This window comes from Herbaspirillum sp. UBA812 (genome assembly GCF_002296545.1).
GTDB classification, from domain to species: domain Bacteria; phylum Pseudomonadota; class Gammaproteobacteria; order Burkholderiales; family Burkholderiaceae_D; genus Herbaspirillum; species Herbaspirillum huttiense.
Map to the genome: position 1 here is coordinate 1 of NZ_DBIC01000211.1, position 47,074 is coordinate 47,074.

Genomic DNA, 47,074 nt, shown 5'->3' on the forward strand with positions numbered 1-47,074 from the left:
CCCGGTCATCGATTCGCTGCCGGCGCTGGCCAGCGACCTCGGCAAGTCGGCCCCGATAGTGCAGATCGACGACAACGGCTATGTGGTCCACAGTTTTGCTTCGCCGCTGCTGCAGAACGTATTCATGCACCTGATCCGCAATGCGGTGGATCACGGTCTGGAATCGGGCGAAGAGCGCCTGGCCAAGGGCAAGCCCGAAGCCGGCACCATCAAGCTGGAAATGGGCGTGATGGAAGACATGTTCCAGATGGCCCTGTCCGACGATGGCCGTGGCCTGGCGCTGCACAAGGTGCGCCAGATCGCTATCGAGAAGCAGCTCATCAGCGTGGACCAGGTACTCACCGATGCCGAGATCGCGCGCCTGATCCTGCAGCCGGGCTTCTCCACCCGCAGCGAAGTGACCGAGGTATCGGGACGCGGCGTGGGCATGGATGCGGTGCTGGACTTCGTCACCCGTGAACACGGCAAGATCGAGATCCGTTTCATGGATAGCGAAGAGGGCGCTGCCTTCCGTGCCTTCCAGATCATCGTGATGCTGCCGGAAAACGTGGCGGTGGAAGTCGATGGCATCGACGTGCCGTATCCGGTGGCGGGACAGGAAATCGCTGCACCGGCGGTGCTGCCGCCGGGCGGCGATGCACAGGTCGCCTGATTCACCTGACGCGATCACGCAATCTCATCAAGACAGCAGGAATAGCACGCCATGTTTCAATCACTTCTTCTGGTGGCGCTGGGCGCTGCCCTGGCCGGCCTGCCGATGGCCGCGCTGTGGCTGCGCCAGAAGCGCCGCGCGCGCCAGCTGATCGATGCCGGTCAGCTGGAACGCGTACGTGACCAGGCCCAGACCGCACTCGCCGAGCAACAGCAGCAATGGAGCGCGCACCAGCAACAGCTGGAACAGGATCGGCTGGCCGCGCAGCAGCATATGGCCGAGATGCGCCGCGAGAGCGAGGCCATGCTGGCGCGCCTGTCCAGCGAGCAGTCCGATCACGTGTCCCGCGTGCGCCAGAGTTGCGACGAGTCGCAGGACACCATCAGCAAGCTGCTGGGTCTGGTACGCACCTTCGAGCGCTGGCATGACGACATGAACGAGCTGATCGCGCACAACCGCGAGATGCATCGCAAGAACGACGAGTTCGCGCTGATCGTGAACCAGGTCATCATCGTGGCCCTGAATGCGTCCATCGAAGCTGCGCGTGCCGGTGTACATGGCCGTGGCTTTGCCGTGGTGGCGCAGGAAGTACGCGATCTGGCGCAGCGGGCCGAAAAGCTTTCCAAGAGCTATCGCGCCAACCTGTACCAGAACGACCTGATCACCACCACCACCTTCCAGGACCTGCAGGCCGGCGGCAAGATGATCATGGGAGCCGTCATCGGCCTCGACCTGATCAACAAGAAGACCCGGCAAGCGCTGGCTGAAGCGGCATGAGCGCCAACGACATGGACGAGCTGCAGGCGGTAGCCGAGATCGTGGCCGACGAGCGCATCAGCGCCAGCGCGTGCGACGGCTTCGATACGCTCCTGCAGCAGGCGCTGCGCAGCAGCCTGGTGCCGTCGGACGCCAGTGCGGAGATCTCGGTGGTGGAAGACATCGCCGCCCTTACCGAGAAGAAGATGGTGGTGCTGACCATCTCGTCTTATCTGTTCCGCCTGATGGTGATGTTCCACTTCACGCCGGACGCCGCCACTCGCGGCCACTTTGCGCGCCTGACGCGGGTGTCTGCCGGGGAGATGGGCGAACAGGCCTTGATGGATGCAATTGCCGAATGCGGCAATCTCTGCTGCGGCATCTTCAATCGCGAGCTGGGACGCTTCTTCCCGCACCTGGGCATGTCCACGCCCAACGTGATCGATACGCAGTGCGTGGCCTACCTGCAAAAACTCAACTGCGCGCACGTGCGGCATTTCGCCATCGACATGGCAGACACGCCGCGCCTGCATGTCTCGCTGGCCCTTTCCACTTACGACCGGCTGGACTTTGCCGTGGCACCGGGCGAAGAGGCCGATACCACGGGCGAGCTGGAACTGTTCTGACCATTCAACGATTCGGGGGAATCTCATCACCATGGAAGCCACTGCCAGCCTCGACAACGCCATCACCAGCAAGGTGTTGGTCCTGGACCGCGACGCCGACTGCTACGACACCATCAAATCCTTTTGCGAGCGCCACAACCTGGTCGGGCTGAAGGCCCATGAAGAACATGTGATGGCAGTCTTGCGCAGCAATGTAGACCTGGGCGGCATCATGCTCTCGGAAAGCCTGGCCGGACTGGGCGAGGGCGGGCCGGGCCTGGCGCGCCGCATCCGCGAGGTGCGGCCGGAGTTGCCGATCTTCCTGCGCCGTCGCCGGGAAGCTGCTGATGTCGAATTGTCCGAACGCGATAGCGAACTCTTCAGCGCCGTCTATCGCATCGAGCACATCGATGCGCTGGCACCGGCGGTGGCCTCGTCGATTTTCAGCCAGCAATACCCCAATGCACTGGTGCGCGGCATTGCCGAGATCAGCCGCATGGTGCTGGAGAGCCAGTTCCCCGGCATGCAGGTAGAGATCGAGCAGCCTTACCTGGTCCGCGACCGCATCATCTTCGGGGAAGTGTTCACGCTCATCCCGCTGGAGAGCAGCTGGTGCCGTGGCTACATGATGCTGCAGGCGGAACAGAAGACTCTGCAGGCGCTGGCACCGGAGGAATCGGGCGATTTCCGCAATCTCAACAATGCGCTGGGCGAACTGACCAACCTGATCTGGGGCTGGTTCAAGAACCGCTTCATCAACCAGAGCCAGCCCATTCATCAACTGAGCCAGGTGCCGATCATCATCAATCACCAGCATCGCTACATTTCCTTCGGTTCGGAGGATGCGCAGCTGTGCTTCAAGTACCTGCTGCGTCGTGACGACGGCGCACCGCTGGTGCTGCTGCAGCGCTTCATCTTCAACCTGTCGTGGTCGCCGGAGGATTTCACCGAGAACCAGACCTCGGTGGAAGAGCTGTTCGAATCCGGCGAGCTGGAACTGTTCTGAGGCCGGGGCAGCACTCCGGCATTGATTTACCTTCCCCTCAAGCAATTACGCAAATCAAGCAAAGAGAGAATTCAAGATGGCACAAATCCTGGTAGTGGACGATTCGAGCACCGTGCGCGCCGAAGTCGGTGACTTCCTCAAGAAAAATGGCCTGGACGTGGCCCTGGCCGTGGATGGCCGCGATGGCCTGGCCAAGCTCAAGAGCGACCCGGCCATCAAGCTGGTGGTCTCCGACGTGAACATGCCCAACATGGACGGCCTGACCATGGCCGAGAAGATCCGCAGCGAACTGGGCAATGCCACTGTGAACATCATCATGCTCACTACCGAGAATTCGCCCATCATGAAGGAACGTGGCAAGGCTGCCGGGATCAAGGGTTGGATCGTCAAGCCCTTCAAGGGGGAGGCGGTGTTGCCGACGTTCAAGAAGCTGGTGGGTGTTTGAGTCGATAAGATAGCTAAAGAGAACTCATTATCCTGCAGTATGATTCTTGATCGGCTCGCTTCTTTGCGAGCCGTTTTCATTTCCGGCGTTACTACTGTCCTGGGTGATTTGACGTGGCTACAATGATCGTCCGTTCATGATCCAATCCGTTTCAAACCGAGTGATATGCCGAAACTCAAGCAAGGAACGATTCTGTCCGGCCGCCGCGAAAACGCCGCCCTCACAAAGGCTGCTCTGGCCGACCCGGACACGCAGCTTCTCACGGCGGAGCAGTTCGCAGCAATGCGTCCGGCGCGCGGACGTGGCAGATCTGCGGGAGTGGCTGGCGCAGCACAAGCTGGCTCGAATCACTTCTCTTCCAGCACCAGTTCGAAACAGATCAGCACGGGATTACTGCCGCGTTTGAGCACTCCTTCACAGACCTGACCTTGGGGATTGATGAGGCCGATATCCAGGCGCCCGATTCCATCGCGCACTTCGCCCGAGCGGACCAGGATTTCAGTGGCGCGGTCTTCCAGCACGCGTCCGTCTTCAAAATCTGCCCCGATGATGCTGCCCACGCTGCCACGCACGACTGCATCGCGCATACCGTTCTCCGCGCAGGCCTGTTCGACGGCAATGGTCAGATCTTGATCGGGGCGGATGCGTGCCAGTACCAAGCGTTTTCCACTCGCTGAGAGGGGCTGGTCGCTCAGCCGGGTAGGGTAGAACAGGGTGAAATTGGTCTCGGGATCGTAGCGAGTCGCCATGGTGGCGTCGTGCAGACCCCAGGCTTGCGCGGGCGTACTGGCACCGGCCACGGTTTTTTCCATCATCAGGTGACCACCCTGGCGCTGGCCATCGCGGCCGCGCCAGATGGCGTGACAGTGCACGAAAGGCTCGCCTTCCTTGCGTCCGGCGGTGGCGCAGGCGTATTCGATCACCGTTCCTTCTTCTATCGCCTGTGGCGCGCTGTAGAAAGCGGCGTGCTGGTCATCCACCGCCAGTGCAGGCATGAGGAAGTGAAGGGGGGAGACAGGGAGGTTGGCGAAGCGCACGGTACCGCCATCCAGGCCCGCGCGTGCCAGCGGAATGCTGATGGCGTCACGCAGGTTCATGCCGGTTTCGAGGGTGAAATCGAGATGCATCGCCGGACCGGACAGGGTAACGATGCGCTGCGGGTCGGGCGGGCCGGGGTGGCGGACGGTGCGGGCGAAGGCGGGTGCGGCTGTCATGCGGTCTCCTTGGCAGCTGGGCTGCGGGCGGTGCGGCTTTGAGGGGCCGTCGGGGCTGGTTGAGTTCGGGGATTATCGCGCGTTCGGTGGCGGGATGCCGGTGAATGTTTTTAATCCGTCAGCATGCAGATGAGGTTTGCTATTGCATATGTTCACTCACCATGAGTGCAGACACTTGTGCGGACACCTCTGGTTCGGTCAGCAGTACAGATCGAACTCATGACCATTACAGTCCCGATACAGCTCACTGTACAGTTATGCTGTCCGCCTCCCGCTGCACGAGACAGGGTACCGGCCCGGCCTCACATCACTTCTCGCCGATACTCTCCTGTTCCCGCTCCGCCTGGCGTCGCGCCCTGTAGGCGCCAATCTCGCCGATCTTCAAGCCTTCCGGCAGCGACAGATACTTCCCCTGTCCCACGCGTTGCGCATGATAGATGCCGGTGTGTCCGGAGAACAGATAGGCCACCACGCAAGCCAGCGCCGCAAACGGACCGATCTCCGGCCCGAACAATTCGACGGCCATGATGGTGGAGGCAATCGGCGTATTGGCCGCGCCCGCAAAGACCGCCACGAAGCCGATCCCGGCCAGCATCGAAAACGGCAGATGCAGCAGGGGGGCCAGCGCATTGCCCACTGTCGCGCCGATATAGAAGAGCGGTGTGACTTCGCCGCCCTTGAAACCGGTGCCCAGCGAGGTCACCGTAAAGACCATCTTGCCCAGGAAATCCCAAGGGGCCAGCGGTTGCTGGAAGGCTTCCACGATCACCGGGATGCCGAGGCCGATGTAGCGTTGCGTACCCAGCGCCCACACCGCCACCGCAACGATGGCGCCGCCGATGAACGGCCGCAGCGGCGCATAGCTGACGTGACGCTTCATGAAGGCCGACAGCCGGTGCGTGCTGTTGGCAAACACCATGCCGACCAGCCCGAAGACCACACCGGCCGCGATCACTGCCGCCACGCTCCACAGCGCGACCGGTGCCACGCTGCCCATGTGGTAGTGGGTGTGATGCACGCCCCAGGCCAGCCCGACCTGATCGGCCGCGATGGCCGCCACGAAGCAGGGCAGGATGGCGTCATAGCGCATGCGGCCGATGGCCAGCACTTCCAGTCCGAACAATGCACCGGCCATCGGCGTGCCGAAGACCGACGCAAACCCGGCGCTGATGCCGGCCATCAGGAGAATGCGCCGGTCTTCCGTGCGCAGCCGCAGCACCGTGGTCAGCTGATCGGCCAGCGCGCCGCCCATCTGCACGGCCGTGCCTTCACGGCCCACGGAAGCACCGAACAGGTGCGACATCACGGTGCCGAACAACACCAGCGGCGCCATCCGCAGCGGGATCACCTTTTTCGGATCGTGGATTTCATCGATCAGCAGGTTGTTGCCGGCTTCCACCGGCTTGCCGGTCTTCAGGTACAGCCAGCCGACCGCAAAACCGCCCAGCGGCAGCAGCCAGATGATCCACGGATGGGTTTCACGCCAGTGCGTGGCGTAGTCAAGCGCGAAGAGGAAGAAGGCCGAGGCCGATCCGGCAAGGGCGGCGATCAGGCAGGCGATCAGACACCATTTGATGATGTAAGGCAGCAGGTGCAGCTGTTCGGGGAGTTTTTGATTTTTCATGTGACCAGAGTGCTGAATGAACATCCTGGCACACCGGGTAAGGAGCGCGCGAAGCAGAAAGGCGAACGCCTACAGCCCCGGATTGCCAGGTCACTGTAGGCATCATCAGCCCCAACAGGACGTTGGTGGCGGTTGAAGGAGGAATGCCATCTCCTTGACCCCGATAGTAGCAAGATTGAAGCTCATCGACAACGGCGCGTTGTCTGTTGCAGACAGTGCATAGGTCAATCATCCACGCAGGGCCGCTTCCAGGTCACGTACATGCAGCCACAGCCGGCCGCTGCTGCCCGCCGTGAGGGCGTGGGCGATGCGGCCGAACCACTGCGGCTGCAGCCGCAGCGCCGTGCGGAAGGCCTGCAGGGCATCGTCCATGCGATGTATCTCTTGCAGGGCCACACCCAGGTTGAGCGCGGCATCGGCATAGCCGGGACGCAGTTGCAGCGCGCGGGCAAAGGCGTCGACGGCGGCGGCACCTTCCTTCATATCCTGCAGGGTCAGGCCGAGGTTGAACCAGGTCTCGGCTACATCGGGACGCAGCCGGCACGCTTGTTCAAAGGCCTCACGGGCGGCGGGGAGCTCGCCCAGTTCGCGCAGGGCGCTTCCCAGGTTGAGGACGGCTTCCATGGCTTGCGGCGCCAGCGCGACGGCCTGGCGCAAAGCCGCTACTGCCTCCGCATGCCGCCCCACTGCCGACAAACTGGTGCCGAGGTGGAAATGCGCCTGGCTCACTCCAGGCTGATGTCGTGCCGCCGCGTCGAAATACTGGACGGCCGTGGCGGGATCGCCTTCGGCCAGCGCTATTCGACCGGCCATGAGCAACGAGGGCACATGCTGCGGCCGCGGCGCCAGGCTCAGCAGGATATGTTGCCGCGCCTGCGCCAGCGCCTGCCGGTCCAGCGCCAGCATGGCCAGCAGCTGATGGGCGGCCGGATGCTGCAGCACCAGCGCCAGCAAGGCGTGGCAGGCTTGTTCGGCTTCTGCGGCCCGTCCGGCATTGTAGTGCTGCAGGGCGGCGCCCATGATCTGGTCGGGAGCGGCTGGCGAGGCGGACATGGCGCGGGCAGGTGGTTGTTCAGCCAGCGGCGCGTTCGACGATGACGTAATGCTTGCGCACCGGCTCCAGCACTTCAAAGACGCCCTTGAATCCCGCCGGAATCACCATCGCATCGCCCGGACCCGCTTCGGCCGCATGGCCCTGTTCGTCGATGACGCGGCAGCGGCCTTCGAGGACGCAGAAATATTCATCTTTGTTGGCGGCGAAGGCGATGCGCCAGCTGCCTTTTTCGCAGGCCCAGATGCCGGCGTTCATTTCTCCGCTGGCATTGGTGAAGTGATTCCACGTGGTGCGCAGCGGATTGCCCTCCAGGCGGCGGTCTTCGCGTGGGTGGTCGTATTCAGGCGCAGGGGAATTCAGGCGGAACTGGATGATGGCAGGGGTGGCGGACATGATGAAGAAGTGGGCAGGCAGCGGTCAACGGCGAGGCCAGCAGTGTAACAGCAGCTGGCCCGCTACAGTCGCGCTGGCTGGCACCAAGCTGGATGCCTTGGGTCACATCGGGACAGGAGAATCTGAACGAGGAGAGCATCATGGGCAAGATCTGGATCGGCATTTCCGGCTGGCGCTATGCGCCGTGGCGCGGCAGTTTCTATCCTGAGGGGCTGCGTCAGGACGACGAACTGCACTACGCCTCGCGGGTACTGCCGAGCATCGAACTCAACGGTTCCTTCTACGCCCTGCAGCGCCCGGAAAGCTACCAGCGCTGGTATGAAGCAACGCCGCCCGGCTTCCTCTTCAGCCACAAGGGCAATCGCTTCATCACGCACACGCGCCGGCTGCAGGATATTGATGGCGCTCTGGCCAATGTCTTGGCCTCCGGCGTACTGAACCTGAAAGAAAAGCTCGGCCCCTTCCTGTGGCAATTCCCGCCCAGCTTCCGCTATGACCCGGAGCCGCTGGAATACTTCCTGAGCTTGTTGCCGCACGATACCGAGGCGGCGCAGCGGCTGGCGCGTGGCCATGAGCCACGCATGGAGGGCAGGGTGGCGCTGGACATCGACCGCAAGCGCAAGCTGCGCCATGCCATGGAAATTCGCCATGACAGCTTCGTGGATGAATCCTTCATCAAGCTGCTGCGCAAATACAAGGTAGCGCTGGTCGTCGCGGATGCGCCCAAGGAATGGCCCTATCAGGAGGACGTGACGGCTGATTTCATGTACCTGCGCCTGCATGGCGACAAGCGCCTGTACCAGAGCGGCTACAGCGATGAAGCCATCGACGCCTGGGCCGAGCGTATCCGGGCCTGGGCCAGCGGCGGTCAGCCGGAAGACGGGCCAAGGATCGCCGGGAGCGCGCCGCGCAAGCGGGCCAGCCGCGATATTTACTGTTATTTTGATAACGATATGAAGGTCAAGGCCCCCTTTGACGCGCGCCGCCTGATCGACCGCCTGGGCCTGAAGCTGGACTTGCCGCCGCCCGGCCACATGCTCGATGAGGATCGATGAGGTGAACCGGCCCCTAGGAGCGGCTATAATACTGCCCCTGATGCGGACAAAATGGGCTGCAATATCAGTGACTTAGTGAAGTTTGCTGAATTGCTGAAGCCCGCCGCGTGAATTCATCCCGGTGCGGCCTTGCGCCTGCCTTTCGCCTTCATATCGTGACTTACAGCATCAAAGAAATCTTCTATACCTTGCAAGGCGAGGGCGCGCACGCCGGCCGTCCGGCGGTGTTCTGCCGCTTTTCCGGCTGCAACCTGTGGACCGGCCGCGAGGAAGACCGCGCCCGCGCCATCTGCCAGTTCTGCGACACCGATTTCGTCGGCACCGATGGCGAGAACGGCGGCAAGTTCAAGTCGGCGGCTGAGCTGGCCGACAAGATCAACGGCTTCTGGCCGGCCCGCCATGCGGCCAGCAAATACGTTGTCTTCACCGGCGGCGAGCCCCTGCTGCAACTGGATACGGCCCTGATCGAGGCCATGCATGCGGTCGGCTTTGAAATCGCCATCGAGACCAATGGCACCATCGAAGTACCCGAGGGCGTGGACTGGATCTGCGTGAGCCCCAAGATGGGTTCGGAATTGAAGGTCAAACGCGGCAGCGAACTCAAAGTCGTGGTGCCGCAACCCGGACAGCCGCTGGACGAATATGAAAAGCTGGATTTCCAGCACTTCCTGCTGCAGCCCATGGATGGCCTGCAGGCGGCCGCCAATACCCGCCTGGCCATCGAGATGGTCAAGAACAACCCCAAGTGGAAGCTGAGCATCCAGACCCACAAGCTGCTCAATATCCCCTGACTGATTTTTTGCTTTTTTCTTCATGCGGCGCTGCGCCGCGTGATTACAATGGCTTCACCCGGCCTGCTGCACGGCTTGTGCGGCGGCCATCCTCGAAGAAACATTCATGCTCACCATTACCCGCAAACTCGAATTCGACGCCGGCCACCGCATTCCGGACCACAAGAGCCAGTGCCGCAACCTGCACGGCCACCGCTATACGCTGGAAATCACCCTGACCGGCGCGGTCATCGACATCGAGGGCAATTCCGACAACGGCATGATCATGGACTTTTCCGACATCAAGGCCCTGGCCAAGGAGCACCTGGTCGACGTCTGGGACCATGCCTTCCTGGTCTATGAAAAGGACGCACCGGTCCGCGACTTCCTGGCCAGCCTGCCGGGCCACAAGACGGTCATCATCGGCAGCATCCCGACGGTCGAAAACCTGGCGCGCGAAGCCTTCGCCATCCTCAAGGCGGCCTACAAGGACCGCTACGGCACTGGCCTGCACCTGCAGAAGCTGGTGCTGCACGAAACGCCCAACTGCTGGGCTGAAGTCACGGCCGACTGATGGACGGCGCTGTCCTCCCGCAAGCCATCACCGAGGCCGACCTGCGCCACATGCGCGCCGCGCTCGACCAGGCCAACAATGCCTGGGCGCTGGGCGAGGTGCCGGTGGGTGCGGTGGTGGTCAAGGATGGCGTGGTCATCGCCACCGGCTTCAACCAGCCCATCGGCAAGCACGATCCGACCGCCCATGCGGAGATCATGGCGCTGCGCCGGGCGGCCGAGAAGCTGGGCAACTATCGCCTGCCCGGATGTGAGCTCTACGTCACGCTGGAACCCTGCGTGATGTGTTCCGGTGCCATGATGCACGCCCGCCTGGCACGCGTGGTCTATGGCGCGGCCGATCCCAAGACCGGTGCGTGCGGCTCGGTGGTGAACCTGTTTGAGCAAGACAAGCTGAACCATCACACCGAACTGCTGGGCGGCGTGATGGCCGAGGAGTGTGGCCAGTTACTGAAAGAATTCTTCGCCATGCGACGCGAACAAGTGAAGCAGCAACGCCTGCTCGACGCCGCCGCGCAAGGCGATGCACAAGCATCAGGTGAACCAACATGACGATCGCAACTGCTGGCCGTGAATTGCTGGAAGGACTGGTCCTGCCGGGAACGGGGGTGGCCATTGTGGCACCGTGTGGCCATGCCGGGCTGGATCCCGCCGGCGTGCAGCGCGGCGTGGCCTTGCTGGAATCGCTGGGCTGCCGGGTGCGCAATTTCTACGACCATGCCCGGCGCTACCAACGCTTCGGCGCCACCGATGAGCAGCGCGCGGCGCAACTGATGGAAGCGGCGGCCGACCCGGAAATCGACGTCATCATGGGGTTGCGTGGCTCCTATGGGATGAGCCGTATCCTGCCGGCGCTGGACATTCCCGCGCTGGCCGCCAGTGGCAAGCTGCTGGTGGGCTACAGCGATTTCACGGCCCTGCAGTGCTGCCTGCTGGCGCAATCGGGTTACGCCGGTTTCCAGGGGCCGATGCTCTCCGGTGATTTTGGCGCCGAATCGCCCAACTGGGCAGCGCTGGCGAATTTATGGCGCACGCTGACTTCAGCGCAGGTGGTGGTCCACAACTATGACGGCCCGGCAGGTGCAGATCGCGTCCCCAACGGCGACCGCCGTACCGATCCGCTGAGCCCGGTGCTGCAGTGCGCGGGCAAGCTGTGGGGCGGCAATCTGGCGATGATGGCGCATATGGTTGGCCATCCGCAGTTTCCCGCCATCGACGGCGGGATTCTGTTCCTGGAGGATGTGAATGAACATCCGTTCCGGGTGGAACGCATGATCCTGCAGCTGGAGCAGGCTGGCGTGCTGGCCAGGCAGAAGGCCATCCTGCTGGGCGACTTCTCGGCCTACCGCCTGGCCGAGATCGACAACGGCTACGATTTCACCGAGATGCTGGCTTTCCTGCGCCAGCGCATCGCCACCCCCATCGTGACCGGTCTGCCCTTCGGCCATGTGCGCGATCTGGTGACGCTACCGCTGGGCGCGCACGCGGCGCTCGATGCCCGCGGTGCAGAAGGCTTCACCTTGACCCTCTCGGATTATCCGACCCTGGCCCGCCGGTGAGACTGCAGGCGGCCCGGCGGGCTGCTTGCATGCTCAGTGAAGGAATCGTCACTTTTCCTTGATTTCCACCTTGACCGCGTCCTGTTCGACCGTGATCTTGCCGGGCTCGAAGGTCTTGCCGTTCATCTGCAGCTGTTCGGGCTTGAAGGTATAGAGCGCGTAGTCGCGCAGGAACTGGTCGGCGGCGGCATTGCCCAGGGTGGTCAGCTGCTGCGCGTATTGCGGCGGCAGGTCGGTGCTGTCGACCTTGTCCACCTTGGGCGCATCCAATCGCAGCGAGCGCGTGGCCGGATCGTACTTGAATGCGCTGCTCAGGGTCAGCACCGCGTTGACCGGGCGCTGCAGGAGCAGGGGATTGGCAATCTGGGCGTCGACCACGGTATTCATGCGGTTTTCGGACGGCAGCATGCCCAGGCGCGGGTTGCTGAAGGTCACGTCGAAGATGTCCATGTAGCGCATCTTGCGCGGGAATTGCGGGGCGATGGCCGTCTGCAGTTGCTGTCTGGAGACGGTGTATTCATTGGTCCAGACGTTGTAACCGGTGTCGGCGGCCTGCGCCGGCATCAGCGGCAAGGCCAGAGCGGACAGGGTGAGGACGGCGGCGGGAAGAAAGACTCGCTTCATGCTTGCAGTTTCCAGAGTGGCAAATTGGGTCAGAGCGCCCGCGACGGGCGAAAATTCCGGGCAATTGTAAGCGTGCGGGGTCTCCTGAGGCGCACAAAGATTGGTTGTTGGCAATTTTTCACCGGCTCTCCCGCCCGCAAGGCAAGCCGCAGCAGGCTCGCGGTGGTAAAATGCCGGGTTTCGCGTGCCGCAGTTTCGTTGTTGATCGGCGTACGCAAGTTACATTTTTGAAAAGGTTTTCGCAGTGCTATCCACCGCAAACATCACCATGCAGTTCGGCGCCAAGCCGTTGTTCGAGAACATTTCCGTCAAGTTCGGCGATGGCAATCGCTACGGCCTGATCGGCGCCAATGGCTGCGGCAAATCCACCTTCATGAAGATTCTGGGCGGCGACCTGGAGCCGTCGGGCGGCAACGTCAGCCTGGACGTGAACGAGCGCCTGGGCAAGCTGCGCCAGGATCAGTTCGCGTATGAAGAAATGCGCGTGCTGGATGTGGTCATGATGGGCCACGTGGAAATGTGGGCGGCCATGTCCGAGCGCGATGCGATCTACGCCAATCCGGATGCCACTGACGACGACTACATGAAGGCCGCCGACCTGGAAGCCAAGTTCGCCGAATACGACGGCTACACCGCCGAAGCGCGTGCCGGCGAGCTGCTGCTGGGCGTGGGTGTGCCCATCGAACAGCACACCGGCCCGATGAGCAATGTCGCACCCGGCTGGAAGCTGCGCGTGCTGCTGGCTCAGGCCCTGTTCTCCAACCCGGACATCCTGCTGCTGGACGAGCCGACCAACAACCTGGACATCGACACCATCCGCTGGCTGGAAGAAGTGCTCAACGAGCGCAATTCCACCATGATCATCATTTCCCACGATCGCCACTTCCTGAACCAGGTCTGTACCCACATGGCCGACATGGATTACGGCACGCTGAAGATCTATCCCGGCAACTATGACGACTACATGCTGGCGTCATCGCAAGCGCGAGCGCAACAGTTGGCCGTCAACGCCAAGGCCAAGGAAAAAGTGGCCGAACTGCAGGACTTCGTGCGCCGCTTCTCGGCCAACAAGTCCAAGGCCCGCCAGGCGACTTCGCGCGCCAAGCAGATCGACAAGATCAAGGTCGAGGACATCAAGCCGTCTTCCCGCGTGAACCCGTTCGTGCGCTTCGAAGGCGAAAAGAAGCTGCACCGCCTGGCCGTGGAAACCCAGAGCATCACCAAGACCTACGACCGCGACATCTTCAAGAACTTCAGCATCATGGTCGAAGCCGGCGAGAAGATCGCCATCATCGGTGCCAACGGCGCGGGTAAAACCACTCTGCTGCGCAGCATCGGCGGCGATGTGACCGGCCTGCATCCGGATTCGGGCGAGGTGAAGTGGGCAGAGAATGCCAACGTCGGCTATATGCCCCAGGATCCGACCGAGGAATTCGCCGGTGGCGAGACCCTGACCGACTGGATGGGCAAGTGGACCCAGGAAGGCGACGATGACCAGGCCGTGCGCGGCATTCTGGGCCGTCTGCTGTTCTCGGGCGACGATGTGAAGAAATCGGTGAAGGTGCTCTCCGGTGGCGAAAAGGGCCGCATGATGTACGGCAAGCTGATGCTGGGCCGCCACAACGTGCTGCTGATGGATGAGCCGACCAACCACATGGATATGGAATCCATCGAATCGCTCAACATCGCGCTGGAAAAGTACGCCGGTACGCTGATCTTCGTGTCGCACGACCGTGAATTCGTGTCCTCGCTGGCCACCCGCATCCTCGAAGTGAAGGACGGCCAGGTGATCGACTTCCAGGGCGGCTACGAAGACTACCTGGCCAGCCAGGGCATCGAATAATTCCCCCAACCGCATCAGCACAGCATTGTTGACCGCCATGCAAGCAACAGCAACCAAGGTCGTCGAATTCGAGCGACCGCAAATGGAGACCGGCGGCAGTTGTACCGCCAATGCGTGGGCCAAGGTACCGGCCACGCCCAGCCCCGAGGAACGCGCGCAATTGAAGGCGCGCATCCGCCAGCTGCTCAAGGAAAAGCAGGCGGTGCTGGTGGCGCACTACTACGTCGATGGCGACCTGCAGGACCTGGCCGAGGAAACCGGCGGCTGCGTCTCGGATTCACTGGAGATGGCGCGTTTCGGCCGTGATCATGCCGCACAGACCCTGGTTGTGGCCGGCGTGCGCTTCATGGGCGAGACCGCCAAGATCCTCAGCCCCGAAAAGCGCATCCTGATGCCCGACCTGGACGCGACCTGCTCGTTGGACCTGGGTTGTCCGGCCGATGAGTTCGCGGCCTTCTGCGACCAGCATCCGGACCGCACCGTGGTGGTCTATGCCAATACCAGCGCGGCCGTGAAGGCCCGTGCCGACTGGATGGTGACTTCCGGCATTGGTCTTGAGATCGTCCAGCACCTGCACGCCCAGGGCAAGAAGATCCTGTGGGCACCGGACAAGCACCTGGGCAGCTACATCCAGAAGCAGACCGGCGCCGACATGCTGCTGTGGCAGGGTTCCTGTCTCGTGCATGACGAATTCAAGGGCATCGAGCTGGAACTGATGCGCGCCGAAAATCCCGACGCACTGGTGCTGGTGCACCCGGAGTCGCCCGAAGCGGTGGTGGCGCAGGCCGATGTGATCGGGTCGACCTCGCAGCTGATCGCGGCGGTGCAATCGTCCGATGCGCCGGCTTTCATCGTCGCTACTGACAATGGCATCCTGCACAAGATGCGCGCAGCGGCTCCTGGCAAGCGTTTCATCGATGCCCCCACCGCCGGCAACAGCGCCACCTGCAAGAGCTGTGCGCACTGTCCGTGGATGGCCATGAATGGCTTGCAGAATCTGCTGCACGTGCTGGAAACCGGCGCCAATGAAATCCACGTCGATCCGGCGATCGGCAAGCAGGCCGTGGTCTGCATCGACCGCATGCTGGACTTCGCCGCCCAGCGCAAGGCCAAGGTCCGCCCCTCGGCGCGCCTTGAAGACGAACAGCAACTGTTTGCAGGAATCGGCCCCGCATGACGCTCCACGCCCTCAAGACTGCCTCGACCATCGCGGCCAGCAATCTGCGCAATCCTTTCGGTCCTTTCGATGCCGCGCTGCATGCGGCTTTCGATGCCAACGTCAACCAGGCCATCGCCGAGGATGTGGGCGACTGCGACTACACGGGCCTCCTGGTGCCGGAAAACGAATTCGTGAAGGCCCGCGTCATCGTGCGCGAAGCTGCCGTGCTGTGCGGTGCGCCCTGGTTCGAGGCCGTCATGACCCGGCTCGACCCGCGCCTGCAGGTCAGCTGGAGCTATGCCGAAGGCGACCTGATGGCCGCCGACAGCGAGGTCTGCACCATCGAAGGCCCGGCCCGTGCCCTGCTGACCGCCGAGCGCGGCGCACTCAATTTCCTGCAGCTGCTTTCGGGCGTGGCCAGCGCCACCCGGCGTTACGTGGACGTGGTGCAGGGCACGCGCGCGGCCATTCTCGATACCCGCAAGACCTTGCCCGGCCTGCGCCTGGCGCAGAAATACGCGGTGCGCGTGGGCGGTGGCGCCAACCAGCGGCTGGCGCTGTATGACGGCATCCTCATCAAGGAAAACCACATCGCGGCCGCCGGCGGCATCACTGCGGCTGTGGCTGCCGCCTTGAAGCTCAACGCAGGTGTGACCATCCAGGTCGAGGTGGAAAGCATTGCCGAGCTCAATGAAGCCCTGCAGGCTGGTGCTGAGTCGATCCTGCTGGACAATTTCTCTCTGGACATGATGCGCGAGGCTGTGGCGGTCAATGCGGGGCGCGCCTTGCTTGAAGCCTCCGGCGGCATCAACATGCAGACCGTGCGCGCCATTGCCGAAACCGGCGTGGATCGCATCTCCATCGGCAGCCTCACCAAGGATATCCAGGCGACTGATTTTTCCTTGCGCGTGATTGCCTGACCTGCTGAACGGCCGGCCTCACCCTTGCATCGGCCTGGCGCAGTAACTTGCACCAGGCTTCACTTTTTTGCGTGCCTGCATGCAGGAACGTATCTCGGTTTTCCCCTTCAAACGCCAGATGCCGACGACAATGCTTCGTCGGCAATGACGATAAACAACGGGGGAGCCCATGAAAACCTTTCACTGCGACAATTGCAGCGCGCAAGTCTTTTTCGAAAACACCGTATGTGGCAATTGTGGCTGGATGCTGGGTTATCAGCCTCAATTGCAGGCCATTGCCAGCTTTTCGCCGCTGGAGCCGGCAGTCGCACCGGCGCCGGATGCCGAAGCCGCCGTTCCTGAAGCCGGGCCGGGGCGCTGGCGCAGCGTCAGGCCGCAGAACGAGGGTGTTGTGTTCAAGCAGTGCGTCAACTACTGGCGCGAAAACATCTGCAACTGGATGCTCGATGAGCGCGAGCCGCACGAGTTGTGTGCCTCCTGCCGCCTCACGCGCGTCATTCCCAATCTCGACGAAGGCAACAACCGGGTGCTGTGGAGCCGCCTGGAGACGGCCAAGCGGCGCCTGCTGCATTCTCTCTGGACCTTGCAATTGCAGCCGGTACCGAAGATGGAAGATGAAGAAGCCGGCCTTGCCTTCGAATTCCTGCAAGACCTTCCGCATGGCGAGCGGGTGCTGACCGGGCATGCCGATGGCGTCATCACCATCAACATTGCCGAAGCCGATCCCGCCTACCGCGAACAGGCGCGCGAGCAGATGGCCGAGCCGTATCGCACGCTGCTGGGGCATTTCCGGCATGAGAGCGGCCATTACTATTTCGACCGGCTGGTGGCGCCAACCAACTGGATCACACCGTTCCGGGAGATGTTCGGTGACGAGCGCCAAGACTATGGCGAAGCGCTCAAGGCCCATTACGAGAATGGCCCGCGCCCGGACTGGGAAGAAAACTTCGTCAGTGCCTACGCCAGCAGCCACCCCTGGGAAGACTGGGCGGAGACCTGGGCCCATTATCTTCATATGTTCGATACGCTGGAGACGGCCTATGCCTGCGGCGTGCAGCTGCGGCCGCGCCATGAGGGCGAGCAGAAGCTGGTCATCAAGGCGCCGCCGGTGGCGGCCGGTTCCTTTGACGAATTGGCCCGCGAGTGGTTTGCGCTGACCTATGTGCTCAACAGCCTCAATCGCAGCATTGGCATGCCGGATTCCTATCCCTTCACCTTGTCCACGCCGGTACTGCAGAAACTGCGCTTCGTGCATGAAGTGGTCAATGGCGGCGCGCCGTCTTGAGGCTCGCAGGATTTCGATTGTTGCTAGTTGATTGAAGGGGGCAGGGAGTCATTCTCCCTGCAGCGACTCGAAGCGGCTCATCAATTCCAGCGGTAGAGCTGGCAAGGAGAGTTGCATGGGGCGTCCCTTCATCGTCGTCGGTGACAAGACCAGCCATGGTGGCACGGTCATTTCCGGCGATCAGACCTTTCTCGTTCATGGCAAGGCCGTCGCGCGGGTCGGCGACCTGACCAGCTGTCCCCAATGCAAAGGGACATTTCCCATCACATCCGGTGCGGGCGACATGAAGTCCATGGGCCAGGCACCGGCGCGTGACGGCGACCGCACGGCGTGTGGCGCCACGCTCATCGCCAGCCAAGGGGTGGCCACGCACTCGGAAGAAAAAACGGCAGCTCAGGCGGCCCCTTCCGGCACCGCTGCCAGCGCGGACAGAGAGCCTGTTCCGCCCGCGGCCTCGTCGCCTTCCTCGATTTGACTGCCTTGTCTGGCTGCTGCCGCGCAGTCTGGCCAGTCCTTGTTGGTGCGCGCATGAGAACCCCGTTGCCACATGGCCGGATCAAGCCCCTGCCGCAGCCGCTGGCGGGAGAGCAACTGCATGTACTGGTCGATGGAGTCCATTTTGCCGAGATGAACTTCTCGGTGCCCCTTGCTGAGCAGCCCGGTGCAACCAGTCTGTTCGCGGGCACGGAAGAAGAATCCTTGATGGAGGGTGGTCCCTGGTTGCTGGCGGTGCAGCGGCAGTCCTATGCGCTTTGCCGCCAGTTGATCGCGCTGGAGCGGAGCCGGGCAGCGGTTTCCTGGATTTATGCAGCGTTCGACACGGCCGCGCTTGCCGCGCATTTGCAGGCGCGCCTGAACCTGCGCCTGCCGGATGGCCGCTCGGCCCTGCTGCGATTCTGGGATCCGCGCGTACTGGCGACGCTGGCGCGGCGGCTGGATGAAGCGCAACGTATCGCGTTCTTTCATTCAATCCGGCAATGGCATTTCGTGGTGGACGGCCGTCCGGTTCACATAGGACGCGACCATGCTTGAACTCACGTCCGAACAATACCGGCAGTTCCTGCACATCGATACCCAGCACTTCATAGCCGCTGCTGCCGACCAGTATCTTGCGCAGCACCAGGACATGCGCAGCGATCCCGGCCGGAATGCGGTGATCGAACGCATGCGCATCACCTATGAACGAGGCCGCTCGATGGGGTTCACCTCGACGCCCCATCTGCTTTACATGATGACCCTGGAGGCCGGGGCACCGGGTCTTTTTGGGGATGAGCTGATTCGCCACTACCTCAGCATGCCGGGGGCGACACCGGAACAGCGGCTCGATGACTTCGACGCCATCCTGGCCAACGAATTGCAACGGATGAAGGAGGAAGAATAATGGCAGCCATTGCCGTTCAAGTCGGCCGCGCGGCGGCGCAACGCGCGGTGCCCGTGATCAAGCGTTGGTTGCCTCGTGTTGCCGGCGGCACAGGGGGTGTGGTGGTGGGGGAGCAAATCGAGGATCGCAGAAGCGAAGCGGACAAGGCCAAAGATGCGCCGCTGGCCAAGGCCGAGGTGGACGCGGCTGCGCGCGAGAAGTGCCGGGATTGTCCGCCGCTGGCGGGGCATGAGATCACCAAGAATTTCAAGGAACACAAATCATGGATGGATTATCAGGCACGCGTTACTGGCATGCGTGCCGGGCCGCTGTTTTTGACGGAGTGGAAGTACGAGGGCCGGGAGTTTGATGGATTCAAGGCGACCGAATGTTTGTTGATGGATGCAAAGGCTGGATATGACCAGTTTTTTGTCGCCCCGAATCAGTTCAAGTACCACTTCCAACGCGAAATCATGAGCGACATGGTTGAGAAGGCTCGAAAGCAGCACGGAGTTGCGCTGCCTCGCCCGCCGGTGCAATTGAGATGGTACTTCCAAGAGCCCTTGTCCTACCAATACATGGCGCCCTTGATCGCCCAGATTTCTCCGACCATTCAAATCATTCACCTTCCCTGAATCCAGATCAAGCATCATGAAACCTTTTGACATGCAAATATTCTTGCCTGCTCCTGTCGTTGCACAGGACCTGACGCAACGAATGGGAACAATCCATGAATTTGTCCGGAGCTTGGCTGAACAAGATGGGAATTTGCGACCACAGAACTGGTTATTGGCAACAGGCGATATGGAGGGGTCCTTCCGTTATCCTGCGTTCGATGGGGAAAAAGCTTCCTCGGCCCTGATTGCGGTTTATCGCGAGCGATACCGAGGGGAGTCTGCTTCATCCTGCCGCCATGTGACGCTCTGGAATGGAGAAATGGAAGCAGGGCGTGGTGCCAGTATTGCATATCAGTTTAATCACGCTGATGGGGCAGCGGAAATCATCTCTCTGTCCGTCCAGGATATGTCCGTCTGGGCTGTGGCTACAGTGGCTGAAACTATTGAAAAGGTAGTTCAGCTTTTTGCTCCGAAAGTACTGTTTGTCCAGCCTGCCCGGTATCGCCCGGTATTTCGGGACAAGCCCGGAGTCGGCTGGATGCTTTACCTGCCCCGTCAACTCTCGGCCAGGCAAGTTCCCGAAGCTGCCCGACTGGAGCCCGTGCACGACCCTGCCGGCCAACTGATGGGCGCGATCATCATCAGCGTCGCCGATACGATCTTCGACATCGATAACCCCGCTCACGTACGCACTGCCCATGACATCGAGGTCAGGCTGACGGATCAGAACTTGCTGCCGCGCTATCCGGATCTGCTGATCTGACAGAAGGCTGGCGAATCGCACAATAAAAAACCCGGAAGTTTCCTTCCGGGTTTTTTATCATGAGGCGCTCAGCAGGATTCAGTCATCACGCCCTTCCAGCGCACGGTTCAGGCTCAGCGCAGCCAGCGAACCCACAGCGCCGGACAGCAGGTAGAAGCTCACGTAAGCCATCCCGAAGTGCGCCGACAAGCCCAGCGCCACCAGCGGTGCGAAACCGGCTCCGACCAGCCAGGCCAGGTCTGAAGTCAGGGCCGCGCCAGTGTAGCGATAGCGGGCCTTGAAGTTGGCCGTCACGGCACCGGCAGCCTGGCCGTAAGACAAGCCCAGGAGTGCAAAGCCGATCAGGATGAAGGTGTTCTGGCCGGACTCACCACCATTCATCAAGCTCGGGACGAAGGCCGACAGGATCGCGATCAGCAGTGCCATCGAACCCAGGGTATTGCGGCGGCCGAAACGGTCCGCAACCAGACCCGAGACGACGATGCCGACTGCCATGATCAGGCCGCCCCAGATCTGGATCACCAGGAAATCCGACGCTTCACGCAGCGAATACAGCTTGATCCACGACAGCGGGAACACCGTCACCAGGTGGAACAGCGCATAGCTGGCCAGGGCGGCGAGGGCGCCGATGATGATGTTGCGGCCTTGGGTGGTGGCCAGCTCAACCACGCCGGCCGGCTCCAGCTCGCGCTCATCGAGCAGCTTGGCGTATTCCGGTGCCGACACCAGGCGCAGGCGCGAGAACAGCGCCACCACGTTGATGGCAAAGGCCACATAGAAGGGGAAACGCCAGCCCCAGTCAAGGAAGTCGGTCGTGGTCAGCGTGGCCAGCATGTAGGCAAACAGGCTGGCAGCGATCACGAAGCCCAGCGGCGCACCCAGTTGGCCCAGTGCGGCATACCAGCCGCGCTTGTTCGGCGGGGCGTTCATCGCCAGCAGCGAAGGCAGGCCGTCCCACGCACCGCCCAGCGCCACCCCTTGACCGACACGCAAGAGCGAGAGCAAGATGATGGCCCACACACCAATGTGTTCGTAAGTTGGCAATAACGCAATGCCCGCAGTCGAAAAGCCGAGCATGAACAACGCCAGCGTCAGTTTTACCTCTCGGCCGTAGTGCTTTTGAATCGCCATGAAGATCGTGGTCCCGATGGGGCGGGCCAGGAAGGCGAAGGCAAAGATCACGAAGGCGTAGAGCGTGCCTTCCAGTTTCGGTTCGTTGGGAAAGAAGACCGCCGGGAACACCAGCACCGAAGCCAGTGCATAAACGAAGAAGTCGAAGTATTCGGACGCGCGTCCGATCAAGACGCCCACCGCGATCTCACCGGGTTCGATCGTGCCGTGTTCGTGGTGAGTGGAAGGATTGCTGGATTGAGGCCGGAGTTGACCGGAACCTTCACCATTGTGGATGCTGGTGCTTGCCATGGCTTTGTCTCCCACTGTTAGAGGTTTAGTCGCAGTACGTGCTACAAATCCCAACCTGGCAGGTGGCAAGTGACAGGGTGGGACAAAACGTCCAATCGCCAACACACTTTATTGGCGTTACATTACCACGCTCTGATACATACGACTGGAATTTTCCTTCATGGTTTCTCAAATCCTCCGTCGCGGATTGCTCCTGCTTCCTGCGCTTCTGTTGGCTGGGTGCAACACCGTCGTGATGAATCCTTCCGGCGACATCGCTAACCAGCAAGCACGCCTGATCGTCATCTCGACCGCGTTGATGCTGCTCATCATCGTCCCGGTGATCATCCTGACGCTGCTGTTCGCATGGCGTTATCGCAAGAGCAACACTTCCGCTCCCTACGAGCCGGACTGGGATCACTCGACCCGCCTGGAACTGGTCATCTGGGGCGCACCCCTGCTGATCATCATCGCCCTGGGCCTGTTGACCTGGATCACCACCCACACCCTGGACCCGTACCGTCCGCTCTCGCGCATCGACGCCGAGCGTCCGCTGTCGCCCCAGGTCAAACCGCTGGTGGTGGAAGTCGTGGCGCTGGACTGGAAGTGGCTGTTCATCTATCCGGAACAAGGCATCGCTACTGTCAATGAGTTGGCTGCACCCGTGGATGTTCCCATCCAGTTCAAGATTACTGCCTCCAACGTGATGAACTCGTTCTACATCCCGGCACTGGCAGGCCAGATCTACGCGATGCCGAGCATGGAAACCAAGCTGCACGCCGTCATCAACAAGGCCGGCGAATATGAAGGTTTCTCGGCCAACTACAGTGGTGCGGGCTTCTCGCACATGCGCTTCAAGTTCCATGGCCTGGACCAGGCCGGCTTTGACGCTTGGGTGCAGAAGGCCAAGGCGGGCGCTGGCAAGCTGGACCGTGCCGAATACCTGAAACTGGAACAGCCGAGCGAACGCGAACCTGCCCGCCTGATTGGCAGCGTCGAGCCCGAACTGTTCCACGCCATCGTGAATCGTTGCGTCGCACCCAACACGGTTTGCATGGACAAGATGATGGCCACCGACCTGAACGTGAAACCGGGCCAGCAAAAGGCCGAATGATTTCCTTGCCTGGTAGCCGTATCAGCGCAGCAGAACACCGCTGCGCCCCCATTTCCTTTTTCCCCGGGAAGTAAAGATGTCTGACAATTTTGACCTGATAAAGCTGATCTTCGGTCGTCTCAGTCTGGAAGCGATTCCATACCATGAGCCGATCCTGATCGGTACCTTCGCCATGGTGGCGCTGGGCGGCATAGTAGTACTCGGCCTGCTCACCAAATATCGCCTGTGGGGCATGCTGTGGCGCGACTGGTTCACCAGTATCGACCACAAGCGCATCGGCATCATGTATATCGTGCTGGCCATTGTCATGCTGCTGCGCGGCTTTGCCGACGCACTGATGATGCGTGCGCAGCAAGCCATCGCCTTTGGCGACAATGCCGGCTTCCTGCCGCCGCACCACTATGACCAGGTGTTCACCGCCCACGGCGTGATCATGATCTTCTTCGTGGCCATGCCCCTGGTGACCGGTCTGATGAACTACGTCGTGCCCCTGCAGATCGGTGCACGTGACGTGGCCTTCCCCTTCCTGAACAACTTCAGCTTCTGGATGACCACCTTCGGCGCACTGCTGGTGATGGCCTCGCTGTTCGTGGGCGAATTCGCCCGCACCGGCTGGCTGGCTTACCCGCCGCTGTCGGGCATCCTGTACAGCCCTGACGTGGGGGTGGATTACTACATCTGGGCCTTGCAGGTGGCCGGGGTAGGGACACTGCTTTCCGGCATCAACCTGGTGGTGACCATCGTCAAGATGCGCGCCCCGGGCATGAACATGATGAAGATGCCGGTCTTCACCTGGACCTCGCTCTGCACCAACGTCCTGATCGTGGCTGCCTTCCCGGTGCTGACCGCTGTCCTGGGCATGCTGTCTCTGGACCGCATCTTCGGTACCAACTTCTTCACCAACGACATGGGCGGCAACGCCATGATGTACGTGAACCTGATCTGGATCTGGGGCCACCCCGAGGTGTACATCCTGATCCTGCCGGCTTTCGGCGTGTTCTCGGAAATCGTGTCGACCTTCAGCGGCAAGCGCCTGTTCGGTTACACCTCCATGGTGTATGCGACCGTCGTGATTACGATCCTGTCCTACCTGGTGTGGCTGCACCACTTCTTCACCATGGGTTCGGGTGCCAGCGTGAACTCGTTCTTCGGCATCACCACGATGATCATTTCGATCCCGACCGGTGCCAAGATCTTCAACTGGCTCTTCACGATGTACCGCGGCCGTATCCGCTTCGAAGTGCCGATGCTGTGGACCATCGGTTTCATGGTCACCTTCGTCATCGGTGGCATGACCGGCGTGCTGCTGGCCGTTCCCCCGGCTGACTTCGTGCTGCACAACTCGCTGTTCCTGATCGCCCACTTCCACAACGTCATCATCGGCGGCGTGGTGTTCGGCATGTTCGCCGGCATCAACTTCTGGTTCCCGAAGGCCTTCGGCTTCAAGCTGAACGAATTCTGGGGCAAGTGCTCGTTCTGGTTCTGGCTGGTCGGCTTCTACCTGGCCTTCATGCCGCTGTATGTACTGGGCCTGATGGGCGTGACCCGCCGCATGAGCCACTTCGATGATCCGTCGCTGCAGATCTGGTTCGTGGTCGCTGCACTGGGTGCTGGTCTGATCGCCCTGGGCATCGGTTCCTTCATCATCCAGATCGCTGTCTCGATCCGCGACCGCAAGAAGCTGGCCGATGTGACCGGTGACCCGTGGAACGGCCGTACCCTGGAATGGTCGACTTCGTCGCCGCCGCCGGCTTACAACTTCGCCTTCACCCCGGTCGTGCATGACAACGACGCCTGGGCTGACATGAAGAAGAACAACTATCAGCGTCCGCTGGGTGATTTCGTGGAAATCCACATGCCCAAGAACACCGGTGCCGGCTTCATCATCGCCGCGCTGTCCGCTGCCGTTGGCTTCGCCATGATCTGGCACATGTGGTTGCCCGCCGTGGCTGGTTTCGTCGCCCTGTGCGTGGCCACCATCGTGCACACCTTTAATTACAACCGCGACTACTACATCCCGGCCGACGAAGTCGTCCGTGTCGAAGCAGAGCGCACACGTCTGTTGAATAGCCATGTCTGAAGCAATCAACCACACGGCCGACGCGACGCCTAGCTCGCGCTATTTCGTCCGCCATCACCATCCGGAGAACGGCACTTTGCTGGGCTTCTGGATCTACCTGATGAGCGATTGCCTGATCTTCGCCTGCCTGTTTGCGTGCTACGCCGTCCTGGGCCGCAACTATGCAGGCGGTCCGACCGGCGCCGAGCTGTTCGACCTGCCGCTGGTGGCGCTGAACACCGCGCTGCTGCTGCTGTCGTCGATCACCTACGGTTTCGCCATGCTGGCCATGCAGGCCAAGAAGCAGCAGAACACCATCATCTGGCTGATCATCACGGGTCTGCTGGGTGCCGGCTTCATCTACTTCGAACTGTACGAGTTCCTGCACCTGATCCACGAAGGCGCAGGCCCGGCACGCAGTGGCTTCCTGACCTCGTTCTTCGCGCTGGTCGGTACCCACGGTCTGCACGTTTCCTTCGGCATCATCTGGCTGGTCGTGCTGCTGTTCCAGATCAACAAGCACGGCCTGACCGAAGCCAACGGCCGTCGCCTGATGTGCCTGTCGATGTTCTGGCACTTCCTGGACGTGGTCTGGATCGGCGTCTTCACCTTTGTCTATCTGATGGGAGTCCTGCCATGAGCCGCGGCCACCAAGAACACCCGGCCCGACCGATGGGCCATCAAGACGACCATGGCCACGGTCATGGTCATGGCGACCACGCCGCACACGGCACGATGAAGGATTACGTCACCGGCTTCGTGCTGGCCGTGATCCTCACCGCGATCCCGTTCTGGATGGTCATGAACAAGACCATCGCGAACCCGGCAACTCTGGGCATCGTATTGCTGGTCTTCGCGGCAGTGCAGATCGTGGTGCACATCAAGTATTTCCTGCACATGAACAGCAAGTCCGAAGGTGGATGGAACATGCTGGCGATGATCTTCACCGTCGTCATCGTGGTGATCGCACTGTCCGGTTCGCTGTGGGTCATGTATCACTTGAACCACAACATGATGCCGACCATGTCGCCTGAAAACATGCCGACCGAAACCGTGCCGCAGTCGATGCAGGGTATGCAAGGCATGCAACACGGCGCAGCCCCATCGAAATGAGCCCGACGCCAACTGATGGCGTGACGCAAGGCAAAGAAAGCGGGGCGGCGCAAGCCGCCCCGGTATCCCGCACAAAGGCCAGCTTGTTGCTGCTGACGCTTTTGGCGGGATTTTTCTTTCTGGTCTTCGCTGCGCTGGGAACCTGGCAGGTCTATCGCCTGCAATGGAAGCTGGACCTGATCGCCAAGGTCGACGCCCGGGTGCACGCCGCGCCGGTGGCGCCACCCGCTGCGCAGGACTGGCCGAACGTGACTGCCGAGCGCGATGAATACAAGCGCGTGGCCTTGAGCGGCCGCTACCTGTACAGCAAGACGGTGGCCGTACAGGCCAGTACCGACCTGGGCAGCGGTGCCTGGCTGCTGACGCCCTTGCAGACCGCCGACGGCAGCGTAGTGCTGATCAATCGCGGCTTCGTCTCGGTATCGCCGCTCAAGCTGGCTGACTCCCAGCTGGCGGATGCGCCTGCAGGCCAGCTGAACGAAGTGACTGGATTGCTGCGCATGAGCGAGCAGGGGGGCGGCTTCCTGCGCAGCAATGACGCCGCGCAGAATCGCTGGTATTCGCGCGATGTGAAGGCAATTGCACAAGCCCGAAATCTGCCAGCGGGGCAGGTGGCACCGTATTTCGTCGATGCCGACAAGGCGTCGTCGGAAGCCAATGCCGCCAGCGCTCCTGATGCGCAGAAACCCGTCGGTGGCCTGACCGTGATCGCCTTCCACAACAGCCACTTGGTCTATGCCCTGACCTGGTACGCTCTGGCGCTCATGTCGCTGGGTGCGGGCTATTGGGTGATCCGCGACGAACGCCGCTGGCGCCAGCGCATCCAGGATGCGCAATCCAGGGGCTGAGCGATGACTGCCTCCGACACCGTCGCCAAGCGCAAGACCCTGCGCGAGCGCTGGCAGCGCCTGCGCCAGGGCGAGCAGAACCCGGCCGGCCACCAGAACATGCTGCTGCTGATCCAGCTGCGCTGGCTGGCGGTGCTGGGGCAGGTCTCCACGATTGCCTTCGTGGTGCTGGTGTTCGACCTGCACCTGCCGCTGCCGCACATGCTGGAGGTGCTGTCCTGCCTGATCGCCTTCAACATCGCCAGCCACCTGCGCTGGCATGAACGGCGCATCGCCACCAATGCCGAACTGTTCCTGGCCTTGCTGGTGGATGTGGCGGTGCTGACCTTCCAGCTTTACCTGAGCGGCGGCATCACCAATCCCTTCGCCTTCCTGTACCTGATGCAGATCATCCTCTCGGCCGTGCTCCTGAAGCCCTGGTCGAGCTGGGCCATCGTCGCCGTGACCATGGCCTGCCTGGCGGGACTGGCACTGTTTTCCGAGCCGCTGGCACTGCCGCCGGACCACAACGCGGGCTTGCTGAGCCTGTATGTGGAGGGCACGCTGATCTGCTTCCTGCTCAATGCCGGGCTGATGGTGTTCTTCATCACCCGCATCAGCAGCAACCTGCGCGCCGGTGATGCCTTGCTGGCCGACCTGCGCCAGCGTGCCGCCGAGGAAGACCACATCGTGCGCATGGGTCTGCTGGCTTCGGGAGCAGCCCATGAACTGGGGACGCCGCTGGCGACAGTGTCAGTGATCCTGGGTGACTGGAAGCGCATGCCCGAAATCAGCCAGCGCGCCGACATGCTGGAAGACATCGCCGAGATGGAAGCCCAGCTGCAGCGCTGCAAATCCATCGTCAGCGGCGTGTTGCTGTCGGCCGGCGAGGCGCGCGGCGAATCATCCATCAAGACCACGATCAACACCTTCCTCGACAGCGTCGCCGAAGACTGGCGCAAGACGCGGCCGGTGGAGATCTTCGAATACCGCAACCTGATCGGGCAGGATGTGCCGGTCGCCTTCGACTCGGCCATCAAGCAGATGCTGGGCAACGTGCTGGACAACGCCTTCGAGGTCTCGCCGCAATGGCTGGCGCTGGAGGTGCGGCGGGAAGGGGATCTGCTGCTCATGGAAGTGAGCGATCACGGCCCCGGCTTCCCCGACTGGATGATCAACCAGATCGGCAAGCCCTATCAGTCCACCAAAGGCAAGCCGGGACGCGGGCTGGGCCTGTTCTTCGTGGTCAACGTGGCGCGCAAGCTGGGCGGACGGGTCTGGGCCAGCAATCGCGCCGCGGGTGGCGCGCGCGTGACGCTTGAGCTGCCGCTGTCGGCCATCAGCCTGGCCCCGCTGACCGAAACGGCGCCGGGCAGCGAACCACCGGACTATCCGACCGGCGCTTGATGTGCCGCAAGCCGTGCCTGACGCGGCTTTGACTGTAATCATTTCCTTTTTCTTCAGGTGCCGGCGATGCCCGGCGCCGTCTCGCCTTACAATACCGGCTTTGGCAAAGTAGAAAAATAGGAAATGTACATGCCGGCTGATCGCCTGCTTCTGATCATCGAGGACGACGCCGCCTTCGCACGCACCTTGGGACGCTCCTTCGAGCGTCGCGGCTACACCGTCCTGCTGGCCGCCAGCCAGGAGGAAGCGGCGGCCCACCTGAAAGAACACAGTCCCGGCTATGCCGTGGTCGACCTGAAGCTGGGCGGCAACGCCTCCGGCCTGGCTTGCGTGCAGATGCTGCATGCCCACGATGAAGCCATGCTCATCGTCGTGCTGACCGGCTTCGCCAGCATCACCACGGCGGTGGAAGCCATCAAGCTGGGCGCCTGCCAGTACCTCGCCAAACCCTCCAATACCGACGACATCGAAGCCGCCTTCGGCCACGTGGCCGGTGCGTCCGACGTCGAACTGCCCGCGCGCGCCACCTCCATCAAGACCCTGGAATGGGAACGCATCCACGAGGTGCTGGTGGAAACCGATTTCAACATCTCCGAAACCGCGCGCCGCCTCGGTATGCACCGCCGTACCCTGGCGCGCAAGCTGGAAAAACAGCGTGTGAAGTAAACTGCACACGGCTGCGCCAGCGGTTATCATTACGCCCGCCCCGCGCGCCGCAACGGCCGGGGCACTCTCACCAGAAGGGAATGACGTGAACCATTTCAACTTCCAGCGCGGCCTGCTGTGGGCGTGCGCCGCGACCATCGTGAATCTTTCTGCAGGCGCAGCCCAGGCCCAGGAAACCATCAAGATTGGCGAGATCAACAGCTACAAGGCGCAGCCTGCCTTCCTGGAACCGTACCGCCGGGGCTGGGAGATGGCCCTGGATGAAGTCAATGCCGCCGGTGGCGTGCTGGGCAAGAAGCTGGAAGTGATCGCCCGCGACGACAATGGCAACCCCGGGGATTCGGTGCGCGTGGCCGAAGAGCTGATGGCGCGTGAACGCGTGGCGCTGCTCTTTGGCGGCTTCCTCTCCAATACCGGCCTGGCGCTCACCGATTACGCCAAGCAGCACAAGGTCTTCTTCCTGGCAGCCGAGCCGCTGACCGACAAGATCGTCTGGCAGAACGGCAACAAGTACACCTACCGCCTGCGTCCGTCCACCTACATGCTGGTGGCGTCCGTGGTGAAGGAAGCAGCCAAGCTGAAGAAAAAGCGCTGGGCCATCGTCTATCCCAACTATGAATACGGCCAGTCCGCCGTCGCCAGCTTCAAGACCCTGCTCAAGCAAGCCCAACCTGATGTGGAATTCGTCGCCGAACAAGCGCCGCCGCTGGGCAAGATCGATGCGGGCGCGGTCACGCAGGCGCTGGCCGATGCCAAGCCGGATGCCATCTTCAATGCACTCTTCGCCGCCGACCTGGGCAAGTTCGTGCGTGAAGGCAATACGCGCGGCCTGTTCGATCAGGTGGAGGTGGTGTCGCTGCTGACCGGTGAACCGGAATACCTCGATCCGCTGAAGAACGAAGCCCCGCAGAACTGGATCGTCACCGGCTACCCCTGGTACGCCATCAACACCCCCGAACACAAGAAGTTCGTGGACGCCTATCGCAAGAAATTCAACGACTACCCGCGCAATGGTTCGCTGGTTGGCTACAGCGCGTTGATGTCCATTGCCGCCGGCATCAAGAAAGCCGGCAGCACCGATGCCGACAAGCTCGCTGCGGCCTTCTCGGGCCTGAAGGTGGAGACGCCGGTGGCTTCCATCGTCTATCGTCCGCAGGATCACCAGTCCACGCTGGGCGCTTTCGTCGGTCGTACCGGCATCAAGGACGGCAAGGGCATCATGACCAGCTTCAGCTATGTCGACGGCGCCAGCCTGCAGTTGCCGGATGCCGAGGTCAAGAAGCTGCGTCCGGCGGATTGACCTGCCACGCTGATCTTGCTCACGTTCCAATGCGGCCGTTGCTGATGCCATGACGCTTGCCAGCCTCACCGTCCAGCTGCTCAATGGCCTGGCCGATGCTTCCGCGATGTTTTTGGTGGCGGCAGGCCTGTCGCTGATCTTCGGCGTTACCCGCATCGTCAATTTTGCGCATGGCTCGTTCTACATGCTGGGGCTGTATGTGGCCTACAGCCTGGTGGAGCGGCTGGGCAGCACGGCGCTCGGTTTCTGGGGCGCACTGCTGCTGGCCGCGCTCACCGTGGCCGCGCTGGGTGCCGTGGTGGAAGTGCTGGTCTTGCGTCGCATCTATCGTGCGCCGGAACTGTTCCAGCTGCTGGCCACCTTTGCCCTCGTCCTCATCATCAAGGATGCCGCGCTCTGGATCTGGGGTCCGGAAGACCTGTTCGGCCCGCGTGCGCCAGGGCTCTCCGGTGCCGTACATCTGCTGGGGCGTCGGCTGCCGCAATACGATCTGCTGCTCATCGTCATCGGTCCGCTGGTGTTCGGGCTGCTGTGGCTGCTGCTCAACCGCACGCGCTGGGGCACGCTCATCCGCGCCGCGACGCAGGATCGCGAAATGCTGGGCGCACTGGGCGTGAACCAGGCCTGGCTGTTCACGGCCGTCTTCGCGCTGGGCTGCTTTCTGGCCGGATTGGGCGGCGCGCTGCAAGGGCCACGCATGCCGGCCAACCTGGCACTGGATCTCGATACAATCGGCAACGCCTTCGTGGTGGTGGTGGTCGGTGGCATGGGCTCGCTCGGCGGTGCCTTCGCCGCTGCCTTGCTGATCGCCGAGGTCAAGGCGCTGTGCATTGCGTTGGGCAATGTCTCCTTGTTCGGCATCGAGGTCTCGCTCTCGCGGCTCACGCTGGTGGTGGAATTTCTGGTGATGGCGGCCATCCTGGTGATGCGCCCGTGGGGCCTGTTCGGCAAGCCACTGGCGCTGGTGCGCAGCGGTGCCGGCCATGACGCGCCGTTGCGCGCACCCGGGCGCAAGGCACGCCTGGCGGGATGGGCCGCGCTGCTGGCTTTGCTGGCGCTGCCCTTGCTGGCAAGCCGCTTTCCTTATCTGCCGGTGCTGATGGTGGAAATCCTGATCGCCGTCCTCTTCGCCGCCAGCCTGCATTTCCTGATGGGGCCGGGGGGCATGGTGTCCTTCGGTCACGCCGCCTATTTCGGATTGGGAGCCTATGCCGCCGCACTGGTCACGCTCAAACTGCAGTGGCCGATGCCGCTGGCCATGCTCGCCGGTGCACTCGCGGCCATGGCTGGCGCGATCCTGTTCGGCTGGTTCTGCGTGCGGCTGTCGGGCGTGTATCTGGCCATGCTGACGCTGGCCTTCGCCCAGATCGTGTGGGCCACCTTTTTCCAGTGGGATGACCTGACCGGCGGCAGCAACGGGCTGGTCGGCATTCGTCCCGCAGAAACGCTGGCCTCGCCGCTGGCCTACTACTACCTGGCCCTGGGCTGTGCCGCGCTTGGCGTCATTCTCCTGCGGCGCGTGATCCATGCGCCGTTCGGACTGGCCTTGCGCGCCGCCCGCGACGCGGCCGTGCGCGCCGAGTCGCTGGGCATGGACGTGCGCCGCCTGCAATGGGGCGGCTTCGCCATCGCCGGGCTGTTCTGCGGATTGGCCGGTGTGCTGTTCGCCTTCTCCAAGGGCAGCATCTCGCCCGAGGTGGCCAGCGTGGGGCGCTCGGTGGATGGCCTGGTGATGGTCTTGCTGGGCGGCGTGCAGAGCCTGCTCGGTCCGCTGCTGGGCGCAGCGCTGTTCACCTGGCTGCAAGACCTGGTGGCGCGCGAGACCGATTACTGGCGTGCCTTGCTGGGCGGCGTGATCTTGCTGCTGGTGTTGCTGTTCCCCGGCGGCATGGCAGGCGCGTTCAGCCGCCTGCGTGCACCGTTGAAGCGGGAGGAGGGCGCATGAGCCTGCTGCAGATCGATGGCCTGCGCAAATCCTTCGGTGGTGTCGCCGCGCTGGATGGCGTTTCCTTTACGCTGCCGGCTGGCGAGATGCTGGCGCTGATCGGACCGAATGGTGCTGGCAAGTCCACCTGCTTCAATCTCATCAACGGCCAGTTGCGTCCGGATGCCGGCCGTGTGCTGCTCGATGGCGAGGATATTGCCGGTCTCGATGCGCGCCGCATCTGGCGGCGCGGTGTGGGGCGGACTTTCCAGGTGTCGGCAGCTTTTGCATCGCTGACCGTGCTCGAAAACGTCCAGGCCGCCTTGCTCTCGCATCGTCGCCGGCTGTGGCAGCTATGGCGTCCCGCTGCGGCTTGCCTGCACGATGAAGCGATGGCCCTGCTGGCACAGGTCGGCATGGCCGATCAGGCAGCACGGGCCTGCGGCGTGCTGGCCTATGGCGACATCAAGCGCGTCGAGCTGGCCATGGCGCTGTCCAATGCGCCGCGTCTGCTGTTGATGGATGAACCGACCGCCGGCATGGCCCCGCGCGAGCGGCAGGAACTGATGGCCCTCACACGCCGCCTGGTCAGCGAACGCGGCTTGTCGGTACTCTTCACCGAGCACAGCATGGATGTGGTGTTCTCGTTTGCCGACCGCATCATCGTACTGGCGCGCGGCCAGTTGATCGCGCAAGGCTTGCCCGAGGAGGTGCGTCAGGACGCGCGGGTACGCGAGGTCTACTTCGGCTCGGGTGCCAGCTTCGGGAGCCCGGCATGAGTGGGCCATTGTTGATGGTCGAGGGACTGCATGCCTTCTATGGGCAGGCGCATATCCTGTTCGATCTCTCGCTGGAAGTGGGGCGCGGCGAAGTGGTCGCGCTCACCGGGCGCAACGGCGCGGGCAAATCCACCACGCTCAAGGCGCTGATGGGCTTGCTGGAAGGCACGCAGGGCCAGGTCACGCTGGACGGCCGCGACATCACGCGCCTGGCCCCTTTCCAGCGCGCCCGCCTGGGACTCGGTTTCGTGCCCGAGGACCGGCGCATCTTCACCGAACTGAGCGTGCTGCAGAATCTGGAAACCGGTCGGCAGCCTGCGCGCGCGGGCGAGCCGGCATGGACGCCGCAGGCGCTCTTCGAGCTCTTCCCCAACCTGGGGGGTATGCCGCATCGTCCCGGGGGACGCATGAGTGGCGGCGAACAGCAGATGCTGACCATTGCCCGCACGCTCATGGGCAATCCGCACCTGCTGTTGCTGGATGAGCCTTCCGAAGGCGTGGCCCCGGTGATTGTGGAGCAGATGGCAAACATGATCCTGCAATTGAAACGGCGCGGCATGTCCATCCTCCTCTGCGAACAGAATACGCACTTCGCCGGCCTGGTCAGCGACCGCAGCTACACACTGGATCAGGGCCGCATGTTGCCGTAGGACAGCACGCCATCCCGGCAAGCTCATCCATGGCAAACCGGCCTGCAGCAAGGGCTGCGCAACCTGCGCGCCGACATGTAACAGAGCACTCGCATTCTTGTTGCAAATCGACCGGGAACCGTTGAGGTCGTCCGTGTCCAAACTCCTGAAAGCAGCTCGCTTCCCGTTGCCTCACTGCAACCGAGCCCAGCCCACTGGAGAAAAATACAATGCCCAACACCGCCAAGCACCCCACGGTGCATTGGCCTGCCGACGACTTCAATGATGCAGGAATGCGCAACGACCACGCCAAGGTCGCGGTAGGCGATGACGCCAACGATATCTTCTTTGCAGCCGTCGAAATGACGCGCATGCCGATGATCGTGTCCGATCCCAACAAGCCGGACAATCCCATCATCTTCGTCAACAACGCCTTCATGAACATGACCGGCTACAGCCGGGCCGAGGTCGTGGGCAAGAACTGCCGTTTCCTGCAAGGCCCGGAGACCGACCGCGCAGTGGTCGCACAAGTGCGCCAGGCCGTGGCGGAAAAGCGCGAGCTCGCCACCGAGTTGCTGAACTACCGCAAGAACGGCTCGACGTTCTGGAATGCGCTCTTCATTTCACCGGTCTATGACCAGCATGGCGAACTGAAATACTTTTTCAGCTCGCAACTGGACATCAGCCGCCGCCGCGACGCCGAACAGGCCCTCGGCCAGGCGCGCAAGATGGAAGCGCTGGGCCAGCTGACCGGCGGTATCGCGCATGACTTCAACAACCTGCTGCAGGTCATCAGCGGTTACCTGGACATCATCAATCTGGCCCTGCGCAGCGATAAGCCCGACCTGGGCCGTGTCTCGCGCAGCGCCGACAGCATCCGCAAGGCTTCCGGCAAGGCGGCCATGCTGACCCAGCAATTGCTGGCCTTCGCCCGCAAGCAGCGGCTGGAGGGGCGCACCATCAACCTGAATTCGCTCACGGAAGGTTTCACCGATCTCGTGCAGCGCACGCTCGGTGGCGATATCGAGGTCCAAACCGAGCTGGCCTCGGGCCTGTGGAATTGCCGTCTCGATCCGACCCAGATGGAAGTGGCATTGCTGAACGTGCTCATCAATGCGCGCGATGCGATGTCCGGCAAGGGTACGGTAAAAATCCATACAAGCAATGAAGACCTGACGTCGGAGGATCGTGCCATCCAGCTGGGTGTAAAACCCGGCCTCTATGTCTGCATCGCGGTCACGGACAACGGCCCGGGCATTCCTGCGGACATCCTGCCGCGCGTGATGGATCCGTTCTTCACCACCAAGGACGAAGGCAAGGGCACCGGCCTCGGTCTGTCGATGGTGTATGGCTTCGTCAAGCAGTCCGGCGGATCCGTGCGCATCGTCTCCAGCGCAGAGCGCGGCACGACAGTCTCGATCTACTTCCCGGCCACGCAGGACCAGGTCGGGGGGGCCTTCGAGTATGACAACCGCACGCATACCCAAGGCGGTCACGAGCACATTCTGGTGGTTGACGATAGAATCGAAGTCGCCGAGCTGGCCCAGGCGATGCTGGAAAGCCTGGGCTATCGCGTCAGCATGGTGAATTCACCGACGGAAGCCTTGCAGGTGCTGCGTTCCGAACCGAAGGTGGATCTGCTTTTCACCGACCTCATCATGCCGGGCAGCATGAATGGCGTGGTACTGGCGCGAGAGGCCCGGCGCATGATACCTTCCATCAAAATTTTATTAACTACCGGTTATGCCAGTGAATCGATAGAGCGGCATGGTGCCGATGGCGAATTTCCCGTCCTCGACAAACCTTACCGCCACGATGAGCTGGCCCGCAAGATCCGCATTGTCCTCGACGGCGCCACTGGCGTGAGCTGAAAAGAATAACAACAAGTCGTCCGTACACGTGCCCTCACACGAAGGGGAGTCGTCCCATGCAATTGGATCACCTGTTGGCCAGGGCGCAGTCCCTGGCCTATCGCATTTCGGCCGAATTCAACGGCCAGCCTTTGCCCGATGACCGGCGCGCCTGCGCCGCCATCGGTTGTCTCACTGTGGCCCAGCAACATCACTGCGGCATCATCCTGCTGCTGCGTGATGACATGCCGGTCCACGCCTCGGCCTTTGCCCTCATCGGGCACCAGATCGAGGCCGCCTTCAATGCCCTGTGGCTGTGGTACTGCGCCAGCGAAGAGGAGCTCACGCGCTTCCTGGTCGACGGCAGCGGCAAGAGCATGCGCCAGCTGGTCACGCAGGTTGACAGCGTACTGGCCGGCCGCGACGGCCAGGAGGCCGCCATCCTCGGTGGCCACTGGGTGCGGCTGAGCGATTTCGTCTTCTCCGGCGAGCGCCGCATCCGTCACTGGCTCGATGCCAACGAGGTCGATGCCATGTATTCCGAAGAGGCCGTCACCGACCTGGTGGAATTGTCCAACTCCATGGCAGAACTGGGGCTGGCCAGCTATCGCACGATTCACGACAAGCACATCACGGCCGTGCGCAGTGGCACGTCCAACGTCGTCAAGATGGATCTGGCCAAGTAAGAAGACCAGCCACTTGGGCCGCCGTCATTTCAGGTGACCAGGGCAGACGCCCCAGCAGCGGCGCTTGCAGCCGCTGCACCAGCGTGTTCACCATGGCGCCGGCCTGCGTCTCTCGAGCATCGACATGATTGGCCACCCAGCCCGCCAGGCGCAGCCCGCGCGCGCAGATGGCCAGCGCACTCAGCAAGGCATGATTGATGCAGCCAAGGCGGATGCCGACCACGAGGATCACGGGCAAGCCCAGCCGGGCCACCAGATCGTCGCTGTTGTGGTCCGCATCGAGCGGCACCATGAAGCCACCCGCACCTTCCACAATCAGTACGTCACACGCCGACTGCAATTGCGCATGGCATAGCGCCAGGTGATCGAGCGCAATCTGCACGCCTTCTTCCGCCGCTGCAATGTGCGGTGCCGTGGCCTGCCGCAGCAGGTAAGGATTCACCAGGTGCACCGGCAAATCCACATTGGCCGCGGCCTGCAAGGCCTGCACATCCTCGTTGCACCAGACGCCGTCCTGCAGGAAAGCCCCGGACGCCACCGGCTTCATGCCGCCGGCACGCACGCCTCGCGCGGCGTGCAAGTGGATGAGCGCGGACGCCACCAGCGTCTTGCCGACGCCGGTATCGGTACCGGTGACGAAATAGCTGCGGCCGCTCATGGGCGAGCCTCGGCGCGCATCGCCGCATCGAAGGCCGCATGCAGACGCTCGCCCAGCCATTGCGCCTGGGCCGCATCGAGGATGTAGGGCGGCATCACGTAAAGCGTCTTGCCGATCGGGCGCACCAGCAGTTCGCGTTGCGCGGCCTCGTCGGCGAGCCGGCGCGAAAAACCTGCCGCGACGGCGGCATCATCGATGCGCGCATCACAAGCCCAGATCATGCCGCGCTGGCGCACGTGCCGCACCCGCGCATCCTGCGCCAGCGGCTGCAGGGCCTGGGCCAGCACCGGGGCGAACCGTGCATTGCGGTCCAGCACCTGTTCCTGCTCGAAGATGTCCAGCGTCGCCAGCGCAGCACGGCACGCCAGTGCATTGCCGGTATAGGAGTGCGAATGCAGGAAGCCGCGCCGCACATCGTCATCGTAGAAAGCGGCATAGATGGCCTCGCTGGCCATCACCAGCGACAGCGGCAGGTAGCCACCGCTGATGCCCTTGGACAGGCACAGCAGATCCGGCCACACGGCCGCCTGCTCACAGGCGAAGAAGCGGCCGGTACGCCCGCAGCCGACCGCGATCTCGTCGGCGATGAGGTGCGCGCCGTAGGCATCGCACAGCCCGCGCAATCCGCGCACATACTGTGGATCATGCATGGCCATGCCCGCAGCGCATTGCACCAGCGGTTCGACGATGAGGGCGGCAATGCGTCCGCTGCGTTCCTGCAGCAGCCTTTCCACATCGGCCAGCGCGCGGCGGCTGACATCGGCGGCCGTCTCGCCCGGTTCCGCCTGGCGCGCATCGGGCGAGGCAGCGATATGTGCCGGACGCAGCAGGGATTCATAGGCACTGCGAAAGAGCGGCGTGTCGGTCACGCCGAGCGCCCCCACGGTCTCGCCGTGATAGCCGCCGGCGATGCAGATGAATTCATTCTTGTCTGCATGCCCGGCATTGCGCCATGCATGCACGCTCATTTTCAGCGCGATCTCCACCGCCGAGGCACCGTCCGAGGCATAGAAGCAATGGCCCAGCGCATGCTCCGTCAGCGCCGCCAGCCGCTCGGAGAGCTGCACCACCGGCTCATGCGTGAAGCCTGCCAGCATGGCGTGCTCCAGCTGGCCCAACTGGTCGATCAGGGCCGCATTGATGCGCGCATTGGTGTGGCCGAACAGATTGACCCACCAGGAACTGATGGCATCCAGATAGCGCCGTCCCTCGGTATCGACCAGCCATGCACCGTGCGCACGGGTCAGCGCGATGGGAGGCGTACGCTCATGCTGGCGCATCTGGGTGCAGGGATGCCACACGCTGCGCAGGCTGCGGGCGGCCAGCGGGCTTGCCATGGTCATGCGGATTCTCCTTGTGCCAGTGATCTCAGTGCCGCCACCAGGCGCGCCACATCGGCCGGGGTATGCAGGGCTGACAGGCTGATGCGCAGCCGGGCTGTCCCCTTGGGGACCGTGGGCGGGCAGATCGCCGGCACCCAGATGCCCCTGACGCGCAGGGCAGCCGAGAGGGCGCGGGCGGCCGCATTGTCGCCCACGATCAGCGGCTGGATGGCGGTCGGGGAGGGCAGGAGTGTCCACGGCAGCCCCGCCAGTCCGCTGCGCAATTGCTTGGCCAGTACCTGCAGATGCGCGCGCCGCCACTCTTCGCGGGCGATCAGGCGCAGGCTGGCCGAGGTGGCGGCGGCCAGCGCGGGGGGATGCGCCGTGCTGAACATGTAGGTACGGGCGCGCTGCAGGATCCATGCAAGCACGCCGGCGTCACCGGCGACGAAAGCGCCGGCCACCCCGGCCGCCTTGCCCAGCGTGCCCATCAGCAGCACGTGCGGCGCCTGTACGCCCGCCAGGGCCAGGCTGCCTCGTCCTTGCGGGCCAAGTACGCCCAGGCCATGGGCGTCATCCACCAGCAGCCAGGCTTCATGCCGGGCGCACACTGCCGCCAGTTCGGCCAACGGGGCCAGGTCGCCATCCATACTGAACACGGCATCGGTGAGCACCAGCTTGCGAGGGCTGCAGCAGCGGGAGAGCACCTGCTCCAGTCGGCTCACATCGTTGTGCGGAAATACCTTCAGGCTGGCCCCGGACAAGCGTGCGCCATCGATCAGCGAGGCATGGGCCAGGCGATCCACGATGACGGTATCCCCTTTGCCGGCCAGCGCTGCGGCGACCCCCAGGTTGGCCATGTAGCCATTGCCGAACACCAGCGCCGAAGGCCTGCGGACAAAGGCCGCCAGTTCGTCTTCCAGCGTTTCATGCGCGCGGCTGTGGCCGCTGATCAGAGGCGAGGCCGCTGCACCCACGCCATAGCGCTGCAAGGCCTCGGCGGCAGCGGCGATGAGCTGCGGATGGTTGGCCAGGCCCAGGTAATCGTTGCTGCAGAAGGACAATTCGTCGTGTCCATCGACCTGCAGCAGCGGTCCCTGCGGACCGTCGACCACACGCCGCGTGCGCAGCAGGCTCTGGCTGGCGAGGGCGTCCAGCTCACGGGTGAAATCTTGCATGGAGGGGCTTTCAGAAAAAAACGGACAAGCGATCCAGCGCCCGATAGGCGGCATTGCCTTGCCACACCGGCGTTTCGCCAGCGAGGGACAGCGTGGGCAGGCGCTGCATCAGCACGCTGAAGGCGATTTCGGCTTCCAGCTGCGTCAGCGCCGCACCCAGGCAGACGTGCGGCCCCTGGCCAAAGGACAGGTGCATGCCTTCGTCACGCCGGATGTCGAAGCGCTGCGGATCACGGAAGCGGCGCGCATCGTGATTGGCCTGCCCGATATGCAGGATGGCCAGCTGGCCGCGCTGCAGGCGTTGACCGGCCAGCGACACCTCCTGCAACAGGCGGCGGCCGGTGTACTGCACCGGGCTGTCATGGCGCAGCATCTCCCGCACAGCCATCCGCAGGGCGGCGGGGTCCGCTTGGCGGGCCTTGAGCGCTGCCCATTGCGCTGGATCTTGCAGCAGCGCGAGCACGCCATTGCCCAGCAGATTGCGGGTGGTCTCGTAGCCGGCGAAGAGCAGGGTACTGCACTGGGCCAGCAATTCGTTGCGATTCAGTTGTCCGCTTGCATGGGCTTGCAGCAGGCCGCGCAGAAGACAAGCCTCGGGCAGCTCGTCCGCGCGCGCCAATGCCTGGCTGAAGAAATCACACAGATTGCGCATCGCCTGTTGCGCCGCGAGGGTCTGCGTGGCGTCCGGCGTCGGACTGCCGATGAAGGCCGCCAGATCGGCCGCCCAGTCGATGAATTCCGCCGGTACGCGGTCGGGCAATCCCATCAGTTGCGCAATCACCAGGGCGGGCAGGGGACGTGCAAAGCGCGCGATGAAATCGAAGCCGCGTGCTGCCTGCGGATCGGTCACGATGTCATCGGCCAGTCGCTGTGCCAGTGCGGTGATGTCGCCGCGCCGGGCTTGCAGGTCAGCCGGTTTGAATCCCGGATTGAGTACGCCGCGCAGGCGGCGATGGGCGCGGCCGTCGAGGAACAGCAAGGAACGCGAGAACAGGCGCTTGAACTGACGCTGCGCTTCGTCCTGCTGCCCATTACCGGTATCGCCGAGCCCGCTGTTGATCCAGCGGGCCGCGCGCCGCACGGAGAAGCGCGGGTCGCGCAAGGCAGCGGCGACTTCCTCGTAGCCGGTGATGACCCAGGCTCCGCCGCAGTGGGCGCTGCTCCAGTGCAGTGGCATCAGGCGGCCGCAGGTGCCGCTTGCAGGCCCAGGCGCTGCAGCAGGTCGAGGTCGGCCGAGACCGGCGCATTGGCCGTGGTCAGCAGTTTGGCCCCGAGGAAGATGGAGTTCGCACCCGCTGCAAAGCACAGTGCCTGGGTCGCTTCGCTCATGCTCTCGCGCCCGGCGGAGAGGCGGATCACCGCGTGCGGCAGGGCGATGCGGGCCACCGCCACGGTGCGCACGAATTCGAATTCGTCCAGCGGTGCCACATCCTGCAGCGGCGTGCCCGCGATCGGCACCAGGTGATTGATCGGCACTGATTGCGGCGGCACCGGCAGGCTGGCCAGCTGGGCAATCAGGCCGGCACGCTGGGCGCGCGTCTCACCCATGCCGATGATGCCGCCGCAGCACACGTTGAGGCCGGCTTCCTGCACGCGTTGCAGGGTGTCCAGCCGGTCCTGGTAGCTGCGGGTGGAGATGACCTGGCCATAGAAATCGGGCGCGGTATCGAGGTTGTGGTTGTAGTAGTCCAGTCCGGCCTGCTTGAGCGCCTCGGCCTGGGCTTGCTCCAGCATGCCGAGGGTCATGCAGGTTTCCATCCCGAGTGCGCGCACCTGGCTGACCATCTCGGTGAGCGCGGCCATGTCACGCTGCTTGGGATTGCGCCACGCCGCACCCATGCAAAAGCGCGTCGCGCCCTGGTCGCGCGCGGCTTGTGCGGCCTGCACTACCTCGTCCACGCCCATCAGCTTGCCGGCCGGCACGCCCGCTTCCTTGTGATGCGCCGACTGCGAGCAATAGCCGCAGTCTTCCGCGCAGCCCCCGGTCTTGATCGACAGCAGGCTGGACAGCTGAACTTCATTGGCGCGGTGGTGCTGGCGATGCATGGTCTGTGCGCGGTACAGCAGATCGAGGAAGGGCAGTTCAAACAGCTGCTCGGCCGCGCTGCTGTCGATGGCGGCCAAAGGGCGGTGGAAATGCAGGGGGGCGCTGGCTTGGGCAGCGGCGGTGGAAGGGCACTGGCTCATCGATAAAATCCGGTCCGTGAGTGAAAAGGCTTAGAATTCAGCTTCGGCGGATTCTAACTTCGCTCAAATTCGTTCAACAATTTCTTTTTTCATAGATTATCTATAAAAATATGGCGCTTCATTCCGAGCATCCGAGCACCGTGGAACGCATCGCGGAGGTCCTGCGCACGCGCATCATCCGCGGTGAAATCGCAGGCGGGGCGGCGCTTCGGCAGGATCACGTGGCACAGGAATTCCGGTCCAGCCACGTGCCGGTACGGGAAGCGTTTCGTCAGTTGGAAGCCGAGGGATTGGTGCTCACATTGCCCCGTCGCGGGGTGCGGGTCACGCAGGTGGACCGGGCGGCGGTCAAGGAAAATGCCGAGATGCGGGGCTCGCTGGAAATCCTGGCCCTGCGCCACAGCATCCGCAAGTTCGGCCCCGAACATATCGCCCGCCTGGAAGCCGCCCAGGAGGCCTGTGCCCAGGCCGCATCGCTGATCGAATGGGATGCCGCCAACAACCTGTTCCACGACATCCTCTCCAGCGAATGCGGCATGCCGCGCCTGCTGGCGGTGTTGAAGCAACTGCAGCTGACCAATTCACGCTACCTGTTCTCGACCGGCTTCAAGCGCGGCTGGCAGCCGCGTTCGGATCACGATCACCGCCTCATCATCGACGCCTTGCGCGACAAGAAGACTGACCGTGCCGTGCAGCTGCTGAGCATGCACATCGGCACCATGGAACGGGTCGGCTTCGTGACGGCTTAGGCCTTGCCCTGCTGGGCGAACTGCGACGGCGGCACGCCGACATGCCGGCTGAAGGCCACGCTGAAGGTGGAGGCCGAGCTGTAGCCTACCTGCTGCGCCACCGTCGCCATGGAGGCCGCCTCGCCCAGCAGCAGCCGCTTGGCCAGTGCCATGCGCCAGGCCAGCAGGTATTCCATCGGAGCCAGTCCGACTTCACGGCGGAAGCGTTCAAAGAAGGAGGAGCGCGACAGCGCAGCAGCCCGCGCCAGCCGCAGCACGTTCCAGTTGTCGGCGGGCCGCGCATGTATGGATCGCAGCGCCGCTGCGAGCCGTACATCGCCCAGACCCCGCAGCAGGCCGGGTGTGGCGGCCGCTCCGGTGTCCGTGCCGGAACGCAGGGCTTCGATCAGCAGCACCTCCAGCAGCCGCGCCAGCACGACGTCGCGCGCCGGACGCTCGGCGCGGTATTCGTCGCCCACCAGTTGCACCAGCGTATGCAGGCGCGCATGGGCGCGCACCACAACCAGGCTGGGCAGCAGCGAGAGCAGCAGCGGCGTATCGGGCGAGGCGAAGACGCAATGGCCGACCACCAGTTGCACCTGCGGCGGCAAGCCCAGCGTCCCCAGGTGATAGCGCCCATCAGGCAGACGCGGTGGCGGATTGTCTTCATCGAGCAGGGCGTCATCGCAATCGTCCATGCTGGCCAGGGTAAAACCCTGCAAGGCTGGCGCCAGGAAAAAATCACCGGCGTGCAGCACGATGCAGGTCTCCTCGGTCATTGCGCCGGCATCTGCGCGCAGGATGCGGCAACTGCCCTCCAGCACCGCGCAATAGAAGGCCAGCTCCGGCCGGGAACGCTGCACCCGCCAGCCACCGGCACCCTGGACGTACTTGGTGTAGCGGGCGGCCGGCTGCAGCAGACTGACCACTTCGGCCAGGGGATCGGTGAGTGCGGGTTCGGTCATGGCTGGACGATTGCCAATGAATGATGGACTCCGGATTGTAGCAAGTCCGGCCACGGGCGCCTATTCTTCGCCTTGTTCTCTTTCACCTCACAAGGAATCCAGCATGAAAACCGTCCTCATCACCGGCTGTTCGTCCGGCTTCGGCCTCGAAATCGCCTCGTACTTCCTGCAACGCGACTGGCAGGTCATCGCCACCATGCGTACACCGCGCAGCGACTTGCTGCCCGACTCGCCCCGGCTGCGCATCCTGCCGCTGGATGTGACCAGCGATACCAGCATCGCCGCTGCCATCGCAGAGGCCGGCCCGATTGACGTGCTGGTCAACAATGCCGGTATCGGTGCGCTCGCCGCCGTCGAAGCCCAGCCCATGGCGCAGGTGCGCGAGATCTTCGACACCAACACCCTCGGCAGCATCGCCATGACGCAGGCGGTCATCCCGCAGATGCGCCAGCGCGGCGCGGGCGTGATCGTCAATGTCACCTCCTCGGTGACCTTGCGTTCCTTGCCGCTGCTGGCGGTCTACACGGCCAGCAAGGCTGCCGTGAATGCCTTCACCGAATCCGTCGCCCTCGAACTGGCCAGCGTCGGCGTGCAGGCGCGTCTGGTCCTGCCGGGGCGCGCACCGCAGACCCGCTTCGCCGAGAATGCCCGGCCGCGCATGGAAGGGGCGATCCCGGATGCTTACGGCGCACTCGCGGCGGAAGTATTCAGCAATTTCCAGGATCACAGCCAGATCACCCACGCCAGCGATGTAGCCGAAGCGGTGTGGCGGGCGGCGACCGAGGCAGGAGCGCCGATGCGCATCGCCGCAGGAGAAGATGCGGTGGAATGGATGCGCTCGGCCTCCGCATAAACGCCAGCAGCCCGGAAAACCTTGGTACAAGGGGCAGTGGCGATGTATGGATTTTTGTTGTTGGTGCATCCATACTAGATGTCTGCCTGTACACCTGCCGGCAGGCAGCCCTTCACCAGGATTTTCCATGGCCAGACCGGACCCTTCACACACCGCAGATCCCTCCGTGGACTGGATCAGCCGTTTCACGGCGCATGGCGGTCCACGTTATCTGCAGATCGTGGGCTTTTTGGAGCAGGCCATCGCCGACGAACGCCTCAAGCCCGGCGATCGCCTGCCGCCGCAGCGGATGCTGGCTGATCGCCTCGACGTCGATCTCACCACCGTCACCCGCGCCTACGGCGAAGCGCGCCGCCGCCAGTTGCTGGAGGGACGCGGCGCCGCCGGGAGTTTCGTGGCCGCGCCCAAGGTGGACCTGAGCCAGGTGATCGACCTGTCGATGAACATCCCGCCGCCGCCGGCCGGTATTGATCTGGATGACCTGCTGCGCCAGGGGGTGTCGCAGGTGCTGATGCACAGTGATGTCGATCTGCTGATGACGTATCACCTGGGTGGCGGCAGCAGTGCCGACCGCGCCGCCGATGCGATGTGGCTGCAGGACATGCTGGGGCCGGTGGAAGACGAACGGGTGCTGGCCTGTCCGGGCGCGCAGTCGGCCCTGGCTGCCTTGCTGCTGTCGCAGACCCGTCCGGGTGAAACCGTCCTGGCCGAACCGCTGGCCTATCCTGGCCTGCTGGCGGCGGCAGCCCAGCTCGGGCGGCGCGTGGTTGCGGTCGGCGTGGATCACGAAGGCATGCGCCCGGATCTGCTCACGACCATGGTGCGCAAGTATGGCGCGCGGCTGGTCTATCTCAATCCCACGCTGCAAAATCCGACCACCCGCACCATGCCGGCCGCGCGCCGCGCCGAGATCGCTTCCGTCGCCACCCGGCTCGATCTGCGCATCATCGAGGATGATCCCTACTGGCGCTTTGCGGCCCATGCGCCCAGGCCGCTGGCGTACTATGCACCGCGGCATGTGTTTTACGTGTCCACGCTGGCCAAGTGCCTGCTCCCCGGATTGCGGACCGCGTATGTGCTCACGCCGGAAGGACAGGCACAGGACGAAGTGCTGGCTGCACTGCGGTCTTTCGTATTGATGTCCACGCCGCTGACCACGGCACTGTCGACGCAGTGGATCCACGACGGCACCGCCGCCATGCTGGCCGAAGGCATCCGCCAGGAAGCCTGGGCGCGCCAGGCGCTGGCCTTGCGTACGCTGGGTGAGGAAGGGCCGGCCGATAGCGGCGGCATCCATCTCTGGAAGGCTTTGCCGGAACACTGGAAGGGGCAGGACTTCGTCCGCAAGGCCAGGGAGGCTGGGCTCAACGTGGTTGCGCAGGACAGTTTCCAGGCCGGTGACGGCGAACCCGCGCGCAGCGGTGCGCCGCACATTCGTCTCTCGCTGGGGCGTTCGCGCAGCCGCTTTGAACTGGTCCACGCCTTGCGGCGGCTGATGGAACTGGCCCATCGCCGCAGCCTGCGCGAAACAGTAGTGTAGGTGGTGTGAGAACCTAGGCCGCGATGGCAAGACTGGTCTGGCGGCGCGCGGCTGCCAGAATCTCGCCGACGGCTTCGTCCTCCGAATGGGCGGACAGGGGCAGGGAGCCCCGGGTGATTTCTGCACGATCCTTCAGGATCGCGTAGGAGCCTTTCCAGCGGCCTTCGCTATCATCGGCCTGATAGACCAGCAGGTAACCGTCGAATTCGATTTTCTTCATAGGAGCTTCTCGCCAGGGCAAGGGGAGCATGCGCACCATGCTCGATGTTGCGCAGTATGCCGCTGGCGTGTTCTCCTGCCTGTCATCCGCCTTCGCAAAGGCGTGTAGGACAAGAACGCAATCTCATCCGTGACGCCACCTAGCGCGATTGCACCGGTGCCAGCAAGCCGTTGACCGCATCGCTGACGATCAGTCCGGGCAGGGAGGCGCGGTCATTGCTGACGATCACCGTATCCTTTTCCACGTCGCCCGGCAGGGCCAGCTGTGCGATGTAGCGGCAGTCGGCGCTGCAGGTGTAGCGCAGCACGGTCTGGCCGCGCACGGCTTCCAGGATGTACTGGCCGTTTTCGATGCCGTAATAGCGCACGGCCACCAGCGGCTGGGTCTCGCCGGCCTCGGGGTCGCGGTAGAAATACTGGCCGCGTTCGGCCCGCGCGTAATGCGGCCAGGGCGTGCTGCCTGCCGGCGCCAGGTGGTCGATCTGGCGCGCGTCCAGGCCCAGCCGCAAGCCTGGGGCGGCCGGTGCCGCAAGCGGGGCCTGGGCAGGGGGCACTGCGAGCAGGGCGGGCGCAGGCGAAGTCGCATTTCCTTTGGCGGTGAGCAGGGCCGCTGCGATGGCCGACGCGGCTTGTGCCTCCAGTTCGGTCTGGCGACGCTGATACCAGACCAGCAGGCAGGCGCGGTCGCGGCAGTTGTCTTCGCGCCAGCGCCATTGCGCATCGCTGGCGGTGCGGAAGGCACGTTGATCGGCTGCAGCCTGGCGCGCGCGGCGGTAGGCGTGGCCCAGTTGATCGTCCAGCGCCGACAGCTCGGCGTCCCGGCAGATGGTCTTTTCATTGGCCGAGCCGGCCTTGCTGCAGTCGAAGCTGGCGGCACGCGCCGACGGAAGTTCCAGCGCACCCAACAGGCTGGCGCTGCTGAGCAGGAGGATGAGGGGCAGGGTTTTCATGGCGAGACTCTCCGTATTGCGGGGACGTGATGGGCGCCAGCATCGCACTGCCATTGGCTGCCCAAAACGCGGAGAAGAAACGGATTTTTTTTAAAATCTTTGCAGCTGAAAAAGCATGTTGGCCGTTCTTCACAATTGCCCGTGCGCAGTCGCGCAAGCTCGCCCACATCCAAGTAGAACTCATTTCATCAATAGGCGTGAGATGCGTTCTGTCCAGAAAGGGCGCTGGCAAGGCGCGCGACGCGTCGTGTGGCGGTGCCACACGCAAGGAGCGCAACGCGGCCAGCGCCCTTTCTGGGCAGAACCCGGAGGGAGCGGCCCGTTTGGGCGAATTGCTGCGTTACGAATTTGGGTCAAGACGCCCAGTCTTGACCCAAATTCGCGCCTTGCACTTCATCCCAAACGGGACTCGCTCGCACTCACGCCTATTGATGAAATGAGT

At 63.2% G+C, this 47,074-nt stretch carries 50 protein-coding genes and 1 riboswitch; of the genes, 36 read left to right on the forward strand and 14 right to left on the reverse strand.

Features of this window, described 5'->3' with window-relative positions; all coding sequences use genetic code 11:
• From B3873_RS13825 to B3873_RS13845, 5 genes are all read left to right on the forward strand, one after another.
• On the forward strand, window positions 1-652 hold a 652-nt coding region (locus tag B3873_RS13825), incomplete at its 5' end, for an ATP-binding protein (protein WP_286866721.1).
• Window positions 653-703: 51 nt separating this feature from the next.
• A complete protein-coding gene (locus B3873_RS13830; RefSeq protein ID WP_286866723.1) occupies window positions 704-1,429 on the forward strand; it encodes a methyl-accepting chemotaxis protein in 726 nt (241 codons plus the stop codon).
• On the forward strand, window positions 1,426-2,034 hold the full coding sequence (locus B3873_RS13835) for a hypothetical protein (RefSeq protein WP_039787062.1): 609 nt from the start codon (window positions 1,426-1,428) through the stop codon (window positions 2,032-2,034). Before B3873_RS13830 ends, B3873_RS13835 begins: the two co-directional genes overlap by 4 nt.
• A gap of 31 nt (window positions 2,035-2,065) precedes the next feature.
• Window positions 2,066-3,019 (forward strand): chemotaxis protein CheX, encoded by a 954-nt coding sequence (locus tag B3873_RS13840; protein ID WP_286866726.1) that lies wholly within the window; start codon window positions 2,066-2,068, stop codon window positions 3,017-3,019.
• Between the two features lie 76 nt (window positions 3,020-3,095).
• On the forward strand, window positions 3,096-3,464 hold the full coding sequence (locus B3873_RS13845) for a response regulator (RefSeq protein WP_039787057.1): 369 nt from the start codon (window positions 3,096-3,098) through the stop codon (window positions 3,462-3,464).
• 347 nt (window positions 3,465-3,811) lie between these two features.
• On the opposite strand, the gene B3873_RS13850 is transcribed toward B3873_RS13845, so the two are convergent.
• The 4 genes from B3873_RS13850 to B3873_RS13865 all read right to left on the reverse strand — a co-directional run bounded on the left by B3873_RS13850 (window position 3,812) and on the right by B3873_RS13865 (window position 7,749).
• The gene (locus B3873_RS13850; protein WP_286866728.1) at window positions 3,812-4,678 is read right to left on the reverse strand and encodes a DUF296 domain-containing protein; all 867 of its coding nucleotides are present in this window, start codon (window positions 4,676-4,678) and stop codon (window positions 3,812-3,814) included.
• 307 nt (window positions 4,679-4,985) lie between these two features.
• Window positions 4,986-6,302, reverse strand: a complete 1,317-nt coding sequence (locus B3873_RS13855; RefSeq protein ID WP_286866730.1) for a voltage-gated chloride channel family protein — start codon at window positions 6,300-6,302, stop codon at window positions 4,986-4,988.
• Between the two features lie 89 nt (window positions 6,303-6,391).
• A riboswitch (Fluoride riboswitch) is annotated at window positions 6,392-6,465 on the reverse strand.
• Between the two features lie 65 nt (window positions 6,466-6,530).
• Window positions 6,531-7,355 (reverse strand): tetratricopeptide repeat protein, encoded by an 825-nt coding sequence (locus B3873_RS13860; protein WP_286866731.1) that lies wholly within the window; start codon window positions 7,353-7,355, stop codon window positions 6,531-6,533.
• Window positions 7,356-7,374: 19 nt separating this feature from the next.
• On the reverse strand, window positions 7,375-7,749 hold the full coding sequence (locus B3873_RS13865) for a cupin domain-containing protein (protein ID WP_286866732.1): 375 nt from the start codon (window positions 7,747-7,749) through the stop codon (window positions 7,375-7,377).
• A 140-nt stretch (window positions 7,750-7,889) separates the two neighbouring features.
• On the opposite strand from B3873_RS13865, the gene B3873_RS13870 reads away from it, so the two are divergent.
• The 5 genes from B3873_RS13870 (at window position 7,890) to ldcA (ending at window position 11,706) form a co-directional block, all read left to right on the forward strand.
• Window positions 7,890-8,804: a DUF72 domain-containing protein gene (locus B3873_RS13870; protein WP_286866734.1), complete on the forward strand. Its 915-nt coding sequence runs from the start codon at window positions 7,890-7,892 to the stop codon at window positions 8,802-8,804.
• 155 nt (window positions 8,805-8,959) lie between these two features.
• Window positions 8,960-9,595 (forward strand): 7-carboxy-7-deazaguanine synthase, encoded by a 636-nt coding sequence (gene queE / locus B3873_RS13875; protein ID WP_286866735.1) that lies wholly within the window; start codon window positions 8,960-8,962, stop codon window positions 9,593-9,595.
• A gap of 106 nt (window positions 9,596-9,701) precedes the next feature.
• The gene (gene queD / locus B3873_RS13880; RefSeq protein ID WP_276841042.1) at window positions 9,702-10,148 is read left to right on the forward strand and encodes a 6-carboxytetrahydropterin synthase QueD; all 447 of its coding nucleotides are present in this window, start codon (window positions 9,702-9,704) and stop codon (window positions 10,146-10,148) included.
• A complete protein-coding gene (gene tadA / locus B3873_RS13885) occupies window positions 10,148-10,699 on the forward strand; it encodes a tRNA adenosine(34) deaminase TadA (RefSeq protein WP_034332337.1) in 552 nt (183 codons plus the stop codon). Before queD ends, tadA begins: the two co-directional genes overlap by 1 nt.
• Window positions 10,696-11,706, forward strand: coding sequence for a muramoyltetrapeptide carboxypeptidase (ldcA, locus tag B3873_RS13890; RefSeq protein ID WP_286866737.1), 1,011 nt, complete (start codon window positions 10,696-10,698; stop codon window positions 11,704-11,706). The genes tadA and ldcA overlap by 4 nt, the downstream gene beginning before the upstream one ends.
• A gap of 48 nt (window positions 11,707-11,754) precedes the next feature.
• On the opposite strand, the gene B3873_RS13895 is transcribed toward ldcA, so the two are convergent.
• Window positions 11,755-12,330, reverse strand: a complete 576-nt coding sequence (locus B3873_RS13895; protein ID WP_286866739.1) for a DUF1439 domain-containing protein — start codon at window positions 12,328-12,330, stop codon at window positions 11,755-11,757.
• A 244-nt stretch (window positions 12,331-12,574) separates the two neighbouring features.
• Between B3873_RS13895 and B3873_RS13900 the strand changes: the two genes are divergently transcribed.
• From B3873_RS13900 to B3873_RS13940, 9 genes are all read left to right on the forward strand, one after another.
• Window positions 12,575-14,173, forward strand: a complete 1,599-nt coding sequence (locus B3873_RS13900; RefSeq protein WP_134136421.1) for an ABC-F family ATPase — start codon at window positions 12,575-12,577, stop codon at window positions 14,171-14,173.
• 37 nt (window positions 14,174-14,210) lie between these two features.
• Entirely contained in the window at window positions 14,211-15,350 is a 1,140-nt protein-coding gene (gene nadA / locus B3873_RS13905; protein WP_286866741.1) for a quinolinate synthase NadA, read from the forward strand.
• A complete protein-coding gene (nadC, locus tag B3873_RS13910) occupies window positions 15,347-16,252 on the forward strand; it encodes a carboxylating nicotinate-nucleotide diphosphorylase (protein ID WP_209535815.1) in 906 nt (301 codons plus the stop codon). Before nadA ends, nadC begins: the two co-directional genes overlap by 4 nt.
• Window positions 16,253-16,421: 169 nt before the next feature.
• Entirely contained in the window at window positions 16,422-17,537 is a 1,116-nt protein-coding gene (locus B3873_RS13915) for a zinc-binding metallopeptidase family protein (protein ID WP_286866744.1), read from the forward strand.
• Between the two features lie 115 nt (window positions 17,538-17,652).
• On the forward strand, window positions 17,653-18,012 hold the full coding sequence (locus tag B3873_RS13920) for a PAAR domain-containing protein (RefSeq protein WP_286866746.1): 360 nt from the start codon (window positions 17,653-17,655) through the stop codon (window positions 18,010-18,012).
• A gap of 53 nt (window positions 18,013-18,065) precedes the next feature.
• Window positions 18,066-18,569, forward strand: a complete 504-nt coding sequence (locus B3873_RS13925; protein ID WP_286866748.1) for a DUF4123 domain-containing protein — start codon at window positions 18,066-18,068, stop codon at window positions 18,567-18,569.
• A complete protein-coding gene (locus tag B3873_RS13930) occupies window positions 18,562-18,918 on the forward strand; it encodes a hypothetical protein (protein WP_134222478.1) in 357 nt (118 codons plus the stop codon). Before B3873_RS13925 ends, B3873_RS13930 begins: the two co-directional genes overlap by 8 nt.
• Window positions 18,918-19,532, forward strand: a complete 615-nt coding sequence (locus tag B3873_RS13935) for a Tox-REase-5 domain-containing protein (RefSeq protein ID WP_286866751.1) — start codon at window positions 18,918-18,920, stop codon at window positions 19,530-19,532. The genes B3873_RS13930 and B3873_RS13935 overlap by 1 nt, the downstream gene beginning before the upstream one ends.
• Before the next feature lie 16 nt (window positions 19,533-19,548).
• Complete coding sequence (locus B3873_RS13940; RefSeq protein WP_286866752.1) at window positions 19,549-20,277, forward strand: Imm52 family immunity protein; 729 nt, start codon at window positions 19,549-19,551, stop codon at window positions 20,275-20,277.
• 78 nt (window positions 20,278-20,355) lie between these two features.
• On the opposite strand, the gene B3873_RS13945 is transcribed toward B3873_RS13940, so the two are convergent.
• The gene (locus B3873_RS13945) at window positions 20,356-21,699 is read right to left on the reverse strand and encodes an MFS transporter (protein WP_286866754.1); all 1,344 of its coding nucleotides are present in this window, start codon (window positions 21,697-21,699) and stop codon (window positions 20,356-20,358) included.
• Window positions 21,700-21,859: 160 nt separating this feature from the next.
• Here B3873_RS13945 and cyoA point away from each other — a divergent pair, with 160 nt between their 5' ends.
• The 13 genes from cyoA to B3873_RS14010 all read left to right on the forward strand — a co-directional run bounded on the left by cyoA (window position 21,860) and on the right by B3873_RS14010 (window position 36,032).
• Window positions 21,860-22,792: a ubiquinol oxidase subunit II gene (gene cyoA / locus B3873_RS13950; protein WP_039785866.1), complete on the forward strand. Its 933-nt coding sequence runs from the start codon at window positions 21,860-21,862 to the stop codon at window positions 22,790-22,792.
• 76 nt (window positions 22,793-22,868) lie between these two features.
• Window positions 22,869-24,872, forward strand: coding sequence for a cytochrome o ubiquinol oxidase subunit I (gene cyoB, locus B3873_RS13955; protein WP_134222475.1), 2,004 nt, complete (start codon window positions 22,869-22,871; stop codon window positions 24,870-24,872).
• The gene (cyoC, locus tag B3873_RS13960; protein ID WP_286866757.1) at window positions 24,865-25,491 is read left to right on the forward strand and encodes a cytochrome o ubiquinol oxidase subunit III; all 627 of its coding nucleotides are present in this window, start codon (window positions 24,865-24,867) and stop codon (window positions 25,489-25,491) included. Before cyoB ends, cyoC begins: the two co-directional genes overlap by 8 nt.
• Window positions 25,488-25,964, forward strand: coding sequence for a cytochrome o ubiquinol oxidase subunit IV (gene cyoD / locus B3873_RS13965; RefSeq protein ID WP_039785863.1), 477 nt, complete (start codon window positions 25,488-25,490; stop codon window positions 25,962-25,964). Before cyoC ends, cyoD begins: the two co-directional genes overlap by 4 nt.
• A complete protein-coding gene (locus B3873_RS13970) occupies window positions 25,961-26,812 on the forward strand; it encodes an SURF1 family protein (protein WP_286866760.1) in 852 nt (283 codons plus the stop codon). Before cyoD ends, B3873_RS13970 begins: the two co-directional genes overlap by 4 nt.
• Before the next feature lie 3 nt (window positions 26,813-26,815).
• A complete protein-coding gene (locus tag B3873_RS13975; protein WP_209535829.1) occupies window positions 26,816-28,198 on the forward strand; it encodes an ATP-binding protein in 1,383 nt (460 codons plus the stop codon).
• 129 nt (window positions 28,199-28,327) lie between these two features.
• Window positions 28,328-28,864 (forward strand): response regulator transcription factor, encoded by a 537-nt coding sequence (locus B3873_RS13980; protein WP_121045563.1) that lies wholly within the window; start codon window positions 28,328-28,330, stop codon window positions 28,862-28,864.
• Between the two features lie 112 nt (window positions 28,865-28,976).
• Window positions 28,977-30,164: an ABC transporter substrate-binding protein gene (locus B3873_RS13985; protein WP_245202040.1), complete on the forward strand. Its 1,188-nt coding sequence runs from the start codon at window positions 28,977-28,979 to the stop codon at window positions 30,162-30,164.
• Between the two features lie 49 nt (window positions 30,165-30,213).
• Window positions 30,214-32,109 (forward strand): ABC transporter permease, encoded by a 1,896-nt coding sequence (locus B3873_RS13990; protein WP_286866762.1) that lies wholly within the window; start codon window positions 30,214-30,216, stop codon window positions 32,107-32,109.
• A complete protein-coding gene (locus B3873_RS13995) occupies window positions 32,106-32,867 on the forward strand; it encodes an ABC transporter ATP-binding protein (protein WP_209535832.1) in 762 nt (253 codons plus the stop codon). Before B3873_RS13990 ends, B3873_RS13995 begins: the two co-directional genes overlap by 4 nt.
• Complete coding sequence (locus B3873_RS14000; RefSeq protein ID WP_286866764.1) at window positions 32,864-33,517, forward strand: ABC transporter ATP-binding protein; 654 nt, start codon at window positions 32,864-32,866, stop codon at window positions 33,515-33,517. The genes B3873_RS13995 and B3873_RS14000 overlap by 4 nt, the downstream gene beginning before the upstream one ends.
• A 209-nt stretch (window positions 33,518-33,726) precedes the next feature.
• Window positions 33,727-35,367: a histidine kinase famiy protein gene (locus B3873_RS14005; protein ID WP_286866765.1), complete on the forward strand. Its 1,641-nt coding sequence runs from the start codon at window positions 33,727-33,729 to the stop codon at window positions 35,365-35,367.
• A gap of 56 nt (window positions 35,368-35,423) precedes the next feature.
• Window positions 35,424-36,032, forward strand: coding sequence for a DUF6988 family protein (locus B3873_RS14010; RefSeq protein WP_039785847.1), 609 nt, complete (start codon window positions 35,424-35,426; stop codon window positions 36,030-36,032).
• Here the strand turns inward: B3873_RS14010 and bioD are convergent.
• Genes bioD through bioB form a run of 5 tightly spaced genes read right to left on the reverse strand, consistent with a single transcriptional unit; the run spans window position 36,010 to window position 41,377 of the window.
• Window positions 36,010-36,690, reverse strand: a complete 681-nt coding sequence (gene bioD / locus B3873_RS14015; protein WP_286866767.1) for a dethiobiotin synthase — start codon at window positions 36,688-36,690, stop codon at window positions 36,010-36,012. The genes B3873_RS14010 and bioD overlap by 23 nt on opposite strands.
• Window positions 36,687-38,033, reverse strand: a complete 1,347-nt coding sequence (gene bioA / locus B3873_RS14020; protein ID WP_286866769.1) for an adenosylmethionine--8-amino-7-oxononanoate transaminase — start codon at window positions 38,031-38,033, stop codon at window positions 36,687-36,689. Before bioA ends, bioD begins: the two co-directional genes overlap by 4 nt.
• The gene (gene bioF / locus B3873_RS14025; RefSeq protein WP_286866771.1) at window positions 38,030-39,190 is read right to left on the reverse strand and encodes an 8-amino-7-oxononanoate synthase; all 1,161 of its coding nucleotides are present in this window, start codon (window positions 39,188-39,190) and stop codon (window positions 38,030-38,032) included. The genes bioA and bioF overlap by 4 nt, the downstream gene beginning before the upstream one ends.
• A 10-nt stretch (window positions 39,191-39,200) precedes the next feature.
• The gene (locus B3873_RS14030; RefSeq protein WP_286866773.1) at window positions 39,201-40,367 is read right to left on the reverse strand and encodes a cytochrome P450; all 1,167 of its coding nucleotides are present in this window, start codon (window positions 40,365-40,367) and stop codon (window positions 39,201-39,203) included.
• The gene (bioB, locus tag B3873_RS14035; RefSeq protein WP_286866775.1) at window positions 40,367-41,377 is read right to left on the reverse strand and encodes a biotin synthase BioB; all 1,011 of its coding nucleotides are present in this window, start codon (window positions 41,375-41,377) and stop codon (window positions 40,367-40,369) included. Before bioB ends, B3873_RS14030 begins: the two co-directional genes overlap by 1 nt.
• Window positions 41,378-41,487: 110 nt before the next feature.
• Here bioB and B3873_RS14040 point away from each other — a divergent pair, with 110 nt between their 5' ends.
• Complete coding sequence (locus B3873_RS14040) at window positions 41,488-42,126, forward strand: GntR family transcriptional regulator (RefSeq protein WP_286866776.1); 639 nt, start codon at window positions 41,488-41,490, stop codon at window positions 42,124-42,126.
• Here B3873_RS14040 and B3873_RS14045 read toward each other — a convergent pair.
• Window positions 42,123-43,070 (reverse strand): AraC family transcriptional regulator, encoded by a 948-nt coding sequence (locus B3873_RS14045; RefSeq protein ID WP_286866778.1) that lies wholly within the window; start codon window positions 43,068-43,070, stop codon window positions 42,123-42,125. The two genes, B3873_RS14040 and B3873_RS14045, sit on opposite strands and share 4 nt — an antisense overlap.
• Window positions 43,071-43,173: 103 nt before the next feature.
• Here B3873_RS14045 and B3873_RS14050 point away from each other — a divergent pair, with 103 nt between their 5' ends.
• Window positions 43,174-43,923: an SDR family oxidoreductase gene (locus B3873_RS14050; protein ID WP_276841004.1), complete on the forward strand. Its 750-nt coding sequence runs from the start codon at window positions 43,174-43,176 to the stop codon at window positions 43,921-43,923.
• Between the two features lie 127 nt (window positions 43,924-44,050).
• On the forward strand, window positions 44,051-45,463 hold the full coding sequence (locus B3873_RS14055; protein ID WP_286866781.1) for a PLP-dependent aminotransferase family protein: 1,413 nt from the start codon (window positions 44,051-44,053) through the stop codon (window positions 45,461-45,463).
• Between the two features lie 13 nt (window positions 45,464-45,476).
• On the opposite strand, the gene B3873_RS14060 is transcribed toward B3873_RS14055, so the two are convergent.
• Window positions 45,477-45,683 carry a hypothetical protein gene (locus B3873_RS14060; RefSeq protein ID WP_166675067.1) on the reverse strand — a complete coding sequence of 69 codons (207 nt, stop codon included), beginning with the start codon at window positions 45,681-45,683 and terminating at the stop codon, window positions 45,477-45,479.
• A 139-nt stretch (window positions 45,684-45,822) separates the two neighbouring features.
• Complete coding sequence (locus tag B3873_RS14065; protein ID WP_286866784.1) at window positions 45,823-46,632, reverse strand: lysozyme inhibitor LprI family protein; 810 nt, start codon at window positions 46,630-46,632, stop codon at window positions 45,823-45,825.
• Window positions 46,633-46,661: 29 nt separating this feature from the next.
• On the opposite strand from B3873_RS14065, the gene B3873_RS14070 reads away from it, so the two are divergent.
• Window positions 46,662-47,072, forward strand: coding sequence for a hypothetical protein (locus B3873_RS14070; RefSeq protein WP_286866787.1), 411 nt, complete (start codon window positions 46,662-46,664; stop codon window positions 47,070-47,072).
• The last annotated feature ends 2 nt before the right edge of the window (window positions 47,073-47,074 follow it).

What these genes read in the sequence shown, in the direction of transcription:
- B3873_RS13830 (WP_286866723.1), top strand. Translation starts at nt 704, where the DNA reads ATGTTTCAATCACTTCTTCTGGTGGCGCTGGGCGCTGCCCTGGCCGGC.
- bioF (WP_286866771.1), bottom strand. Translation starts at nt 39,190, where the DNA reads ATGCAAGATTTCACCCGTGAGCTGGACGCCCTCGCCAGCCAGAGCCTG.
- B3873_RS13850 (WP_286866728.1), bottom strand. Translation starts at nt 4,678, where the DNA reads ATGACAGCCGCACCCGCCTTCGCCCGCACCGTCCGCCACCCCGGCCCG.
- B3873_RS13945 (WP_286866754.1), bottom strand. Translation starts at nt 21,699, where the DNA reads ATGGCAAGCACCAGCATCCACAATGGTGAAGGTTCCGGTCAACTCCGG.
- tadA (WP_034332337.1), top strand. Translation starts at nt 10,148, where the DNA reads ATGGACGGCGCTGTCCTCCCGCAAGCCATCACCGAGGCCGACCTGCGC.
- nadC (WP_209535815.1), top strand. Translation starts at nt 15,347, where the DNA reads ATGACGCTCCACGCCCTCAAGACTGCCTCGACCATCGCGGCCAGCAAT.
- B3873_RS13845 (WP_039787057.1), top strand. Translation starts at nt 3,096, where the DNA reads ATGGCACAAATCCTGGTAGTGGACGATTCGAGCACCGTGCGCGCCGAA.
- queD (WP_276841042.1), top strand. Translation starts at nt 9,702, where the DNA reads ATGCTCACCATTACCCGCAAACTCGAATTCGACGCCGGCCACCGCATT.
- B3873_RS13980 (WP_121045563.1), top strand. Translation starts at nt 28,328, where the DNA reads ATGCCGGCTGATCGCCTGCTTCTGATCATCGAGGACGACGCCGCCTTC.
- B3873_RS14040 (WP_286866776.1), top strand. Translation starts at nt 41,488, where the DNA reads ATGGCGCTTCATTCCGAGCATCCGAGCACCGTGGAACGCATCGCGGAG.
- B3873_RS14005 (WP_286866765.1), top strand. Translation starts at nt 33,727, where the DNA reads ATGCCCAACACCGCCAAGCACCCCACGGTGCATTGGCCTGCCGACGAC.
- B3873_RS14060 (WP_166675067.1), bottom strand. Translation starts at nt 45,683, where the DNA reads ATGAAGAAAATCGAATTCGACGGTTACCTGCTGGTCTATCAGGCCGAT.
- B3873_RS13840 (WP_286866726.1), top strand. Translation starts at nt 2,066, where the DNA reads ATGGAAGCCACTGCCAGCCTCGACAACGCCATCACCAGCAAGGTGTTG.
- B3873_RS13860 (WP_286866731.1), bottom strand. Translation starts at nt 7,355, where the DNA reads ATGTCCGCCTCGCCAGCCGCTCCCGACCAGATCATGGGCGCCGCCCTG.
- B3873_RS13930 (WP_134222478.1), top strand. Translation starts at nt 18,562, where the DNA reads ATGCTTGAACTCACGTCCGAACAATACCGGCAGTTCCTGCACATCGAT.
- B3873_RS13990 (WP_286866762.1), top strand. Translation starts at nt 30,214, where the DNA reads ATGACGCTTGCCAGCCTCACCGTCCAGCTGCTCAATGGCCTGGCCGAT.
- B3873_RS14010 (WP_039785847.1), top strand. Translation starts at nt 35,424, where the DNA reads ATGCAATTGGATCACCTGTTGGCCAGGGCGCAGTCCCTGGCCTATCGC.
- B3873_RS13895 (WP_286866739.1), bottom strand. Translation starts at nt 12,330, where the DNA reads ATGAAGCGAGTCTTTCTTCCCGCCGCCGTCCTCACCCTGTCCGCTCTG.
- cyoB (WP_134222475.1), top strand. Translation starts at nt 22,869, where the DNA reads ATGTCTGACAATTTTGACCTGATAAAGCTGATCTTCGGTCGTCTCAGT.
- B3873_RS14065 (WP_286866784.1), bottom strand. Translation starts at nt 46,632, where the DNA reads ATGAAAACCCTGCCCCTCATCCTCCTGCTCAGCAGCGCCAGCCTGTTG.
- B3873_RS13925 (WP_286866748.1), top strand. Translation starts at nt 18,066, where the DNA reads ATGAGAACCCCGTTGCCACATGGCCGGATCAAGCCCCTGCCGCAGCCG.
- B3873_RS13940 (WP_286866752.1), top strand. Translation starts at nt 19,549, where the DNA reads ATGAAACCTTTTGACATGCAAATATTCTTGCCTGCTCCTGTCGTTGCA.
- cyoC (WP_286866757.1), top strand. Translation starts at nt 24,865, where the DNA reads ATGTCTGAAGCAATCAACCACACGGCCGACGCGACGCCTAGCTCGCGC.
- B3873_RS13915 (WP_286866744.1), top strand. Translation starts at nt 16,422, where the DNA reads ATGAAAACCTTTCACTGCGACAATTGCAGCGCGCAAGTCTTTTTCGAA.
- B3873_RS13835 (WP_039787062.1), top strand. Translation starts at nt 1,426, where the DNA reads ATGAGCGCCAACGACATGGACGAGCTGCAGGCGGTAGCCGAGATCGTG.
- B3873_RS13870 (WP_286866734.1), top strand. Translation starts at nt 7,890, where the DNA reads ATGGGCAAGATCTGGATCGGCATTTCCGGCTGGCGCTATGCGCCGTGG.
- B3873_RS13970 (WP_286866760.1), top strand. Translation starts at nt 25,961, where the DNA reads ATGAGCCCGACGCCAACTGATGGCGTGACGCAAGGCAAAGAAAGCGGG.
- bioA (WP_286866769.1), bottom strand. Translation starts at nt 38,033, where the DNA reads ATGACCATGGCAAGCCCGCTGGCCGCCCGCAGCCTGCGCAGCGTGTGG.
- B3873_RS14050 (WP_276841004.1), top strand. Translation starts at nt 43,174, where the DNA reads ATGAAAACCGTCCTCATCACCGGCTGTTCGTCCGGCTTCGGCCTCGAA.
- bioB (WP_286866775.1), bottom strand. Translation starts at nt 41,377, where the DNA reads ATGAGCCAGTGCCCTTCCACCGCCGCTGCCCAAGCCAGCGCCCCCCTG.
- B3873_RS14045 (WP_286866778.1), bottom strand. Translation starts at nt 43,070, where the DNA reads ATGACCGAACCCGCACTCACCGATCCCCTGGCCGAAGTGGTCAGTCTG.
- B3873_RS14000 (WP_286866764.1), top strand. Translation starts at nt 32,864, where the DNA reads ATGAGTGGGCCATTGTTGATGGTCGAGGGACTGCATGCCTTCTATGGG.
- B3873_RS14030 (WP_286866773.1), bottom strand. Translation starts at nt 40,367, where the DNA reads ATGCCACTGCACTGGAGCAGCGCCCACTGCGGCGGAGCCTGGGTCATC.
- B3873_RS14070 (WP_286866787.1), top strand. Translation starts at nt 46,662, where the DNA reads ATGGGCGCCAGCATCGCACTGCCATTGGCTGCCCAAAACGCGGAGAAG.
- B3873_RS14055 (WP_286866781.1), top strand. Translation starts at nt 44,051, where the DNA reads ATGGCCAGACCGGACCCTTCACACACCGCAGATCCCTCCGTGGACTGG.
- B3873_RS13975 (WP_209535829.1), top strand. Translation starts at nt 26,816, where the DNA reads ATGACTGCCTCCGACACCGTCGCCAAGCGCAAGACCCTGCGCGAGCGC.
- nadA (WP_286866741.1), top strand. Translation starts at nt 14,211, where the DNA reads ATGCAAGCAACAGCAACCAAGGTCGTCGAATTCGAGCGACCGCAAATG.
- B3873_RS13935 (WP_286866751.1), top strand. Translation starts at nt 18,918, where the DNA reads ATGGCAGCCATTGCCGTTCAAGTCGGCCGCGCGGCGGCGCAACGCGCG.
- B3873_RS13855 (WP_286866730.1), bottom strand. Translation starts at nt 6,302, where the DNA reads ATGAAAAATCAAAAACTCCCCGAACAGCTGCACCTGCTGCCTTACATC.
- cyoA (WP_039785866.1), top strand. Translation starts at nt 21,860, where the DNA reads ATGGTTTCTCAAATCCTCCGTCGCGGATTGCTCCTGCTTCCTGCGCTT.
- B3873_RS13920 (WP_286866746.1), top strand. Translation starts at nt 17,653, where the DNA reads ATGGGGCGTCCCTTCATCGTCGTCGGTGACAAGACCAGCCATGGTGGC.
- cyoD (WP_039785863.1), top strand. Translation starts at nt 25,488, where the DNA reads ATGAGCCGCGGCCACCAAGAACACCCGGCCCGACCGATGGGCCATCAA.
- ldcA (WP_286866737.1), top strand. Translation starts at nt 10,696, where the DNA reads ATGACGATCGCAACTGCTGGCCGTGAATTGCTGGAAGGACTGGTCCTG.
- bioD (WP_286866767.1), bottom strand. Translation starts at nt 36,690, where the DNA reads ATGAGCGGCCGCAGCTATTTCGTCACCGGTACCGATACCGGCGTCGGC.
- B3873_RS13865 (WP_286866732.1), bottom strand. Translation starts at nt 7,749, where the DNA reads ATGTCCGCCACCCCTGCCATCATCCAGTTCCGCCTGAATTCCCCTGCG.
- B3873_RS13995 (WP_209535832.1), top strand. Translation starts at nt 32,106, where the DNA reads ATGAGCCTGCTGCAGATCGATGGCCTGCGCAAATCCTTCGGTGGTGTC.